The following is a 55,201-nucleotide window of genomic DNA, read 5'->3' as shown; positions in this document are numbered from 1 at the left end:
CATCCGCAGGCGTAGACGATGCTGGCGCGGCCGCGGGCACCGGGGCCAGCTCGGCGGGCACGGAGGCCGGCGGCGGCAGGCCCTGCGGCGAGGCACCCGCGGTCAGGTTGTCCACCGGTGGAGGGAACGCCATGCCCTGGCCGTTCTCCCGCGCATAGATGGCGATCACCCGGCCCACCGGCACCAGGATCTCGCGCGGCTTGCCGCCAAAGCGGGCCTTGAACTCGATGAAATCATTGCCCAGCTGCAGCGCACTGGTGGCGTCGTAGCTGATGTTGAGCACGATCTCGCCATCGTTCACGTACTCGCGCGGCACCTGCACGGAATCGTCCACCCGCACCGCCACATAGGGGGTGAGCCCGTTGTCCGTGCACCACTCGTAGAGGGCGCGGATCAGGTAGGGGCGTGTGGACGTGGATTCCGTGGCATTCATGGGCTAGGTGCAGGCGGTCAGGGGCAGACGATGGCGCAGGCGCTTTACTTGCGCATGACCTTTTCGGAAGGCGTCAGCGCTTCGATGTAGGCAGGGCGCGAGAAGATGCGCTCGGCGTACTTGAGCAGCGGGGCCGCATTCTTGCTCAGGTCGATGCCATAGTAGTCCAGGCGCCACAGCAGCGGGGCAATGGCCACATCGAGCATGGAGAAGTTGTCGCCCAGCATGTACTTGTTCTTGAGGAACACGGGGGCCAGCTGCGTCAGGCGGTCGCGGATGTGGGCACGTGCCTTTTCCAGCGCCTTCTCATTGCCCTTGGTCGCACGCGACTCCAGGATGTTCACGTGCACAAACAGTTCCTTCTCGAAGTTGAGCAGGAACAGGCGCACACGGGCTCGGTCCACCGGGTCGCCGGGCATCAGCTGCGGGTGCGGGAAGCGCTCGTCGATGTACTCGTTGATGATGTTCGACTCGTACAGGATCAGGTCGCGCTCGACCAGGATGGGCACCTGGCCGTAGGGGTTCATCACGCTGATGTCTTCGGGCTTGTTGTACAGGTCCACATCGCGGATCTCGAAGTCCATGCCCTTCTCGAACAGGACAAAGCGGCAGCGGTGGGAAAAGGGACAGGTCGTTCCCGAGTAAAGCACCATCATGGTGTGAGGCTCCTAAAAATCAAAAGAGTGGGGGCCCGAAGCACCCACTCTGAAAAGACCCAGCCGCACCCCCGCAAAGGGGTGCGGCATATGAATCCGGCGTATTGGTTACTTGACGTCTTTCCAGAACGCTGCGTTCAGCCTCCAGGCGATCACCGTGAAGAAGCCCAGGAAGATCAGCACCCAGACACCGACGCGGATGCGGGTGTTCTGCGCAGGCTCGGCCATCCACTGCAGGTAATTCACGAGATCGCCGACATTCTGGTCGAATTGCAGGGGCGACATGGTACCTGGGGTTACTTGCTGCCAGCCCTTGAAGACCTGGGTCTTGTGGCCGTGGCTCTCGTGCTCTTCGAACACCGGACGGCGGTCACCCTGCATCTGCCACAGCGCATGCGGCATGCCCACGCTCGGGAAGGCCAGGTTGTTCCAGCCCGTGGCCTTGGTGTCATCGCGGTAGAAGGTGCGCAGGAAGGTGTACAGGTAATCCGCGCCCGTGCCGCCATGGCCGGCGCGCGAGCGCGCGATCACGGTCAGATCGGGTGGGTTGGCGCCAAACCATTCCTTGGCCTGCTTGGGATCGATGGACGCCTTCATGGTCTCGCCGACCTTGTCGGTCGTGAACAGCAGGTTGTCCTTGATGTCCTGCTCGGTCAGGCCGATGTCCTTCAGGCGGTTGAAGCGCATGAAGGCCGCCGAATGGCAGCTCAGGCAGTAGTTGACAAAGATCTTGGCGCCATTTTGCAGCGAGGCCAGGTCGTTGGTCTTGTTGGGCGCCTTGTCCCAGGCGATGCCGCCTTCGGCGGCCTGCGCGCCCGAAACAATGCCCAGGGCTGCGATCAGCGTGAGGATGAGTTTCTTCATTGTTCTTGTCTCCCGCTCAGTGCGCGGCAAAGGTCACACGGTCAGGCACCGGCTTGGGCGTGCCCAGGCGGCTCCACCAGGGCATCAGGATGAAGAAGCCGAAATAGAACAGGGTACCCACCTGCGAGACGCGCTCGCCGATCGGCGAGGGTGGCTGCACACCCAGGTAGCCCAGGATCAGGAAGTTGATCACGAAGATGCCGTACAGGTACTTGTGCCAGTCGGGACGGTAGCGGATCGACTTGACCGGGCTGTAATCCAGCCAGGGCAGGAAGAACAGGATGATCACGGCACCGCCCATCACCACCACGCCCCAGAACTTGGCGTCGATGGCCAGCATCAGCGCGGCCACCACCAGGGAGGCAACCACGGCACCGGCCTTGATGAAGCTGGGCAGCTTGAGCTTGAGCGAAGCCAGCACGGCGCCACCCACCACGCACAGGATCAGCACGTACATCATCTCGGTCGTGATGGCGCGCAGCATCGAGTAGAACGGCGTGAAGTACCAGACCGGCGCAATGTGCGCAGGTGTCTTCAGCGGGTCGGCCGGAATGAAGTTGTTGTATTCCAGGAAGTAGCCGCCAAACTCGGGGGCGAAGAACACCACCGCCGTGAAGGCCATCAGGAACACGCAGACACCGAAGATGTCGTGCACCGTGTAGTAGGGGTGGAAGGGCACGCCATCCAGTGGCTTGCCGTTGGCATCCTTGGGCGCCTTGGGGCCCTTGATCTCCACGCCATCGGGGTTGTTCGAGCCCACATCGTGCAGTGCCAGCAAGTGCGCCACCACCAGGCCCAGCAGCACCAGCGGCACGGCGATCACGTGGAAGCTGAAGAAGCGGTTCAGCGTGGCATCACCCACCACATAATCGCCGCGGATCAAGAGGGCCAGGTCCGGGCCGATGAAGGGAATTGCGGCGAACAGGTTCACGATCACCTGGGCACCCCAGTAGGACATCTGGCCCCAGGGCAGCAGGTAGCCCATGAAGGCCTCGGCCATCAGGCACAGGAAGATCGCGCAGCCGAACACCCAGACCAGCTCGCGTGGCTTGCGGTAGCTGCCGTACATGAGGCCGCGGAACATGTGCAGGTAGACCACCACGAAGAAGGCCGAGGCCCCGGTGGAGTGCATGTAGCGGATCAGCCAGCCCCAGGGCACATCGCGCATGATGTACTCGACCGACTCGAAGGCCTTGGCCGCGTCGGGCTTGTAGTGCATCACCAGGAAGATGCCGGTAACGATCTGGATCACCAGCACCAGCAGCGACAGCGAGCCGAAGATGTACCAGAAGTTGAAGTTTTTCGGAGCGTAGTACTCCGACATGTGCACCCGGTAGGCGTCGAAAGCCGTCGGAAAACGGTTCTCGAACCAGTTGGTGGTCTTCGCCGCTATCGAGGCGTTGGGGGAGATTTCCTTGAATTCGTGGGCCATTTTTGTGTCTCCCTCAAGCCTTCTTGTCTTCGCCGATCAACAGGCGGGTGTCCGACAGGTACATGTGGGGAGGAACCTCCAGGTTGTCCGGCGCCGGCTTGTTCTTGAACACGCGGCCGGCCATGTCGAACGTGGAGCCGTGGCAGGGGCACAGGAAGCCGCCCTTCCAGTCGTCGGGCAGCGAAGGCTGGGCGCCGGTCTGGAACTTGTCCGAAGGCGAGCACCCCAGGTGCGAGCAGATACCCACCGCCACAAGGATCTCGGGCTTGATGGAGCGGGCCTCGTTGCGGGCGTATTCGGGCGTGAGCTCCGAAGGCTTGCGCTCGGACTTCGGATCGGCCAACTGGCCATCGAGCTTGGACAACTCGGCCAGCTGCTCGGGCGTGCGCTTGACGATCCAGACGGGCTTGCCCCGCCATTCCACGGTGACTTTTTCTCCGGGCTTGAGCGCGGAAATATCCACCTCGACGGCAGCACCGGCTGCCTTGGCCCGCTCGGAGGGCTGGAAAGTACTCACGAAAGGAACGGCGGTCGCCACGCCGCCCACCGCACCAGCGCAGCCGGACGCAATCAGCCACGTCCGTTTGCTGGAGTCGATTGGGGTGTCACTCATGGGGGTCCTCGATGTACATCGCTATTGGGGTCAACCGCGAATTGTAGCGGAGTGAAAAGGGTCATTCCACGCGGGCTGTCCGCCTTGACAGAGGGCCGACCTGGGCAATACTCGCCTTCTTGTCTATTATCAAGAGGGGTTATCCATGGGCATTGCACAAGAGTTTCGGGAATTTGCCGTCAAGGGCAATGTGATCGACCTGGCCGTGGGCGTCATCATCGGTGGCGCATTCGGCAAGATCGTGGATTCGGTGGTTTCCGACCTGATCCTGCCGGTCGTCGGCCTGGTATTCGGCAAACTCGATTTTTCCAATTTGTTCATCGTGCTGGGCAATGTGCCGGCGGGCACGGCCATGACACTCGACGCCTTGAAGAAGGCGGGGGTGCCGGTATTCGCCTATGGCAACTTCATCACCGTCGCGGTGAACTTCTTCATCCTGGCTTTCATCATTTTCGTGATGATCAAGCAGATCAATCGCCTGAAGCGCGAAACACCCCCCGCACCAGCAGCGCCTGCCGCGCCGCCCGAAGACATCGTGTTGCTGCGCGAGATCCGCGACAGCTTGAGGAAGTAAGCACCCCCTGAGGCGCTTCGCGCCTTCACCCCTCTCTCGACCCGCTGCGCGAGTCGGGAGGGGGACGCCCCCAGTGCGGCGGGGCGGCCCTTGCACGGGGGCACTGGACTGGGCAGCGCCAGTTTCATAGGCTGCGCGCTTCTCGTGGGCCGGAGTTAGGGCAGTAGAAAATACGGGTCCGCTACACGGACAGTTGGCGCGCCATGCGCACGGCCTCCACCAGGCTGCCGGCGTCGGCGATGCCCTGGCCCGCGATGTCGAAGGCCGTGCCGTGGTCGGGGCTGGTGCGCGTGAGCGGCAGGCCCAGGGTCACATTCACGCCCTTGTCCACGCCCAGGTACTTCACGGGAATCAGGCCCTGGTCGTGGTACATGGCCACCACCACGTCGAACTCGCCCGGGTGGCCGGGCGCGTGGCGTGCGCGCATGAACACCGTGTCGGGCGCGAACGGGCCGTGCACGTCCATGCCCTGCGCCCGCGCGGCAGCAATGGCCGGGGCAATGACCTGCAGCTCTTCGCTGCCGAAAAGCCCGCCCTCCCCCGCGTGGGGATTGAGCCCGGCCACGCCGATGCGCGGCGCACGGCCCAGGGTGCGCAGCAGGGCCGCGTGGGTGATGGCCAGCGTCTGCGCCACATTGCCCGGCGTCACGGCCTCGATGGCGTCGCGCAGCGACACGTGGATGCTCACCAGCACCGTGCGCAGCTCATCATTGGCCAGCATCATGCGCACCGGCATGGCCGCCAGGGGCACGCCCTGGTGCCGCGCGGCCTCGGCCTGCAACAGCTCGGTATGGCCCGGAAAGTCCACTCCGGCCGCCGACAGCGCCTCCTTGTGCAGCGGCGCCGTCACCAGTGCAGCCACCTCACCGCGCAGCGCGGCCCGGGCCGCCCACACCACGCACTCGGCAGCGGCACGGCCGGCCTCGGCACCGACGCGGCCCCAGGGCTGCGGCCCCGGCAATCCCGGCAGCGCCAGCACGGGCATGCAGCGCGGCGGCAGTTGCAGGGCCTCGGCGGGCGATGCGATCTGCGCCACAGGCAAGGATGGCAGCCCGGGGCGTTCGATGCATTGTGCGGCCCGGCGCAGCGTGGCGACGTCCCCTACCACGAAGCAGCCGCGCAGTTCACCCGGCGCATCGCGGAAGGCCTTGGCGACGATCTCGGGGCCTATGCCAGCCGGGTCGCCCTGGGTGATGGCGATGGCAGCACTCATGCGGGGTTGTCCACCTCGATGAACAGGTGCTCCACACCGGCCTGCTGTGCCACATGCGCAGCCACGGCCGGCGCGCCATAGCGCTCCGTCGCATGGTGGCCTGCGGCGATGAAGCACACACCCGTTTCGCGCGCCAGGTGGGCCTGGGGTTCGGAAATCTCGCCGGTGATGAAGGCATCAGCCCCGGCAGCGATGGCCGGCTCGAAATAGCCCTGCGCCCCGCCCGTGCACCAGGCCACACGGCGAATCGGCCGGCGCAAGCCCGCCTCGGGCTGGGCCAGCGTCACGGCCCGGCCCAGTGCCGCGGCCACATGGTCGGCCAGGGCCTGGCCATCGGAAAATTCGGCGGTGGCCACACAGCCCAGATCCTGCTCGCCAAAGCGTGCATCGGCCGCCAGACCGAGCACGCGGCCCAGCTGCGCGTTGTTGCCCAGCTCGGGGTGGGCATCGAGCGGCAGGTGGTAGGCGAACAGGTTGATGTCGTGCGCCAGCAGCAGCTGCAGGCGCTGCTTCATCCAGCCCACCACCCGGCCATCCTGCCCGCGCCAGAACAGGCCGTGGTGCACGAAGATGGCATCCGCTCGCGCGTCGATGGCGGCCTCGATCAGCGCACGGCTGGCCGTGACGCCGCTCACGATGCGGCTGACCGTGTCTTTGCCCTCGACCTGCAGGCCATTGGGGCCGTAGTCCTTGAAACGCGCGGGCTGCAGCAGCCCGTCGAAGACGGCCAGGAGTTCTTGTCGCTGAATGCTACTCATGCCCCGATTGTGCCAAGACCCTCAGGCCCTGGACGGTTGCCAGCCCTTGGTGGCCAGCGGCCACAGCAGTCCGATGGCCGCGCCCAGCACGCCCATGGCCGCCACATAGTGGGCCGGCGCCAGCGGGTCCACCTGCTGCCAGGTGGAAATCAGCACGGGCGTGAGGCCGCCGAACACGGCGTAGGCCATGTTGTAGGCAAAGGACAGACCGGTGAAGCGAACGGGCGCCGGGAAAGCGCGCACACCCACTACGGGCAGCAGCGAGATGCTGCCAACGAAGAAGCCCACCAGGGCATAGGAGCCAACCAGCGAGGCTTCGGTACCCGGCAGGCCCATATAGAACAGGTAGGCCGTGGCAGTCATGCCACCCCAGCCCAGCACCATGGCCGTGCGGGTGCCGGCCTTGTCGGACAGCCACCCCCAGAACACGCAGCCGATGGTCAGTGTCACCGTGGCCACGGCATTGGCCTTCATGGCGGCTGCGGGCACGATGTGGAACACCTTCTGCAGGTAGGACGGGGTGAACAGCACCACCACCACCACGGCGGTGGACAGCACCCAGGTCATCAGCGCCACGAGCACACAGGCTTCGCGGTGGTCGCGCAGGATGGTCTTGAGCGGCAGCTCCCGGTCGGCGGCCTTGCGTGCCTGCATCTCGCGGAAGATCGGCGTCTCTTCGAGGAACTTGCGCAGGTACACCGACACCAGGCCGAACACGCCCCCCAGGATGAAGGGGATGCGCCAGGCCCAGTCATGCACCTCGGCCTGGCTGTAGGTGGTGTTGAGCCACACACCCATGATGGAGCCCAGGAAGATGCCCCCGGTGATGCCCGAGGTCAGCGTGCCAATGGCAAAGCCGTAGTTCCGGGCCGGCGCATGCTCGGCCACGAAAACCCACGCACCGGGCATCTCGCCACCGATGGCAGCCCCCTGCAGCACACGCATGGCCAGCAAGAGCAGCGGTGCTGCGATGCCGATGGTGGCGTAGGTGGGCAAGATGCCGATGACCAGGGTGGGCACGGACATGAGGAAGATGGAGAGCGTGAACATCTTCTTGCGGCCCAGCTTGTCGCCGTAGTGGGCGATCACGATGCCGCCCAGCGGGCGCGCCAGGTAGCCGGCGGCAAAGATGCCCAGGGTCTGCAGCTGGCGCATCCATTCGGGCATGTCGGCCGGAAAGAACAGCGAGCCGATGACGTTGGCAAAGAAGACGAAAACGACGAAGTCGTAGAACTCCAGCGTCCCGCCCAGTGCGGACAGGCCCAGGGTCTGGTAGTCGCTGCGGTTCAGGGGACGGTGGGGCGTGCCGGCGGACGCGGACGCGCCATCCACCGCGGTGATCGAGGTCATGGGGAAAAGCTCCAGAAATTGCGTGCACAGGACTGCGGGTGCGGCGGCAGCGGTGGCATGCCACAGGCCATCGTTCGTCGGCAGTTTCCGGATGGGGGAGATTGTCGCGGGCGGCCAGGCGGGTAGCGGGCCACGGGAGAACACAGGCAGCGGGGGCAGTCGTGCCTGCATTCTAGGGTTTTCCCTAGGGTTTTGCCGCCACCATCCGAGAAGCCCCCACCCGCCAATGCCGACGCCAGGGGTCTGCGCGGCAGCGCTCCGCGGGCGATGGCGCACAATGGCGTCCCGATTGTCCCCTTGGCCCCCTCCCCATGAAGCGCATCTGGCTGCTGTTTTCCCAGGCTGTGACGGTGTTCGTTGCCGCCTACTTTGTTGTTGCCACCCTGCAGCCCAGCTGGCTGGGGCGTGGCACCGTGCGCTCGGGCGCAGGCATCGCCTTGATCGAAGCCCCCGCCAACACCTCCGCAGCCAGCCAGCAACCGGCCGCCGGCAGCTTCAGCGCGGCTGCGCGCAAGGCGGCGCCTGCCGTGGTAAGCATCAACACCAGCAAGGCCGTGCGGCACCCGCGCAGCAACGACCCGTGGTTCCAGTTCTTCTTCGGCGACCAGGGCGGCCAGCAGCAGCAGGCAGGCCTGGGCAGCGGTGTGATCATCAGCCCCGACGGCTACATCCTCACCAACAACCACGTGGTGGAAGGCGCCGACGAGATCGAGGTCACGCTCACCGACAGCCGGCGTGCCCGCGCGCGCGTGATCGGCACCGACCCCGAGACCGACCTGGCCATCCTGCGCATCGAGCTCGACAAGCTGCCCGTGATCGTGCTGGGCAACTCGGACACGCTGGACGTGGGCGACCAGGTGCTGGCCATCGGCAACCCCTTCGGCGTGGGCCAGACGGTGACCAGCGGCATCGTCAGCGCTCTGGGCCGCACCCAGCTCGGCATCAACACCTTCGAGAACTTCATCCAGACCGACGCCGCCATCAACCCCGGCAATTCCGGCGGCGCCCTGGTGGACGTCAACGGCAACCTGCTGGGCATCAACACCGCGATCTACTCGCGCTCGGGCGGCAGCATGGGCATTGGTTTCGCGATCCCGGTGTCCACGGCGCGCCTGGTGCTCGACGGCATCGTCAAGGACGGCCAGGTCACGCGCGGCTGGATCGGCGTGGAGCCCAATGAGCTCTCGCCCGAACTCGCCGAAACCTTCGGAGTGAAGGCCTCCGAAGGCGTGATCATCACCGGCGTGCTGCAGGACGGCCCCGCCGCCCAGGCCGGCATGCGCCCGGGCGACGTGATCGTGAAGGTGGATGGCAAGAACGTGGGCAATGTCTCCGAGCTGCTCAGCGCCGTGGCGGCCCTCAAGCCCGGTACCGCAGCCCCCTTCAACGTGAAGCGGGCCGATGCCCTGGTGGAGCTGAACATCACCCCCGGTGTGCGTCCCCGCCCCCAGCGCAACGTTCGGAGGTAGGCAGGCAGGCGGCGCCTGGCTCGCGCTCACAGACCATGAAAAAAGCAACTGGCGCAGCGTGCGGCAGTTGCTTTTTTTTGCGCCGCCTTCCGAGGCGGCAGATCCATCGATTGCGAAGCTCAGGATGACGATGATGACGAAGCCGCTTCGTCGGCCTCTTCAGGCGCCTTGGTGTGCTTGATGAAAATCTGCGCCGCCCAGATACCGATCTCGTAGAGGATGCACATGGGCACGGCCAGCGCGAGCTGCGAGACCACGTCTGGCGGCGTCACGACGGCCGCCACGACGAAGGCCGCCACAACGAAATAGCCGCGAAAGCTCTTGAGTTTTTCCACACTGACGATGCCCATGCGCGCGAGCACCACCACGGCGATCGGCACCTCGAACGCCAGGCCGAAGGCCAGGAACATCGAGAGCACGAAGCTCAGGTAGGCCTCGATGTCTGGCGCGGCCGTGATGCTCTTGGGCGCAAAGCTCTGGATGAAGGCAAACACCTGACCGAACACGAAGTAGTAGCAGAACGCCACGCCCACGAAGAACAGCAGGGTGCTGGAGATCACCAGCGGCAGTACCAGCTTCTTCTCGTGCGAGTACAGGCCCGGCGCCACGAAGGCCCAGACCTGCCACAGCACAAAGGGCAGCGCCAGCAGAAAGGCCGACATCAGCAGGATCTTGAGCGGCACCATGAAGGGCGAGATCACCGAGGTGGCGATCAGTGTGGCCCCCTTGGGCAGATGCGCCACCAGCGGGGCGGCCAGAAAATCGTACAGCGCGCCAGGGCCGGGAAAGAAGAACAGGATCGCCGCCGCGATGGCGATGGCGACAATGGCCTTGAGCAGGCGGTCGCGCAGCTCCATCAGGTGCTGCACGAACGGCTGCTCGGTACCGGCCAGCTCGTCTTCTTTGGAGGGAGTTTCGGACATGTTGGATTTTCAAAGGGCGTGGGGCGCGCCCATGCCGCGCGCACGGGAAGTGCGGCGCGGCATCGTCAATGGAATTTCTGGGGCCGGTAGCGGGCAACGCGTGCTGCGCCGGACTGCGCCTTGGTACGCACGCCACTGCGCGACTTGTACCACTGGGGCGTGGCCCCGCGCTTGAGCCGCCAGTTCTTGCCCGGGTGCTTGTACGCCGGCACCACCACCGCCGGCTCGAACGGCTCGGGGGTGCTCATGTCCGTAGCAGCCGCCCAGTCCTTCTCGAACTCGCTGGCACCGGTCTGGATGGACTGCTGCACATCGCGTGCCGCCCCCTCCACCGTGTCCTTCATCTTGCGCAGCTCATCGAGCTCCATGGACCGGTTGACCTCGGCCTTGACGTCGGACACGTAACGCTGCGCCTTGCCCAGCAGGGTGCCCACCGTGCGGGCCACGCGCGGCAGCTTCTCGGGGCCGATGACGATCAGCGCCACGGCGCCGATCAGCGCCATCTTGGACAGGCCAATATCGATCATGAAGCAGGCGTCCGCTCAGCGATCAGCTCTTTTGCTTGGCTTCGACGTCGATGGTGGTCTTGTCGGCCGCCTGGCTGTTGGCCACCTGGCCTGCCGGGGGGTTGACCGCACCGCTGTCCGCAGTGGAGCCGTCCTTCATGCCGTCCTTGAAGCCCTTGACGGCGCCCCCGAGGTCGGAACCCATGTTCTTGAGCTTCTTGGTGCCGAAGACCATGACGACGATCAGCAGCACGATCAGCCAGTGCCAGATGGAAAAAGAGCCCATGGAATATCTCCTAACGTATTGCAGTCATTTTAGACCCCGGCCGTGACCGGAGTTCACACACCCTGCTTCGGTGCAGGGGTCTATCGGTGCGAAGCGTCCGTTCGCGTCAGCCTTTGAGCCATGGGCGGGGGCCACCCATCACATGGATATGCAGGTGGTGGATCTCCTGGCCGCCTTCAAGCCCCGTGTTTACCACGATGCGGAATCCGCCCTCCGGGTAGGGATTGCAGCCCTGCTCCAGGGCCAGCTTGGGGGCCAGCGCCATCATGCGCCCCAACACACCGGCATGCTCCTCGGTGACCTGGGCCATGGAAGGAATGTGCGCCTTGGGAACCATGAGGAAGTGCACAGGAGCCCAGGGATGGATATCGTGGAAGGCAAAGACCTCCTCGTCCTCATAGACCTTCTTCGAAGGAATCTGGCCTGCGATGATTTTGCAGAAAAGGCAGTTCGGGTCGTGCATGGTGAAAAAAGAGGCGGTGGGGTTGCCTTGCGGCACATTCATTCACGCATTGTCGGTGATCTTGATGCTCGGGCGCACACCCACGTCCTTGCGGTGCGCCTTCATCCAGTTCTTGCCGGCCTTGCGCCCCAGCTCGAACAGCTGGCGCACGAAGGAGGTGTCGGCGCGCACCTTGGTGTCGGCTCCGAAGGGCGCGAGCACGGCGCCCCCGTCGATGCGGTGCATGAGCACGTTCTTGTAGCGCCGCGCATCGAGCCTGCCCTCGGCCAGCAGCCGGCGCACGAACTCGATGGCACGCAGCTCGGCCAACAGGCTGGCATTGAAGGTCACCTCGTTCATGCGCTCCATGATCTCGTGCGCGTTGTCCGGCACGGACAGATGCTCGATGGGGTTGATCTGCACCAGCAGGATGTCCGAGGTCTCGGTCTGGTAGATCAGCGGGTGCAGCGCCGGGTTGCCCGAGTAGCCGCCGTCCCAGTAGTGCTCGCCATCGATCTCCACGGCCTTGAACACCATGGGCAGGCAGGCCGAGGCCATCACGGCGTCGGCACTCAGGCGCGGGCCCGAGAAGATTTCGCCGCGCCCCGTGCGCACATTGGTGGCGCACACGAACACCTGGGGCACCACGCTCTCGATGCTGGCACGTGCCGAGCACAGCAGACCGAAATCGACCTCGCGCTCCAGCAACTGGCGCAGCGGGTTGAAGCCCAGCGGATTGGTCTGGTAGGGCGAGAACCATTGCGCCATCATGCCCATCAGCGGGTTGGCCGCCGACAAGGGCGTGCCCCAGGTCAGGCTGCCCAGCGAACCCACGCCCTCCCACAGCCGCGCAAGGGATTCGCGCGCCAGGGCGCAGCCTGCGGCACGGGCTTCCACCGGGTCCTTGTGGGCCTGCGCCGCCTGGGCAAAGCCGTGGGCCAGGGCCACCGCGTTCATGGCCCCTGCGCTGGTGCCGCTGATGCCATCGAGCTGCCACTGCCCGTCTTCGAGCAGGGCATCGAGCACGCCCCAGGTCAGCGCGCCGTGCGAGCCTCCGCCCTGCAGCGCCAGGTTCAGGCGCCGCGGTGCGTGGGGTTCAGGCATCCACCGCCTGGTTCTTGCTCATGGCCAGCATGCCGCGCACGATGCGGTAGAGGAACCACAGCGAGATGAGGCCCCAGGCGATCCAGCCGGGAATGAAGAACAGCAGCCACAGCGGCGCGGTCACGGCGTACAACACGCCGGCCCAGATCACCGAGCGGATGCGCCAGGAGAAGTGGTTTTCCTGCCAGGTGCCCATGGCATCGCCGCGCTTGATCAGATCGAGCACCAGGGCGATGACCAGCAGCAGCGCGCTGGCCTGCGTGCCTGGCAGCACGGCGCCCAGGGCCACGATCAGGTGCAGCACATAGCTGACCCAGCCGATGTTCTTGAGGCTCTCGGCCTTCTGGTCGTTGGTTCGCACGTCGATGATGTCGCTCATGGAGATCCTTCCTCGTGGGCTGCACGCGCAACGGCCTTGCGCAGGGCTTTCTCCTCGATGCCGCTGGTGCCCTCGCGGCGCTCGAGTTCGGTGACCACGTCGGCGGGCGACAGGCCATAGTGGGCCAGCGCGATCATGGAGTGGAACCACAGGTCGGCCACCTCGTAGACCAGCTTGCTGGCGTCGGCGCCATGGTCCACGTCCTTGGCGGCCATGACCACCTCGGTGGCCTCCTCGCCGATCTTCTTGAGAAATGCCTCGGGCCCCTTGTGCAGCAGGCGCGAGACATAGCTCTTCTCGGGGTCGCCCCCGTTGGCGGGCTTGCGGCTCTCGATGACGGCAGCCAGGCGGGCGAGGGAATCGTTGGAACTCATGGTCTTACTTGTAGATGGATTCGGGGTCTTTCAAGACCGGATCGACGGGAGTCCACGCCCCGTCCTTGAGCACGCTGAAGAAGCAGCTGTGGCGGCCCGTGTGGCAGGCGATGCCGGGCGCATGGCCCAGCTGGGTCACCTTGAGCAGCACCACGTCGTTGTCGCAGTCCAGGCGGATTTCGTGCACCGTCTGCACGTGGCCCGACTCCTCGCCCTTGAACCACAGCTTGCCGCGCGAGCGGCTGAAGTACACGGCGCGGCCGAGTTCAGCGGTCTTTTCCAGCGCCTCGCGGTTCATCCAGGCAAACATCAGCACGTCGCCCGTGCCCTGCTCCTGCGCGATCACGGGCACCAGGCCCTGCGCATCCCATTTCACTTCGTTGAGCCAGTTCATGGCCCGGATTGTCGGCGATTTGAATGACCGACCCCTGGCAGGGCATTGGCAGCCCCGAAATGGCCAAAGGCCCGAGCACCGCCTGCCGGGGCAGGCGGTGCTCGGGCCGGGCAGCGCGGTTGCGCTCAGCGCAGGGTCAGGACATTGGAATAACGTCCCGCACGCAGCATCTCGTAGAGCGCGGCCAGGGAATTCACCCCCAGGCCGTAGCCCAGGTAGACGTTGCTGCCCGCCAGGGTGCTCAGGTCCATGCCACGGATGTCGAGCACCGGGGCCGACACCGGCAGCGCCCCGGTGTACAGGGCCGCCATGGCGGGAACGAAGCTGGACGTCGCACCATCGAGCATGAGCAGGCGCCCATCGGGCAGCAGCAGGGCCAGGAAGATGGCGCCTGGCTGGCCCGCGTGGGAGGCCGGCAGGGTGATGCCGGCCGTGGCCGTGAGGTTGTTGAGCGGGCCGCTCTGGGCCGTGCTGAAGGCCGGCTCGGTGCCCGGTGCCGGCGTGCCGGTGCCCGGATTCGTGCCGCCCGGGTTGCCGACGTTGCCCGGGTTGCCGCTGTTGTCCACCCCCGCATTGAGCGCGATGCGCGTGGGCGTGCTCACGACCCCGTTGGCGGTGGTCACGCCATTGCCCAGCACACCGCCATCGGTACGGCCCCAGGTGTAGACCGCGCCATCGGGCATGAGCGCCGCGGCGGCGAAGGCGCCCGTGAAGACGTAGGACACCGGCCCCGGCAGGCCCTGCACGCGCACCGGGCCCACCTTGGCGTTGGCCGGCACCGAATCCCACTTGGTGGACACCGTGGTGCCATCTCCGAGCAGGCCTCGATCCCCCTGGCCGCAGGCGAACACGGCGCCGGCGCCGTCCACGAACAAGGCCGCGCCGCCGCCTGCGGCGATCTGGCGCAGGTTGGACAGGTTCTTGATGGTGTAGGGCTGGGCCGCCGTCAGCGCGCTCTCCTGGCCGCAGGTCAGCATGCCGCTGTTGGTATCTCCCCATGCCAGCGCCTGGCCGTTCTTGATGCCGTAGTACAGGCCCGCCGCGTTGCCCGTGGCCGTGGCGTCGATGAACGACAGCCCGGTGGGCTTGAGGGCCGTCACCCCCAGCGGATCGGTGGCGGAAGTGACGGCCTGCAGCGGGTTGTCCCGGGCGCTGTTGCTGCCCCAGCCGATCAGGCTGCCGTCCTGGCGGCGGCCGATCATCTGGGTTCCCGTCACGGCCAGTTGCACGATGCCGGTGGCACCCGCCACGGGCAGCGGCTGCCCCCGGTGCTGGGGCGCCCCCGGGCCCAACCCCAGGTTGCCATAGCCATTGTCGTAGCCCCAGGCCCAGATCTGGCCATTGCCGTCGGTGGCATAGAGCGAGTAGCCATTGGTCGCAGCCAGCACCGAGACCATGCCGGAAAGACCTGGCACCTGCACGGGCTCGTAGCGGAACTGCCCGCCCGAGGTGTTGGAGCCGATCAGGCCGTCGGAGACATTGCCCCAGACCCAGACCGTGCCATCGGACTTCACGGCGGCCGACAGCGCGCCGCCGGCGGTCACTGCGACCACATCGTTGCCCAGTGCCGCGATCTTCGCGGGCGCCGGGTTGTTGCGGTCGGCCTGGCCCCGGCCCAGCTGCCCGGAGTCGCCGCGCCCCCAGGAGGTGACGCTGCCGTCGGCATTGAGCAGCAGCATGTGGTAGTCGCCGATGACAATGTGTGGAATGGCTGCGGCGGCTGGGTGCGAGAGACCGACCAGAGCGCCCGCCAGCACGATGGTTCGAAGAAAAAGGCCAGACATGGGACAACTCCTGCGGTGGATGGGATGCCCTGGATTCTTCCGGCCGGGACGGCCAGCGTCTGTCCCTCGAACGCGGGACAAAACGGTTCATGTGCAAGCAGCTGTGACAGCAGGCGCCGCGTATCATGAAATGCACCGCCGCGCTGTTCCAAGGCCCGCCCATCCATGTCCGCTCTGCTCTCCGTGCTTGTGATCGAGGACGACCCGCCCTTCCGGCAGCGCCTGTGCGACAGCATTGCCGCCGCGCCCGACCTGCGCCTGGTGGGCGCCGCCGGTGATGCGGCCTCGGGCCTGGCCTTGCTGGCGCGGCACCAGCCCCAGGTGCTGCTGCTGGACCTGGGGCTGCCCGATCTCAACGGCATCGAGGTGATTGCGCGCAGCGCCGATGTCGCCCCCCATTGCGAGGTGGTGGTGGTCACCGTGTTCGGCGACGAGGCCCATGTCATGCAGGCGCTGGCGGCCGGCGCCACGGGCTATGTGCTCAAGGACACGCCGGCCCTGGACCTGGCCGAGATGGTGCGCGCCGTGCATGCCGGCGGCAGCCCCATCAGCCCCGTGATCGCGCGGCGCCTGCTGACCCGGCTCGCCCCTGCGGGCCTGTCGCGCCAGCGCCCGCAGGCCAGTGCGCTCGATCCATCGGCCAGCGAAGCTGACGCGGGCCTGCTCAGCGAGCGCGAATGCGAGATGCTCGGCATGGCCGCCAAGGGCTACAGCTACCGCGAGATCGCGCAGATGATGGGCGTGACCCAGCAGACCGTGCTCACCTATGTCAAGCGCAGCTACCGCAAGCTGCAGGTGCATTCCCGCGCGGAGGCGGTCTACGAGGCCCGCAAGCGCGGGCTGATGGGCGACTGAAGGCCGCGGCCCCGTGATGCCCGTGGCCCGTCCTTCGCGCACCAGCACCGCATGCCGGCAGGGCCTGCGCTGGATCATGGCCGCCAGCCTGGCCCTGGGGGCTGTGCTGGCCCAAGCCGCCGACGCCGAGGCCGGCGACACCATGGCGGTCACGCGCGTGGAGCGCTGGGCGCCGGCACCAGGCACCGAGCCCTCCATCGGGCCGCCTGCAGACGCTGCACCAGGGGACTGGTTGCCGGTGGAACTGCCGCAAGCGGTACAGCGCGACCCGACCACGCGCGCCGCCGTCAACCTGCCCCGGCCCACGGTCTGGTACCGCACCGCATGCCCTGCGCCCGTCGCGCAGGAAACCCTGGCCCTGTACCTGCCGCGCGTCAACGGCGGCCCCCTGCAGGTCTGGCTGCGCACCGCACAGGGCACACGGCAGTTGCTGGACAACAGCCCGGCCTGGCCCTCGCAGTGGAACCAGCCTATCCTGCTGCGCCTGCCCGGTGCCGCCTCCCAATCCCCGGGCCCTTGCCGCCTGTTCCTCGCGCTGCCACCGCGCGCCGACGGCAGCTATGCCCTGAGCCGCCTGTGGATGGGGCCGGAACCCGAGGTCCAGGCCCTGTGGTCGGCGCGCCAGCGCTGGGTCGTCACCGTGCCCCTGGCGGCCAGCACCACGCTGGTCATGCTGGGCTTGTTCTCACTGGCTTTCTGGTGGCGGCGGCGCCAGGACACGGCCTACCTGTACTTCGGGCTCGCCTCGCTGGCCTGGTGGTTCCGCAACCTGCACTACGGCATCGAGCTGCCCCAGAACCTCGACGCCCTGCGCTGGTTCTGGTGGGCCACCGATGCCTCGATGACCTGGGTCATGCTGCTGGTCTACCTGTTCTCGCTGCGCTTTGCGACGCGCAGCTTTCCCTCGGTGGAACGCTTGCTGCTGGGCTTTGCGCTGCTGGTTTCGGCCGTGTCCATGCCATTCTTGCCCTGGGCACTGGACACGCCGCTGCTGCTGCATGCCGCCAACACGCTGGTGGCGATGGGCGTGACCCTGCTCATCGCCTGGTCGGCCTGGCGCGGCAGCCGCGAGTTGCGGGTGCTGGCCGTGGCGCTGTGCATCTGCCTGGTGCTCGGCGTGCACGACCTGGCGCTGCTGCAGCTGCGCATCTCTCCCGAAAGCCTGTACCTCATGCCCTACGCGATGATGCTGGTGCTGGGCGCCTTCCTGTACGCTGTGAACCGCCGCTACATCGGCGCCCTGGAGCATGCCGAGGGCGCGGCCGCGGTGCTCTCGAACAAGCTCGCTGAACAGCAGCGTGCGCTGCAGAGCAACTTCGCCCTGCTGGCCGAGGTGGAGGGCGAACGCGTGCGCCTGGCCGAGCGCCAGCGGCTCACGCGCGACATGCACGATGGCCTGGGTGCCATGCTGGTGTCGTCCCTGGGCCAGATCGAGCAGGGCCGCCTGTCGCAGGGCGAGATGGCCCAGGTGCTGCGCGAGTGCCTGGAAGACCTGCGCCTGACCATCGATTCGATGGAGCCCATCGACCAGGACCTGACCACCCTGCTGGCCACCTTGCGCCAGCGCGTGGGCCATCGCCTCGCCCAGGGCGGCATCACCCTGCACTGGCGCATGGACGATCTGCCGCCCCTGCCGTGGCTGGACGCCCCGGCCGCGCTGCATGTGCTGCGCATCGTGCAGGAGGCGCTGGCCAACGTGGTCAAGCACTCCGGGGCGGCCAACGTCACCCTGTCGGCCACGCGGGATGCGGGACCGGGGGTGTGCGTGCAGATCGAGGACGACGGGCGCGGGCTGCAGGCCCGGCCCGAAGGCCACCAGGGCCGCGGGCTGGGCCACATCGAGGAGCGCGCACGCCAGCTCGGCGGGCGTGCACGGATTTTCCTGGGTGACCGGGGCGGCACCGTGGTGCAGCTGTGGCTGCCGCTGCAAGGCCCGCCCCCGGCAGCAGAGGGCTTCAGGCCTTCGCGCTGGCCGACCGCGTAGGCGTGGTGGCCCGCCGCGGCCCGCTCAAGGCATCAAGGCTGGGCGACCGTCAGGAACACCCATTTGCGGTCCCAGTTCTTGCGCCCCAGGTACTTGATGGCCATGGCGTAGCGGCCTGGGGGCAGGAAGTCCTGCGTCAGCGTTTCCTGCTGGGTGACCACGGGCTGGCCGTTGACCCGTACGTCCTGGCGCGCCACCATCTCGGGCTCGCTGTCCAGGTCCTGGCCGTCGAGCGCGTAGACCGTGACGTCGGGCTCTTCCTTTTCTTCGCCTACATGGGGCAGGCCCATGGCGTTGGGGCGCGTGAGCACATCGAGCGCCACCTTGCCATCCACCGGCTCGCGCACGATCCAGTAGACATCGCGCACGTTGTCGTTCAATTCCTTGAGCAGGGTCTTGAGCTTGTCGAACTCGGCCTTGTCGGCAATGACCTGCACGGCCTTGCCGCCGATGGTCGCGTCAAAACAGCGGCCGATGCGGTCCACGCAGGGCAGGCGGTCGAAGTAACCGCGCGCGTAGGACGGCGCGGGCACCTGCTGTGCAGTGGCTGGCGCGGCCGCAAGGCCGGCCCCCAGGGCCACGGCAGACGCCAAGGCCAGTACGCGCGCCCTCTTCACAGTCGCACAGGGATGCCGCGCCCCGCCATGTGCTGCTTGGACTGCCCCACGGTGTATTCGCCGTAGTGGAAGATGCTGGCGGCCAGCACCGCGTCGGCGCCGCCGAGCTGGATGCCGTCGGCCAGGTGGTCGAGGTTGCCCACGCCGCCCGAGGCGATCACGGGCACGCTGATGGCGTCGCTCACGGCGCGCGTGAGCGCGAGGTCGAAGCCGGCCTTGGTGCCATCGCGGTCCATGCTGGTCAGCAAAATCTCGCCCGCACCGCGGCGCGCCATCTCGGTGGCCCAGGCCACCGCGTCCAGGCCGGTGTTCTTGCGGCCGCCATGGCTGTACACGTCCCACCCCGGGCCCACGGGCTTGCCGTCGGCGCCGGTGCGCTGCGCGTCTTCTTCGGAGCGGCGCTTGGCGTCGATGGCCACCACAATGCACTGCGCACCGTACCTGTCCGATGCGGCATTGATCACGTCGGGATCGGCGATCGCGGCCGAGTTGAAGCTCGTCTTGTCGGCACCTGCATTGAGCAGGCGGCGCACATCGGCCACCGTGCGCACGCCCCCGCCCACGGTGAGCGGAATGAACACCTGGCTGGCCACGGCTTCGATGATGGGCAGGATCAGGTCGCGCCCGTCGCTGGTGGCGGTGATATCGAGGAAGGTGAGTTCGTCGGCGCCCTGGGCGTTGTAGCGCGCGGCGATCTCGACCGGGTCGCCTGCATCGCGCAGCTCGACGAAGTTGACGCCCTTGACCACGCGGCCTCCGGTCACGTCCAGGCAGGGGATGATGCGTTTGGCAAGCATGTAGTCAACGGCCCCGCAGGGGCTTATCCATTCAGTTCGTCGGCGCGCGCCTGGGCGGCAGCGAAATCGAGGTCGCCGCTGTAGATGGCGCGACCGCAGATGACCCCCTCGACGCCCTCGCCCTCGACCGCGCACAGCTGCTCGATGTCGGCCATGTTGGACAGGCCGCCCGAGGCGATCACGGGGATGCTCAGCGACTGTGCGAGCTTGACGGTGGCGTCGATGTTGATGCCCGAGAGCATGCCGTCGCGGCCGATATCGGTGTAGATGATGGACTCGACGCCCCAGTCCTCGAACTTCTTGGCCAGGTCCACGACCTCGTGGCCGGTGAGCTTGCTCCAGCCGTCGGTGGCAACCTTGCCGTCCTTGGCATCGAGGCCCACGATGATGTGGCCGCCGAAGGCGCTGCAGGCGTCCTTGAGGAAACCAGGGTTCTTCACGGCCGCGGTGCCGATGATCACGTAGCGCAGGCCACCATCGATGTATTTCTCGATGGTGTCCAGGTCGCGGATGCCGCCACCGAGCTGCACCGGGATGTCCTCGCCTACTTCCTTGAGGATGGACTTGATCGCGCTGAAGTTCTTGGGCACGCCGGCGAAGGCGCCATTGAGGTCCACCAGGTGCAGGCGGCGCGCGCCGGCCTCCAGCCACTTGCGCGCCATGGCGGCAGGGTCTTCACCGAAGGTGGTGGATTGGTCCATATCGCCTTGCTTGAGGCGTACGCAGTGGCCGTCCTTGAGATCGATGGCGGGGATGAGCAGCATGGTGGGTTCGGGTGGAAAAGGGCGAGGCCGGGCTCGGCCCGAACAGGGTTGTAAAGGGTTTCAGGGATTCCAGTGCAGGAAATTGCGGTACAGCGCCAGGCCATGCTCCGCACTTTTCTCGGGGTGGAACTGCGTGGCAAAAATATTATCGCGTGCAATCGCCGCGGCGAAAACACCGCCGTAGTCGGCCTCGCCCGCACAGTGGGCTGGGTTCTGCGGGCGCGCGTAGAAACTGTGCACAAAGTAGAAATAGCTGCCGTCGGGCACGCCGGCCCAGACCGGATGCACGCCGGCCGCACCGTGGGCCACCTGGCGCACCTGGTTCCAGCCCATCTGCGGCACCTTGAAGCGGCTGCCGTCGGGCTGGGTGCGGCCGGCCAGGTCGAACTTGCGCACCTCGCCGGGAATCAGCGACAGGCCGGGGGTGTCGCCCTCGGCACTGTGGTCCAGCAGCATCTGCATGCCCACGCAGACGCCGAACATCGGCTTTTGCGCCGCGGCTTCGAGGACGGACTCCTGCAGGCCCGAGTCGCGCAGCTCGCGCATGCAGTCGGGCATGGCGCCCTGCCCCGGCAGCACGATGCGCTGGGCGGCGCGCACGTCTTCGGGGCGCGAGGTGACGACCACGGTCCAGCCCGAGCCTTGCGCGGCGGCCTGCACGGCCTGCGACACCGAGCGCAGGTTGCCCATGCCGTAATCAACCACGGCGACGGTTTTTGCTTCCATATTCATAGCTGTCAACGCAGGGGACAAAAGCGATGCTGGCCTTTTTTCCTGGCGGGAGAGAGGATCAGAGACTGCCCTTGGTGGACGGAATCGTTCCGGCCGCACGCGGGTCGCGCGTGAGCGCTGCGCGCAGCGCACGGGCAAAGGCCTTGAACACCGTCTCGCACTGGTGGTGCGCGTTGATGCCCTTGAGGTTGTCGATGTGCAGGGTCACGCCCGCATGGTTCACGAAGCCCTGGAAGAACTCGTAGGTCAGCTGGGTGTCGAAACCGCCGATGCTGCCGGCCGTGAACGGGATGTGCAGGTGCAGGCCCGGGCGGCCCGAGAAGTCGACCACGACGCGGCTCAGGGCCTCGTCCAGCGGCACGTAGGCGTGCCCGTAGCGGGTGATGCCCTTCTTGTCGCCCACGGCGCGTGCAAACGCCTGGCCCAGGGTGATGCCCACGTCTTCCACCGTGTGGTGGCCGTCGATGTGCAGGTCGCCATCGCAGTCGATCTCCAGGTCGATCAGGCCATGGCGCGCGATCTGGTCGAGCATGTGGTCGAAAAAGCCGATGCCGGTGTGCAGCTTGGCCTGGCCGGTGCCGTCGAGGTTGAGGCGCACGGTGATGTGCGTCTCGGCGGTGTTGCGGCTCACCTCGGCGGTGCGATCGGCCGAGGGGTCGGCCGGTGCGGAGGGTACGAGAGCAGAAGAAGTCATAGGGAGGCTTGGAGTGCGGCAAGCATCTGCGCGTTGTCGTCGGCATTGCCCACGGTGAGGCGCAGGCAGTTCGCCAGCAATGGGTGCATTGTAGAAACGTTCTTGACCAGGACCTTGCGCTTTTTCATGCCCTCGTAGGCTGTGGCGGAATCCGCCACACGCACGAGCACCATGTTGGCCTCGCTGTCCCAGCACTTTTCGATGCCTGGCATGGCCTTGAGCGCCTGCACCAAGACCGCGCGCTGGGCGCGCAGCTCGGCGGCCTGGTCGGCGAACACGTCGGCATGCTCCAGCGCGAACAGCGCGGCCTCGCAGTTGAGCACGCTCACGTTGTAGGGCGGGCGCACCTTGTCGATCTCGGCCACCACGGCGGCCGGGCCGATGAGGTAGCCCAGGCGCACGCCGGCCAGACCGAACTTGCTGAGCGTGCGCATGAGCAGCACATGGGCATTGCGCTCAGGCTCGGCGCGCATGCGGTCGATGAAGGTGCGGCTGGCAAAGGGCTGGTAGGCCTCGTCCATCACCACGAAGCCGCCCACGGCGCCCACCGCGTCGACGATGCGCTGCACGGCACCCTCGTCCCACAGCGTGGCCGTGGGGTTGTTGGGGTAGGCGATGTAGGTGATGGCCGGGCGGTGCTGCGCGATGGCCGCCAGCATGGCGGGCTCGTCGAGCTCGAAGTCGGGCGTAAGCGGCACGCTGACGAAATCCAGGCCCTGCAACTGCGCCGAGAGCGGGTACATCACGAAGCCGGGCATGGGCGCGAGCATGGTGGCGCGCGCGCCGGGCTGGGCGCAGGCCAGGGCCAAGAGGGTGATGAGTTCATCGGAGCCGTTGCCCAGCACGATGCCGTGGCCCTCGGGCAGGCCGGCGTACTTGGCCAGCGCAGCCTTGAGGTCGTTCAGGCGCTCGCCGGGGTAGCGGTTGAGCGCGAGTGCGCCCAGGCGCTGGCCCAAGGCCGCCTGCAGGTGGGCCGGCAGGCGGAAGGGGTTTTCCATCGCGTCCATCTTGAGCATGCCCGTGGAGGGCTGCACGCCATAGGCGTGCATGGCGCGCACGTCGGCGCGGATGCGGTTGAGGGCGGCAGAAAGGCTTGCAGTCGTGGTCATTCGGTGGTGTCCAGTTCGTTGGGGGCTACAAGGAAAGGATTGATGCAGCGCACGGCGTCCAGCACCTGGTCGTGCGGCAAGGCCTCGGTCAGCAGGTAGCGGCAGCCCTGCTGGTGGGCGGAGGAGACGATGAGCGCGTCCCAGTAGCCCAGGCGGTAGCGGTCCTGCAGGTCCCAGGCGCCATCGACCGTGTAGGCATCGAGGTGCGGCGGCAGCCACACGCGCAAGCGGCGCACCTGGGCGCGCACCAGCTGCACGGTGCGCGGGCCCTCGAAGCGCTGGATGGCCTGGTTGTACAGCTCGTTGAGCACCTGGGAGCTGATGCGCCCGCTGCGTGTCTGCCAGCAGAACGTGAGCCATTCGCGCGCCCGGGCCTGGCGCGCAGGGTCGCGCTCATCCACGCTGGCCAGCAGCAGCTCGGTGTCGACGAAGAGGGGGGTGGTGCCGCTGCTCATCGCCGGAACAGGGTTTCGCGCGGCACATAGGGGCCGCTGGACGCACCCCAGCTCTCGAAGCCCAGGGCTTCGCGCATGGCCTGGGCGTAAGCGTCTTCCTGGCGCATCTTCTCGGCCAGCCATTCGCCCAGCAGGCGCGAGACGCTGCTGCCGCGCTTGGCCGCTTCCACGCGCACCCATTCGGCGACGGCGTCGTCCATGGTGATGGTGACGTTCTTCATGGTCTGAATATTACACGAACTTCGTGGAACACGAAGTTCGTGTAGTTTTTCAGGCTACTTTGCGCCCAGCCCCCTCCAGCACCCGGCAGGCCATGTCGCCCACCGTGCGCAGGGCCTCCAGGTGGGCCGGGGTCCAGTCGCTGCCCACGCCGATGCGCAGGCAGTTGCGAAAGCGCCCGCTGGCGCTGAACACCGTGCCCGGGGCGACGAGGATGTTCCTTGCCAGGCAGGCTTCGTGCAATTGCACCGAATCGAGTGCGCGCGGCAACTCCACCCACAGCAGCATGCCGCCCGGCGGATCGCTGACCCGCGTGCCCGGCGGGAAATGCGCGCCAATGATGGCCCGCACCTCGTCGAGCCGGGCCGCGGCCGCCGCACGCAGCTGGCGCATGGCGGCGGCATGGCCGCTCTGGTTGATGAGGTCGGCCAGCGCCAGCTCCAGCACGGCCGACTGGCCGCCGGCCTGCATGTCCTTGATGCTGCGCAGTTGCTCGGTCCAGCGCCCGGCTTCGACCCAGCCCAGGCGCAGGCCGGGCGCCAGGGTCTTGGAAAAGGAATCGCAGAGCATCACGTGGCCCGTGGTGTCGTAGGACTTGACGGTGCGGCGCATCTCGTCCGACTCGGCCAGGTCGTTGTAGATCGCATCCTCGATGACAGCCATGCCGTGGCGCGAGGCCATCTGCGCCAGGCGCCGGCGTTCGGGCTGCGGCATGCAGCTGCCCAGCGGGTTGCTCAGCGTGGGCACGACCATCAGCGCCTTGACGGGCTGGGTGTCCAGGGCGAGCTGCAGGGCATCGAGCGAGATACCGTGGCGCGGGTGCGTGGGAATCTCCAACGCCTTGAGGTGCAGGCCCTGCAGCACTTCGAGAAAAGAGAAGTGCGTGGGTGATTCGAGCGCCACCACATCGCCCGGCTGGGTGGCGGCGCGCAGGCACAGGGCGATGCTGTCCATGCAGCCACCGGTGATCAGGATGTTCTCGGGGTCCAGGCTGCAGCCCAGGGCCACGGCGTAACGCGCCAGGGCACGCCGGGCCTCCGCGTGGCCTGCGGAGGTGGGGTAGGTGCACAGCAGCTGGCGGTTGCGCTGCACGGCACGCACCACGGCGCGGCGCACGCGGTCGGGGTTGAGCATGTCGGGCCCGGGCGTGCCGCTGCTGAACGAGACCATGTCCACGGGCTGGGCGCGGCCCATGATGCGCTGGCCCAGCCAGTCCACCGACACCTCGCGCGGGCGGCGCAGCGGGCGCGGGATGGTGGGCTCGGGCAAATTCAGAGGACGTGCCGCGACAAAGAAGCCCGAGCGCGGGCGCGCCGTGATCAGGCGCGCGTCCTCCAGCCAGTGGTAGGCCTGCACCACGGTGCTCTGCGCCACGCCGCGCTGGCGTGCCAGCTCGCGCACCGAGGGCATCTTCTCGCCGCGCGCCAGCGTGCCGTTGCGCACCAGTTCGGCCAACTGGGCCGCGATCTGCAGGTACAGGGGCGTGGTCTCTTGGGCATCCATGGTGCCATTCTGTACTGCCCTGCTGCAGAGCAGGCAATACAGATGGGCGCCATTCCGTACAACACAGACCCCTGCGGCCGCGCATCTGTACTGCTTCAGCTGGGCGCGGGCTGTGGCTGGCGAGCCGGCAGGTGCCGGCGCACAGTACAAGGCATGAACACCCTGCCTACCCCCTGCCCCCGCCCACCGACCACCGTCCAGCTGCCACGGCCCGAAGCCCTGGCCTTGCGGTGGAACCGCCAACCCTTGCCACCGCCCCAGGCCGTGCAGACGCTCGAATTCCGTGCGGGCGAGACCGCCCTGCTGGAAGTGGAGCAAGGCCGTGTCTGGGTGACCTGCGACGGCCTGCTGGAAGACTACTTCCTGCAAGCCGGCCAGCGCCTGTCGTTCACCGGCCCGGTGCGGTTGCGCGTGAGCGCCGAAGGCCAGCGCCCTGCCCTGCTGAACTGGGCGTTGCACCGCGCACAGCCCGGTGCCAGCCGCCCGGCGGCCGTCCCTGCCACCGGCGGCATGCAGTTGCGCGCCGCCTGACGCCAGGAGCCGTCAGCCCCGGGCTGGTGGCACAGGCGACAGGCGCAGCTCCGCCGCCCGCGCATGGGCCTGCAGGCCTTCGCCGTAGGCGAGCTCTGCGGCCACCGTGCCCAGCACCTGGGCGCCGGCCGCGCTCACCTCGATGAGGCTGCTGCGCTTCTGGAAGTCGTACACCCCGAGCGGCGAGCTGAAGCGTGCCGTGCCGCTGGTGGGCAGAACGTGGTTGGGGCCGGCGCAGTAGTCGCCCAGGCTTTCGCTGGTGTAGGCCCCGAGGAAGATGGCGCCCGCATGGCGCAGCAGCGGCTCCCAGCGGTGGGGATCGGTGCTGCTGACCTCCAGGTGCTCGGGGGCGATGCGGTTGCTGATGGCGCAGGCCTCTTCCATGCTGCGGGTGTGGATCAGCGCGCCACGGCCGTTCAGGCTCTTGGCAATGATTTCGGCGCGCGGCATGGCGGGCAGCAGGCGATCGATGGCCTCCTGCACGGCATCGAGGTAGGCGGCATCGGGGCACAGCAGGATGCTCTGGGCCAGCTCGTCGTGCTCGGCCTGCGAGAACAGGTCCATGGCCACCCAGTCGGCCGGGGTGCTGCCATCGGCCAGCACCAGGATTTCACTGGGGCCGGCGATCATGTCGATGCCCACGGTGCCGAACACGCGCTTCTTGGCGCTGGCCACGTAGGCATTGCCCGGGCCGGTGATCTTGTCGACCTTGGGCACGGTGGCCGTGCCGTAGGCCAGGGCCGCAACCGCCTGCGCACCGCCGATGGTGAAGGCGCGCGTGACACCGGCCACGTAGGCGGCGGCCAGCACCAGTTCGTTGCGCTCGCCCTTGCTGGACGCCAGTTGCGCGCCCGTACCGCCGGTGGCCACACTGCCGCGCACGGGCGTGGGCACGACCATGATGATCTCCTGCACGCCGGCCACGTGGGCCGGGATGGCGTTCATGAGCAGGCTTGACGGGTAGGCGGCCTTGCCGCCGGGCACGTAGATGCCCACGCGGTCCAGCGGCGTGACCTTCTGGCCCAGCAGGGTGCCGTCCTCGTCGCGGTAGCTCCAGCTTTCGCCGGAGGCCTTCTTCTGCGCCTCGTGGTAGCTGCGCACGCGCTTGGCCGCGGCCTGCAGCGCATCGCGCTGGGCCGCGGGAATGGCGTCGAAAGCGGCCTTGAAATCGGCCTGCGTAAGCTCCAGCGCGGCCATGTCGGGTGCGGCCAGGCCATCGAAGCGGGCCGTGTAGTCGAGCACCGCAGCATCGCCGCGCGCCTGCACGTCAGCCAGGATGTCGGCCACGCGCTGCTCGATGGCCGCGTCCGTGTCGGCGGACCAATGCAGGCGATCGCGGAAGGCGGCTTCGAAATCGGCGCTGTCGGTACGGAGGCGGACGGGCTGGGCTTGCATGGCGTTTTCTTGTCGCAGTGGGAAAGGAATCAGGTCAGGCGCGGGCTGCCGTGGCGGCGGCAAAGGCATCGATGATGCTGCGCAGCGGCGCCTGCTTGAGCTTGAGCGCGGCCTGGTTGACCACGAGGTAGGAGCTGATGTCCATGATGCGCTCGACCTCGACCAGATTGTTGGCACGCAGGGTGTTGCCGGTGGAGACCAGGTCGACAATGGCGTCGGACAGGCCGATCAGCGGCGCCAGCTCCATGCTGCCGTAGAGTTTGACCATGTCCACGTGCACGCCCTTGGTGGCGAAGAAATCGCGCGCAATGGAGGTGTACTTGGTGGCCACCTTCAGGCGCGAGCCCTGCTTGACGGCGCGCTCGTAGTCGAAATCGTTGCGCACGGCCACGCTCACGCGGCACTTGGCGATCTGCAGGTCCAGCGGCTGGTACAGGCCCTGGCCGCCATGCTCGATCAGCGTGTCCTTGCCGGTCACGCCGATGTCGGCACCGCCGTATTCCACGTAGGTGGGCACATCGGTGGCGCGCACCAGCACCACGCGCACGTCGGGGCGGTTGGTGGGCAGGATGAGCTTGCGCGACTTCTCGGGGTCTTCGAGCACCTCGATACCGGCAGCGGCCAAAAGCGGCAGGGTCTCGTCGAAGATGCGGCCCTTGGACAGGGCGAGGGTGATCATGGTCATGAAGTTCTCTCTTAGGACACGCGCTCGATGTCGGCGCCGATGCCGCGCAGCTTGGCTTCCATGCAGTCGTAGCCGCGGTCCAGGTGGTAGATGCGGTCCACCACGGTCTCGCCATCGGCCACCAGACCGGCGATCACGAGGCTGGCCGAGGCGCGCAGGTCGGTGGCCATGACGGTGGCACCCGACAGCGGCGGATGCGCGGCCTCGGCGTTGCCCAGGCCCTCGATCACGGCGACCTTGCCGTCGGTCTGGATGCGGGCGCCCAGGCGCACGAGCTCGTCCACATGCATGAAGCGGTTTTCGAAAATGGTCTCGGTCACCGTGGACGTGCCTTGCGCCACGCAGTTGAGCGCCATGAACTGGGCCTGCATGTCGGTGGGAAAGCCCGGGTACTCGGTGGTGCGAAAGCCCTGGGCGCGCAGCTTGGCAGCACCGGGGCTCTGGATGCGGATGCCGGCATCGACCGCCTGCACTTGTGCACCGGCCTCGCGCAGCTTCTCGATCACCGCGTCCAGGTGGTCGGCACGGCCGTGGCGCAGCACCACATTGCCCCCCGTGGCGGCCACGGCGCACAGGAAGGTGCCGGCCTCGATACGGTCGGCCACCACGCGGTGCGTGCAGCCGGACAGGCGCTCCACGCCCTGGATGCGGATGCGGCTGGTGCCGTGGCCTTCGATCCGGGCACCCATGGCAATCAGCATCTCGGCCAGGTCGACGATCTCGGGTTCCTGCGCGGCGTTCTCGAGCACGGTCTCGCCCTCGGCCAAGGCGGCGGCCATGAGGAAGTTCTCGGTGCCGGTGACGGTGACCATGTCGGTGGTGATGCGCGCGCCCTTCAGGCGCGTGGCGCCCGCAGGGAGCTTGGCGATCATGTAGCCGTGCTCGACGACGATCTCGGCCCCCATGGTCGCCAGCCCCTTGATGTGCTGGTCCACCGGGCGCGAGCCGATGGCGCAGCCCCCGGGCAGGGACACGGTGGCCTCGCCGAAGCGTGCCAGCAGCGGCCCCAGGGCCAGCACCGAGGCGCGCATGGTCTTGACCAGCTCGTACGGGGCCTCGGGCGTGTTGAGCCCGCTGGCGTCGATGCGCACGGTGCCGTCGGCACTGCGTTCGGCCGCCACACCCATGTTGCGGATCAGGGTGAGCATGGTGCTCACATCCTGCAGCTGGGGCACGTTGAGCAGGGTCACCGGCTCGGCCGTGAGCAGCGCGGCACACAGTTCGGGCAGGGCGGCGTTCTTGGCGCCAGAGACCAGCACCTCGCCCTGCAGGGTGCGGCCGCCACGGATGAGGAGTTTGTCCATCACGAAACCTGGGGGAAAAGGGGGTTGGGGATGCTGCGCCCGTTCAGCGCGGCTGCGCCGCCCATTCGGCGGGCGTGAAGGTCTTCATGGACAGGGCATGCACCTCGTCCGTCTGCATGCGCGTGCCCAGTGTGGCGTACACGCGCTGGTGGCGCTGGATCAGGCGCTTGCCCTCGAATTCGGCCGAAACGATGGTCGCGTACCAGTGGCGGCCGTCGCCCTGCAGGTCGATGTGCTCGCAGGCCAGGCCGGCGGCGATGAGGTCTTGGAGTTGGTCGGCGGTCATGGTGGGTGGAACGGGGGGTGCGCATCCGGGGCGGGACGCTAGCGTAACGCGAACCGCCCGCGGGCGGTTCACTATCGGTCAATGGCGGATCTTGTAGCCCGTGCGCAGCAGGTGCACGGCCAGCCAGCTCACGGCCAGCCAGGCCAGGCCGACGATGGAGAGGCTGAGCCAGGGCGAGGTGTCGCTCTGGCCGAAGAAGCCGTAGCGGAAGCCGTCGATCATGTAGAAGAACGGGTTCAGGTGGCTCACGGTCTGCCAGAACGGGGGCAGCGACTGGATGGAGTAGAACACGCCCGACAGAAAGGTCATGGGCACGATCACGAAGTTCTGGAACGCCGCCATCTGGTCGAACTTGTCGGCCCAGAGCCCGGCGATCAGCCCCAGCGTGGCCAGCAGCGCGGCGCCCAGGAAGGCGAAGGCCAGGATCCACAGCGGCGCAGCGAACTCGGGCCGCGCAAAGGCGATGGTGACGATGAACACCCCCAGGCCCACAACCAGGCCGCGCACAATGGAAGAACCGACGTAGGCCACGAACCAGGCCCAATGCGACAGCGGCGTGAGCAGCACGAAGACCAGGCTGCCCATGATCTTGCTCTGGATCAGGCTCGAGGAGCTGTTGGCGAAGGCGTTCTGCAGCACGCTCATCATCACCAGGCCGGGCACCAGGAAGGCGGTGTAGCTGATGCGGTCATAGACCTTCACATGGTCTTCGAGCACATGGCCGAAGATCAGCAGGTACAGCACGGCGGTGAGCACCGGCGCGGCCACGGTCTGGAAGCTGACCTTCCAGAAGCGCAGCACCTCCTTGTAGAACAGGGTTTGCCAGCCGTTCATGCGGGCACCTCCACGGCGGCCGCCGCGGGCGCCGGCGGCGGATGGGACGAGGAGGTACCGGCCATCACCTGCAGGAACACGTCCTCCAGGTCGGGGCGGCGGATTTCCATGTCATGCACCTCGACACCGGCCAGGCGCAGCGCGGACAGGTGCTCCTCGATCTCGCGGGCGTCGTGCGCTGGCAATTGCACGATGCGGCCGGTGACGCGCGCCAGGCGCGCGAGGGCCGGCGGCAGGTCCACATCGGCCTTGAACTGCAGCACATTGCCCGAGGCGGCCTTGAGCAGCTCGCTGGTCTCGGCCAAGGCCACCACCTGCCCGGTCTTGAGCATGGCGATGCGGTTGCAAAGGGCTTCGGCCTCTTCGAGGTAGTGCGTGGTGAGCAGCACGGTATGGCCCTCCTTGTTCAGGCGGGCGATGAACTGCCACAGCGTCTGGCGCAGCTCCACGTCCACCCCGGCGGTGGGCTCGTCGAGCACGATGATGGGCGGCTTGTGCACCAGCGCCTGGGCCACGAGCACACGGCGCTTCATGCCGCCCGAGAGCTGGCGCATGTTGGAATTGGCCTTGTCCGTGAGGCCCAGGTGGTGCAGCAGTTCGTCGATCCAGGCGTCGTTGTTCTTGACACCGAAATAGCCGGACTGGATGCGCAGGGCTTCGCGCACGTTGAAGAAGGGGTCGAAGACCAGTTCCTGCGGCACCACGCCGAGCTTGCGCCGCGCCTCGGCGAAATTCGCCTGTACGTCGCTGCCCTGCACCAGCACGCGGCCGCTGCTGGGCCGCGCCAGGCCGGCGAGGATGCTGATGAGGGTGGTCTTGCCGGCACCATTGGGGCCGAGCAGCCCGAAGAACTCCCCCTCCTCGATGTCCAGGTGGACCTGGTTGAGTGCCTGGAACGGGCCTTTGGGGGTATCAAAGGTCTTGGAGACGGCTTGGAATGAGACTGCGGGCATGAAGCCCCTGATTTTAAGGCCTGGTGCACAAACCTGCTGTGCCAGCCCCGGGAGCCCCTGCAGAGCTGGTCAGGCCGCGGGCAGCAGCTCGGCCACGCCGTACAGGCCGGCCATGCTGGCCAGCGCGGCCGGCAGCCCCTGCACGGCAAAGGTCTTGCGGTCCGAGAGCGCCTCGCGCCGGCACTCGAGCAGCACCGCCAACGCCGAGGTGTCGAACAGCGCCAGCGCCTGGGCATCCACGACCACGTTCGGCTCCTTGTGCACCTTGAGCCCCTGCAGCAGCATGCGCAGGCACGCCGGTGCCTGGCGATGGGTCAGCTCCTGTGGAAGGACCAGCATGGGCATGGCGGCAGCCCCGGTGTCAGCCCTTGGTGCCGGCATTGGACTTGTTGCGCGCCTCGAGCGAAGCGATCAGGCCATCCACGCCCTTGGCATTGATTTCCTGCGCGAACTGGCCCTTGTAGGTTTCGACCAACCAGACGCCGAGCACGTTGAGGTTGTAGATCTTCCAGCCAGCGCCATCGCCCGGGGTCTTCTCCAGGCGATAGTCCAGCTGGATCGGGTCGCCCCGGCCCACGATCTCGGTACGCACCAGCACGTCCTTGTCGGCCGGGTCGGCACGCAGCGGCTTGACCTGGATGGTCTGCTCGTTCACCTGGGCCAGCGCCCCGGCGTAGGTGCGCACCAGCAGGATCTTGAACTCCTCCTGCAGGCGCTTTTGCTGCTCGGGCGTGGCCTGGCGCCAGCCAGGGCCCACGGCGGCTGCGGTCATGCGGCGGAAGTTCACATTGGGCATGACCGTCTTGTCCACCAGCGCGATCACCTTGGTGATATCGCCGCCCTGGATGGACTTGTCGGCCTTCACCGTATTGAGCACATCGGTGGACAGGCGCTTGATCAGGGCATCGGGTGCTTCATCGGCCGCGGCGGCCGACAGCGGCAGGCCCAGGGAGGTCACGGCCACCAGGGCCAGGGCCGCGGAGCCCAGGAGTCGTCGGTTCATCATCATCGTCGTCATATCGTCTACTTTCAGGGGAGCGGGCAGGCACCCTCGATTTCATTGTGGGCGCTCCATACCCGCCATGTGCTTCTGCCCGGTAGCGGATTGCAAGCAAGTGCAACACCCGCAGGGCGATCAGCGGGTCTTGGCATCGGCCGGTGGCGGCTCCTCGGGGAGCACGCCATCCTTGGCGTCGCGCTCGCTGTCGTCCTTGTCCTTGTCGTAGGGCGCCGAACCGGCCTGGCTGCGCACCTGCAGGAACACATCGCGTGTGAAGCTGTACTTGTCCAGGGCCGCACTGTCGAGCACCGAGCCGGCGCGCAGCAGGTTGGCACGCGCATCCACCGCGCGCAGAACATACAGGGAGTTGCGGGCCGAGGTCGGGTCCACATAGCGCACCGGGTTGCCCACCATGTCGACCGGCAGGGCAAAGGTGTCGCGCACCGTGGACGGCCCCAGCAGGGGCAGCACCACGTAGGGGCCGGTTTCCACGCCCCAGCGGCCCAGCGTCAGCCCGAAATCCTGGCGGTAGCGATCGATGCCGATCTCGCTGGCCACATCCAGCACACCGCCCAGGCCGAGGAAGGTGTTCACGTTGACGCGCATGAAGCTCGAGGCAGCCCCTTCGAGCCGGAACTGCAGCACGTTGTTCACGAAGGACCAGACATCGGTCAGGTTGGCGAAGAAGTTGCTCACCCCGGTGCGCACGGGCGCGGGCGTGACCTCCTTGTAGGCCGTGGCCACGGGCTTGAGCACCATGGCATCGACCTGTTCGTTGAATCGGGTGACACCGCGGTTGTAGGGCTCCAGCGGGTCGCGTGGATCGGTGCGGGGGCCGCTGGCGCAGCCGACCAGCAGCACCAGCCCCACCATTGCGGCCAAGGCGCGCCCTGCGCGCAGGAGCCCCCCAGCGCCATGTCCCTCATCGCGGGCCGTACCCGCTTGCATCCTGTTCGTCATTTTTTGCTACCACCTGCCCCTGCGGGCTTACTGCCGTCTTCGGCTTTGCTATAGAGAAATTGTCCAATCAGGTTTTCCAGCACCACCGCCGACTGCGTAGCGGTCACGGTGTCGCCGGGCGCGAGGTTCTTCTCGTCGCCACCCGCTTCGATGCCGATGTACTGCTCACCCAGCAGCCCGCTGGTGAGGATCTTGAGCGAGCTGTCCTTGGGAAACGCATAGCGGTCCTGCATGGCCAGCGTGACACGCGCCTGGAAGGTCTTGTCGTCGAAGGCGATGGACTCCACACGCCCCACCACCACGCCGGCGCTGCGCACGGCGGCCTGGGGCTTGAGCCCCCCGATGTTGTCGAAGCGCGCGATGAGCTGGTAGCCGCGCTGGAAATTGAGGCTCAGCAGGTTGGCCGACTGCAGGGCCAGGAACACCAGCGCCGCGATGCCCAGCATCACGAACAGGCCTACCCAGACATCATTCTTGGAGCGTTGCATGGTTGCGATCTCTTTGCTTATTTCTTAGATGCTGAACATCATGGCGGTGAGGAGGAAGTCCAGCGCCAGCACCGCCAGCGAGGCCATCACCACCGTGCGCGTGGTCGCGCGCGACACGCCTTCGGGCGTGGGCTTGGCGGCGTAGCCCTGCAGCAGGGCCACAAAGGTCACGGTGACGCCGAAAACGATGCTCTTGATGACGCCATTGCCCACGTCGCGGAATACGTCGACCCCGCCCTGCATCTGGCTCCAGAAGGCGCCGGGGTCGATGCCGATGAGCACCACGCCAACCACCCAGCCGCCGATCACGCCCACGGCGCTAAACACCGCAGCCAGCAGCGGCATGGTGATGACCCCGGCCCAGAAGCGCGGCGCCAGGATGCGGCGCACCGGATCCACGGCCATCATCTCCATGGCGGTGAGCTGCTCGCCCGCGCGCATGAGGCCAATTTCCGCCGTGAGGGAAGTGCCCGCCCGGCCCGCGAACAGCAGGGCCGTGACCACCGGGCCGAGCTCGCGCACCAGCGACAGCGCCACCAGCATGCCCAAGGCCTCGGACGAGCCGTAGCGCTGCAGCGTGTAGTAGCCCTGCAAGCCGAGCACAAAACCCACGAACAGGCCCGACACCGCAATGATGGCGAGCGAGTAGTTGCCCAGGAAGTGCACCTGGTCGCGCACCAGCGAAGGCCGCAGGAAGGTGGCGCCGAACAGGCGCACCAGGCGCACGAAGAGGTGGGCCGCGGCACCGATGTCCGCGAGCTGGCTGCGCACGGCCAGCCCCACGTCGGAAGGTTTGTACCAGCTCACAGGCCTATCCCCCCGGCAGGACCGAAGTCCTGCTCTGCCGTGGGCCCTGGATAATGGAAGGGTACGGGGCCGGTGGGCAGCGCATGCACGAACTGGTGCACCAGGGGATCGGTGCTGGCGCGCACCTCGTCGGGCGTGCCCTGTGCGGCCACCACGCCCTCGCCCAGGATGATCACATGGTCGGCCAGGCGAAAGGTTTCCTCCAGGTCGTGCGAGACGATGATGCTGGTGAGCCCCATGGCATCGTTGAGCTGGCGGATGAGCTGGGCCGCCGTGCCCAGCGAGATCGGGTCGAGCCCGGCAAAAGGCTCGTCGTACATGACGAGTTCGGGGTCGAGCGCGATGGCTCGGGCCAGCGCCACGCGCCGTGCCATGCCGCCCGAGATCTGGCTGGGCATGAGGTCGCGCGCGCCGCGCAGGCCGACGGCATGGAGCTTCATGAGCACCACATCGCGCACCAGTTCCTCGGGCAGGTCCGTATGCTCGCGCAGCGGAAAGGCCACGTTCTCGAACACGTCGAGGTCGGTGAACAGGGCGCCGAACTGGAACAGCATGCCCATGCGCCGGCGCGCCTTGTACAAAGCGGCCGCATCCATCTGACCGACGTTCTGGCCGTCGAACAGCACCTCGCCCCGCTGGGCCTGCTGCTGCCCGCCGATGAGGCGCAGCACCGTGGTCTTGCCGCCTCCCGAGGCGCCCATGAGGGCTGTGACCTTGCCGCGTGGCACCGCCAGTGAGACGTCGCGCAGGATGGCACGCTCACCGTAGGAGAAGGTGACGTTGCGCAGTTCGGCAAAAGGGGACGGCTCGGGCATGCGGGAGGTGATGCGTTCGGTAAAGAATGGTGGCAGGGAGTCCGGACGATTGTCGGCGCGCACGGAAATTCCCGCGCGTGGGACAGCAGCGATGGTAGCCGAATCCACAAACATACATACATGCATGTTTGCATTTTCCAGATACGAGACAGGCGATGCCCGGCACCCAAGTGTCTGGCATTCCCGGATGGACAGTGCATCCAATTGTGCCTATGTCTGGCACAACGCGTGCGGAGTGGATTTTCCACCACGCTGGCCCGCCCCGACAATGGAAAACGGCGCCACCCGGGCGCCGTTTTAGAGGACCAGCTCTGCAACCGTCGGTCAGCGTGGCAGGTCCGAGTAGCCCATCAGGAACTCGTCCACCGCGCGGGCGGCCTGGCGGCCTTCGCGGATCGCCCAGACCACCAGGGACTGGCCGCGGCGGATGTCGCCGGCCGCGAACACCTTGGGGGCGTTGGTGGCATAGCCGCCATCGAACTCGGTGGTGGCGCGGGCGTTGCCGCGCGCATCCTTCTCGACGCCGAAGGCTTCGAGTACGGCGGCGACGGGGCTCACAAAGCCCATGGCCAGCAGCACGAGGTCGGCCTTGAGCACCTTTTCGGAGCCCGGGACTTCGACCATCTTGCCGTCCTTCCATTCCACGCGCACGGTCTTGAGGCCGGTGACCTTGCCCTTTTCGCCGATGAACTCCTTGGTGGAGATGGCGAACTCGCGCTCGCAGCCTTCTTCATGGCTGGAGCTGGTGCGCAGCTTGATCGGCCAGTAGGGCCAGGTCAGCGGGCGGTTCTCGACTTCGGGCGGCTGGGGCATCAGCTCGAACTGCGTGACGCTGACCGCGCCGTGGCGGTTGCTGGTGCCCACGCAGTCGCTGCCGGTGTCGCCGCCACCGATCACGATGACGTGCTTGCCGTCGGCGCGCAACTGGTTCTTGAGCTTGTCGCCGGCGTTGACCTTGTTCTGCTGGGGCAGGAACTCCATGGCGAAGTGGATGCCATCGAGGTCGCGGCCGGGCACGGGCAGGTCGCGGCTCTGCTCGGCACCACCGGTGAGCAGCACGGCGTCGAATTCGGCCTGCAGTTGCTCGGGGGTGACGGTTTCCTTGGCCCAGTTGGTGACCTTGGAGCCCTTGCCCAGGCCGTCCTTGGCCGCGCCGACGAAGACGCTGGTGCGGATCGTGACGCCTTCGGCCTTGAGCTGCTCGGCACGGCGGTCGATGTGCGACTTCTCCATCTTGAAGTCGGGGATGCCGTAGCGCAGCAGGCCGCCGATGCGGTCGTTCTTCTCGAACAGGGTCACGTCGTGGCCGACGCGCGCCAGCTGCTGGGCCGCAGCCATGCCGGCCGGGCCGGAACCGACCACGGCGACCTTCTTGCCGGTCTTGTGCTTGGAAGGCAGCGCCTTGACCCAGCCTTCTTCCCAGGCGCGGTCGATGATCGCATGCTCGATGGACTTGATGCCCACGGCGTCGTCGTTCACATTGAGCACGCAAGCGGCCTCGCAGGGCGCGGGGCAGATGCGGCCGGTGAACTCGGGGAAGTTGTTGGTGCTGTGCAGCACGGCGATGGCGCTCTTCCAGTCGGCCTGGTAGACCAGGTCGTTGAAGTCCGGAATGATGTTGTTCACCGGGCAGCCGTTGTTGCAGAACGGCGTGCCGCAGTCCATGCAGCGCGCGCCCTGCACCTTGGCCTGGGACTCATCGAGCCCGATAACGAATTCCTTGTAGTGCTTAAGGCGCTCGCCGACGGGCTTGTAGCCCTCCTCGATGCGCTCGTACTCCATGAAGCCGGTGGTCTTTCCCATGATTGCGTGTCCTTGTCTATGAATGCTGTGCGGGTGTCGGGTGGGGCTGCGCCTTACTTGGCGGGCACGGCCACGTTCTTGGCAGCCGGGGCCACCGCGGGGGTGGCAGGCTCCTCGAGCACCTTGCGTTCATAAATCTCGGCCAGCGCGCGCTTGTACTCGGTCGGGAAGACCTTGACGAACTTGCTGCGCGATGCCGCCCAGTTGTCGAGCAGTTCGCGCGCGCGCTTGCTGCCCGTCCAGCGGTTGTGGTCTTCCAGCAGCTTCTTGAGCTGGGCCTCGTCGGTCTGGCCGTTGTGCCAGATCGAGCGGGGAACCGTGGCCTCCTGCTCGGACGAGGGGAGGATGCGTTCCAGCGTGACCATGGACATGTTGCAGCGCGTGTCGAACTGGCCGTCTTCGTCGTAGACATAGGCCACACCGCCGCTCATGCCGGCTGCGAAGTTGCGGCCGGTCTTGCCCAGCACCATCACGGTACCGCCGGTCATGTACTCGCAGCCATGGTCGCCCGTGCCTTCGACAACCGCCGTGGCGCCCGACAGGCGCACGGCAAAGCGCTCCCCGGCCACGCCGCTGAAGAAGGCTTCACCGGTGGTGGCGCCGTACATCACCGTGTTGCCCACGATGGTGTTGCGCACGGAGTCGCCACGGAAGTCGATGCTGGGGCGCACGATGACGCGGCCGCCCGACAGGCCCTTGCCGGTGTAGTCGTTGGCGTCGCCAATCAGGTACAGCGTGATGCCGCGCGTGAGGAAGGCGCCGAAGGACTGGCCGCCCGTGCCTTCAAGCTGGATACGGATGGTGTCGTCCGGCAGGCCTTCGGGATGGGCGCGCGTCACGGCACCCGAGAGCATGGCGCCCACGGAGCGGTTGACGTTGCGTGCCACTTCGATGAACTGCACGCGCTCGCCCTTGTCGATGGCGGGGCGGCTGCGTTCGATGAGCTTGCGGTCCAGCGTGTGCTCGATGTTGTGGTCCTGCACGTCCACATGGAAGCGCGGCACGTCGGCAGGCACGTTGGGTTGGGCGAACAGGCGGCTGAAATCGAGGCCGCGTGCCTTCCAGTGGGCAATGCCGGAGCGCATGTCGAGCAGGTCGGAGCGGCCGATCAGGTCGTCGAACTTGCGGATGCCCAGTTGGGCCATGATCTGGCGCACTTCTTCGGCGATGAAGAAGAAATAGTTGACCACATGCTCGGGCTTGCCGGTGAACTTGGCACGCAGCACGGGGTCCTGCGTGGCCACGCCCACGGGGCAGGTGTTGAGGTGGCACTTGCGCATCATGATGCAGCCCTCGACGACCAGGGGCGCCGTGGCGAAGCCGAACTCGTCGGCACCGAGCAGCGCGCCGATGGCGACATCGCGGCCGGTCTTCATCTGGCCATCGGCCTGCACGCGCACGCGGCCGCGCAGGCGGTTGAGCACCAGGGTCTGCTGGGTTTCGGCCAGGCCGATTTCCCACGGACCGCCTGCGTGCTTGATGGACGACCAGGGCGATGCGCCCGTACCACCGTCGTGGCCGGCGATCACGAGGTGGTCGCTCTTGCACTTGGTGACGCCAGCGGCAATGGTGCCCACACCGACTTCGGACACCAGCTTGGTGCTGATGCTGGCGTGCGGTGCCACGTTCTTGAGGTCGTGGATCAGCTGGGCCAGGTCTTCGATGGAGTAGATGTCGTGGTGCGGCGGGGGCGAGATCAGGCCCACACCGGGCACGCTGTGGCGCAGCTTGCCGATGTAGTTGGAGACCTTGCCGCCGGGCAGTTGGCCGCCTTCGCCAGGCTTGGCGCCCTGGGCCATCTTGATCTGGATCTGGTCGGCCGAGGACAGGTACTCGGCCGTGACGCCGAAGCGGCCCGAGGCCACCTGCTTGATGCGGCTGCGCAGGGAATCGCCATCCTGCAGGGTCAGGTCGACCTCGACGTTCTCGGCGCCGATCACGCTCTTGAGCGTGTCACCCTGTTTGATCGGGATGCCCTTGAGCTCGTTGCGGTAGCGGTGCTCGTCTTCGCCGCCTTCACCGGTGTTGCTCTTGCCGCCGATGCGGTTCATGGCCACGGCCAGGGTTGCATGGGCTTCGGTGGAGATGGAGCCCAGCGACATGGCGCCGGTGGCGAAGCGCTTGACGATCTCCTTGGCGGGCTCGACCTCGTCGACCGGGATGGCCTTGGCGGGGTCGATCTTGAACTCGAACAGGCCGCGCAGCGTCATGTGGCGCTTGCTCTGGTCGTTGATGATCTGCGCGTATTCCTTGTACGTGTTCCAGTTGTTGGCACGCGTGGAGTGCTGCAGCTTGGCGATGGCGTCAGGGCTCCACATGTGCTCTTCGCCACGGGCGCGCCAGGCGTACTCGCCGCCGGCGTCCAGCATGGTTTCGAGCACGGGGTCGTCACCGAACGCGGCCTTGTGCATGCGGATGGCTTCCTCGGCGATCTCGAACACGCCGATGCCTTCCACACGGCTGGCGGTGCCGGTGAAGTACTTGCCCACGGTGTCGCTGTTCAGGCCGATGGCCTCGAACAGTTGCGCGCCGCAGTAGCTCATGTAGGTGCTCACGCCCATCTTGGACATGATCTTGGACAGACCCTTGCCGATGGCCTTGACGTAGTTGTAGATGGCCTTGTCCGGCGACAGGTCGCCAGGCATGTCCTTGTGCATCTCGGTCAGGGTTTCCATCGCGAGATAGGGGTGCACGGCTTCCGCGCCGTAGCCGCCCAGCACGGCAAAGTGGTGCACTTCGCGCGCGGTGCCGGTCTCGACCACCAGGCCAGCGGTGGTGCGCAGGCCTTCACGCACCAGGTGCTGGTGGATGGCCGACAGCGCCAGCAGCGCGGGAATGGCCACCTGCGTGGCGCTCACGGCGCGGTCGCTGATGATCAGGATGTTGGCACCGCCCTTGATGGCGTCGACGGCCTGTGCGCACAGCGAGGCGAGCTTGGCTTCCACACCCTCGCGGCCCCAGTCCAGCGGGTAGGTGATGTCGATGGTGGCGCTCTTGAACTTGCCCTGCGTGTACTTCTCGATGTGGCGCAGCTTGGCCATGTCGGCGAAGTCGAGCACCGGCTGGCTCACTTCGAGCCGCATGGGCGGGTTGACCTGGTTGATGTCCAGCAGGTTGGGCTTGGGGCCGATGAAGCTGTTGAGCGACATCACGATGGCTTCGCGGATCGGGTCGATCGGCGGGTTGGTCACCTGGGCGAACAGCTGCTTGAAGTAGTTGAACAGCGGCTTGTTCTTGCCCGAGAGCACGGCCAGCGGGCTGTCGTTGCCCATGGAGCCGATGCCCTCTTCGCCGTTCTTGGCCATGGGGGCCATCAGGAACTTGATGTCTTCCTGCGTGTAGCCGAAGGCCTGCTGGCGGTCGAGCAGCGGCAGCGTGGCGGTCTGGGCCACGGGTGCATCGGCGGCAGCATCGATGCTGTCGAGCTTGATGCGCAGGTTCTCGATCCACTGCTTGTAAGGCTTGGTGTTGACGACGTTGGCCTTGAGCTCCTCGTCGTCGATCATGCGGCCCTGCTCCAGGTCGATCAGGAACATCTTGCCGGGCTGCAGGCGCCACTTGCGCACGATCTTGTTCTCGGGGATGGGCAGCACGCCCGATTCCGAGGCCATGACGACCAGGTCGTCGTCGGTGATGCAGTAGCGCGAGGGGCGCAGGCCGTTGCGGTCCAGCGTGGCGCCGATCTGGCGGCCATCGGTGAACACGATGGAGGCGGGGCCGTCCCAGGGCTCCATCATGGCGGCGTGGTATTCATAGAAGGCGCGGCGGCGCTCGTCCATGGTGGTGTGCTGCTCCCAGGGCTCGGGGATCATCATCATCACGGCCTGGCTGATGGGGTAGCCAGCCATGGTCAGCAGTTCGAGGCAGTTGTCGAAGGTGGCGGTGTCGGACTGGTCGGCGAAGCTGATGGGGTAGAGCTTCTTCAGGTCGGCTGCCAGCACGGGCGAGGCCATCACGCCTTCGCGCGCCTTCATCCAGTTGTAGTTGCCCTTGACGGTGTTGATTTCACCGTTGTGCGCCACATAGCGGTAGGGGTGGGCCAGCGGCCACTCGGGGAAGGTGTTGGTGGAGAAACGCTGGTGCACCAGGCCGATGGCCGAGACGCAGCGCTCGTCCTGCAGGTCCATGTAGTAGGTGCCCACCTGGTCGGCCAGCAGCAGGCCCTTGTAGACCACCGTGCGGCTGGACATGCTGGGAACGTAGTATTCCTTGCTGTGCTTGAGCTTGAGGTTCTGGATGGCGGCGCTGGCGGTCTTGCGGATCACGTACAGCTTGCGCTCCAGCGCGTCCTGCACGATCACGTCGTTGCCGCGGCCGATGAAGACCTGGCGCAGGATAGGCTCCTTCTTGCGCACGGTGGGCGACATGGGCATGTCGACGTTCACCGGCACGTCGCGCCAGCCCAGCAGCACCTGGCCTTCGGCCTTGATGGCACGTTCCATCTCCTGCTCGCAGGCCAGGCGGGATGCGTGCTCCTTGGGCAGGAAGATCATGCCCACGCCGTACTCGCCAGCGGCAGGCAACGCCACGCCCTGCTTGGCCATCTCTTCACGGTACAGCGCGTCGGGGATCTGGATCAGGATGCCCGCGCCATCGCCCATGAGCTTGTCGGCACCCACGGCGCCACGGTGGTCGATGTTCTCCAGGATCTTGAGGGCCTGCGTCACGATGTCGTGGCGCTTGACGCCCTTGATGTGGGCTACGAAGCCGAGGCCGCAGGCGTCGTGTTCGTTACCCGATGAATACAAACCGTGTTGTTGCAGATGCTGGATCTCGGCAGCCGTCGTCATGGCGCACTCCTCATGAATTTTCGCAGGGAACGCAAGATTAGTGCATTGCAACATGCAAGGCAAGCATATTAATTGGGGTCAGATTCTTATTAAATTAACCAACTGAAAAAGTCGGATTTAATTGGGGACACATCAAATTGGTGCACATTGCCGCCTCAAGAGCCAACTGTCGGCTCAGGCTGGAGGCTCATCCGACAGCACAGGCATTGGCGGCCGGCCTGGCTTGGCCTTGCTCACGCGGCGTGGCGTGAGCTTTTGCAGGTCGGCCACGAAATCCGGCTCACCCAGCGCCCAGCCGCTCAATGCCGATTGCGTGAGTGCGTCGAGCTGCCTCTCGCCCAAGCCGACCTGCACCAGTGCGGCATAGGCCGCCTCACGCGCAAACGGTGTGTTGCCCAGCGCCCAGTACAGGGCATGGGTGGTGAGCAGCCGGTCGCTGCGCAGGCCCAGCCAGTGGGCGTGGCTGGACCAGGGGTAATCCACCGCGCGCGCAGCCATGCCGGCGCGCACGGGGTTCAGGTCGATGTAGGCCATGCAGGCGAGCAGGTAACGCTCCGCCTCTATCACGGTGGAGCGGTAGCGCCCTTCCCACAAGGTACCGGTGCGGCCGTGGCGGCCGTTGAAGTAGCGCACATAGCTGCGGCCGATGGACTGCATCATCTGCGGCAGGCCGTCGGCCGTGGACGGCGTAGCCAGCAGGTGGAAGTGGTTGTCCATGAGCACGTAGGCATGCACAGCCACCTCGAACTTGCGAGAGTGCTCGTGGAGCAAGGCCAGCATGGCTTCGAAGTCGGCCCGGTCCACAAAGATGGCCTGGCGGTTGTTGCCCCGCTGGATGACGTGGTGCGGGTAGCCGGGCAGAGTCAGGCGGGGCAAGCGGGCCATGGGAGTTGCGTGGAGCCGAGAAACAAAAAGGACATGATAAACCTGTCCCTCATTTCCCCATGGGGCTTTCAGCACGCAGTGCCTTGCGCGCTGGAGCAGATGCTGGCGGTGGACTACACCACGGCGCTTGCGTTGCCTGCAGTCTCTGCCTGCAGCCCGAAGCGCGCGGCCATCGCCTGTTCCAACCCCATCTCGCGCAGGATGGCACGCAGGCGCTCGGCAGCGCTGCGCTTCTTCTGGCCGGTGTAGCGCGCAATGATGAGCTCGTTCTTCATGCTGTGCTCCCAGCCCACGAGCTCCGTGACGGTGACCTGGTAGCCGCTGGCCTCCAGGTACAGGCAACGCAGCACATTGGTGACCTGGCTGCCCAGCTCGCGCGTGTGCAAGGGGTGGCGCCACAGCTCGGCCAGCGGCGTGCGGGCCAGCTGCAATGCCTTGCCCTGGCGCAGGCAGGCGGCCATCTCGGCCTGGCAGCAGGGGACCAGGACCATGGCGCGGGCACGTTTTTGCAGGCCGAAGGCGATGGCATCGTCCGTGGCCGTGTCACAGGCATGCAAGGCCGTGACCACGTCGATCTGTGCGGGCAGCTCTGCGGCATCGGCCGATTCGGCCACCGACAGATTGAGGAAAGACATGCGGGCAAAGCCCAACTGCCCAGCCAGGGCACGGGAGCGCGCAACCAACTCACCGCGCGTTTCGATGCCGTAGATATGGCCCTGACCCAGCGCCTTGAAGTACAGGTCGTAGAGAATGAAGCCCAGGTAGGACTTGCCGGCACCGTGGTCCGCCAGGCTGGGAGCATGGCCATCGGTGGACAGTTCGGCCAGCAGCGGCTCGATGAAGTTGAACAGGTGGTAGACCTGTTTGAGCTTGCGCCGTGAGTCCTGGTTGATACGCCCTTCGCGCGTCAGGATGTGCAGCTCCTTGAGCAGCTCCAGCGACTGGCCGGGACGCAGGTCCAGTTGCTCGGCAGGCGATGGAGCCGGCGCCTTGGCCGCCTGCTTGCCGGCCGCCCTGGGGTTGCGGGGTGCGTTCATGCGGCACCTCCGCCCGCCTTGCCCTCGGAACAGCCCGGCCCGACACCGAGCGCCTGCCAACCCTCCAGGCCCAGCTTCTCCAGCACCTCGATGTTGCGCTCGTAGATCGTCTCGGCCTCGGGGAACACCTCCACAGCGCGGTCGATGCTGTCCTCGCGCAACAGGTGCAGCGTGGGGTACGGGGAGCGGTTGGTGCAGTTGCTCACCTCGTCCACACCCGTCCCCGCGAACTGGAACTGGGGGTGGAAACTGGCGATCTGCAGCGTGCCGTCGAGCTCCAGTGCTTCGAGCAGGTCGTCCGCCTCGCCCAAAAAGTCATTGAAATCCAGAAAATCGGCCAGCAGTGGGGTGGGCACGACGAGCAGCGTGGTGTCGCGCACATCGGCCGCGATGTCGGCCAGCGCCAGCAATTCAGCCCGAAGTTCCTCCAGCAGCTGAGCGCGGTCCGTGGCATCACTCACCGCGTAGTGGACCTGGCCCTTGGCGTGCACGCCCTTGGCAAAGGGGCATAGGTTGAGGCCGATGACGGCGCGCTCCAGCCACTGCACGGTGTCCCGGACAGCGGGCAGGCAGGCGACGGGCGTGGGGTGCTGGGAGTTCATGCAAAGGTGCGGCTGGCGCACAAGGGAAAGGGCCCCAATTTTAGCGGGCACCCCGCCCACACCATGGCTCCCGGATCAGTCGAGCAGGCGCAGGCCCGTCAGCCGCTGGTGCTCGCGCACGGCAAACCGGTCGGTCATGCCGGCGATGAAATCGGCAATGGCGCGCGCCTTCACCGCCATGTCCCCGGCACTGGCCTGCTGCGCAAACGCTGGCTTCATCTCGTGCGGTGACTGCAGGTAGGCCGTGAAGAGGTCGCGCACGACCTGCTTGGCACGGCCCGTGGTCTCCATCACCTGGGCATGGCGGTACAGGTTCTTGAAAAGAAAGCGCTTGAGCACCACCGACTGTTCGCGCATGGGTTCGCTGAAGCACACCAGCGGCGCCGACAGGCGCACGGCATCGGCACTGGCGGGTGCGGCCCGCGCCAGGGCGGCCGAGGTTGCGTCGATCACGTCGTACACCTGCGCACTCAGCATGAGGCGGATCGCCTCGTACAGCAGGCGCCGGTGCATGGCCACCTCGTTCAGGTGGGGATGCGCCGCCTGGGCCGCATGGCGGTATTCGTCGAAAAGGGGCACCTCGCGCAACTGGTCGAGGGTGATGAGGCCCGAGCGCACGCCGTCATCGATGTCGTGCGCGTTGTAGGCGATCTCGTCGGCGAGATTGCACAGCTGGGCCTCCAGGCTGGGCTGTTCACGGCGCAGGAAGCGCCCGCCCACCCCGCCAGGCTCAGCCTCCTCGATCTGCTGTGCATGGACCTTCGAGCAATGCTTGAGAATGCCCTCGCGCGTCTCGAAGGTCAGGTTCAGGCCGTCGAAATGCGGGTAGCGCTCTTCGAGCCGATCAACGACCCGCAGGCTTTGCAGGTTGTGCTCGAAACCGCCATGGTCGGCCATGCATTCGTGCAACGCATCCTGGCCCGCGTGGCCGAAGGGGGTGTGGCCCAGGTCATGGGCCAGTGAGATGGCCTCGACCAGGTCCTCGTCGATGCGCAGCGAGCGTGCAATGGAACGCCCGAGCTGGGCCACTTCCAGCGAGTGGGTCAGGCGGGTGCGAAAAAGATCCCCCTCGTGGTTCAGGAAGACCTGGGTCTTGTAGACCAGGCGCCGAAACGCCGTGGAATGCACGATGCGGTCCCGGTCGCGCTGGTACTCCGAGCGGGTGGGCGCGGGCGTTTCAGGATGGCGCCGCCCCCTGCTGGCTGCAGGGTGGCAGGCATAGGCAGCAAGGTCGGATCTGGGGTTCAACAACAGGCTCGCGGTGGTGGATCTTCAACAGATGAACTCCATTGTGGCCGGGAACGGTGACCGGCGCTTGGCAACGTGGCGGCCACTGCAGGCGGCAGCAAAGTCAGCCACCCGATCCGCCGCTGCGCCTGTCGGCTAAGCGCAGCAGGCGTCGATCACTTCGCGCACCAGCGCGTCGGGCGCGGCACGGACGACGGCCTTTCCAGGACCGTCAATGAGCACGAAGCGGATCTCCCCCGCTTCGGACTTCTTGTCGATGCGCATGAGCTCCAGGTAGCGGCCGGCATTGTCGGAAGCATCGATCACCGGACCCTTGGTGGGCAGCCCGGCACGTTCGATGAGGGCCACCAGGCGCTGTACGAAGGCATCGTCCACCAAACCCAGGCGACGCGACAGCTCGGCGGCCATCACCATGCCCGCGCCCACGCCTTCACCGTGCAACCACACGCCATAGCCCATGCCGGCTTCGATGGCATGGCCAAAGGTGTGGCCAAAATTCAGGATGGCGCGCAAGCCGCCTTCGCGTTCGTCCTGGCCCACCACCCAGGCCTTGATCTCGCAGCTGCGGCGCACGGCATGCGCGAGCGCCGCACGATCGCGGGCGCGCAAAGCGTCCATGGAGGCATCCAGCCAGTCCATGAATTCCATGTCGGCAATGGGGCCGTACTTGATCACTTCCGCCAGGCCGGCACTCATCTCCCGCGCACTCAAGGTATCGAGCGTGGCCAAGTCGCACACCACCAGGCGCGGCTGGTAGAAGGCGCCCACCATGTTCTTGCCCAGCGGGTGGTTGATGGCCGTCTTGCCACCGACCGACGAATCCACCTGCGCCAGCAAGGTGGTGGGGATCTGCACGAAGGGGACGCCGCGCATGTAGGTCGCAGCGGCAAAGCCCGTCATGTCGCCGATGACACCGCCCCCCAGCGCAAACAGCACGGCCTTGCGGTCACAGCCATGGGCCAGCAGGGCGTCAAAGATGCGCTGCAGGGTCTCCCACCCCTTGAACTCTTCGCCATCGGGCAAGGTCACCGTGTGAACTACCGGGTAGCGCTTGCCTAGTGCCTCCGCTACTGCGGCCCCGTACAGCGGACCGACGGTGTCGTTGGTGACGATCAGGGCCGACGTGCCATGGGGAAGGTCCAAATCCTCTTGCAGGCCATCGAGAAGGCCTGCGCCGATTTCGATACCGTAGCTGCGGTCGCCCAGATCAATGGAGACTGTGGGCGATGCGGTGCCAGCAAAAGATGCAGGGCGAGAAGCGGGAAGCAGATCGGCAGTTTCAGGCATAGATGCGTAGTTTACGCAGAATGCCGCTCGCCTCGCCTGGGCACTTCATCGGTGAAGCGGCAAAAGAAAAACCCCGTGGATCCTGAATCCACGGGGTTTCTATTCTTCCGGCAGGGAACCTAGCAGATCCGAGTGCTACGAATCTCGCTACGCGCCCCTTGGACTGGGGTCATCAGGGGCAGGCCGCCGTATTGGCACCGATCTGCACAGCCACCTGCTGGGTCACGGTGACAGAACCACGGGTCGCCGTCACGAGGAACCTGGCGTTGCACGATGCAGTTGGGGTACCGCTGATCACACCATTGTTACCCGTGCTGCTGCCTCTCAGACCTGCTGGCAGGGTAGCCGGAGCAAAGGTCCATACCACTGGGTCGCTTGCGTTCCCGCCCGTCACTGACAGGCTGTACAGATAGGCTTCGCCGACATTCCCCGCAGGCAAGGAGCACACAGCAGTACCATTGCTCACACAGCCGTTCACCGTCAGAGGGTTGGGCACCGATGCGCCAGCAGCCACCGTGAACTTCACATTACCCGACACCTTGGTGCCCTGTGCGTCAACCACCGTGATGACCCCGCTGTAAGAGCCTGGGCCTTGGGGTACGCCACTGACGATGCCATCGTTGCTGATGGCAAGGCCGCTCGGCAACGCGATGGCGGACCATGTATAAGGAGCTACACCGCCCTGGATAGGGAACACTGCGGCAAAAGGCAGACCGACCACGGCCTCTTGGTCTGCCAGGTCCGGCAACGAAAGCGGCGCCTGGGCCACGCTATTGTTGACAGGAACCGCCTCAAGCGCCGTTACCGGATCTTGAATACCGTTGGTGACGTCATTATCAAAACGGTCCGTGACATATTCCAGGACGATCGAGCCAGTGTTGAGGCCACTGGAGAGCGAGAACAAGCCCACACCGCCAATGGTCCGTACTTGCAGCACGCTACCCGACTGATTTCCCTGGATCAAGCGCGCTCCCACAGCAGCTGGACCGATTGGCCGAATGCTGACTTGCAAATTGGGCGCTGAAGGGGTTGGGATGGGCTGATTGGCGTCATCCATAACAAAGGCTTGCAGGCCGATGCTATTTCGATAAGGCAGCCGCGTGCTGGTGTCCCTCGTCAACAGCGCTCCCGGAGCATCCACAATGCCCGTCACGCTGCCGACTTTGCCGGTTGCGGCACCCACCACGATATCCACGCTCGCGCTGTACACCTTCCTGTCGCGAGGATCCGTCACTGAACACACTACGCGCGCTGTACCTGCTTGATTGGAAGCATGGAAGTGAAAGGACGCACCGCCAGAATTCGCACCCAGAACCACAGACCGGAACGGCAATTGGTTTCCGTCCTCGTCCTCGTGCTCATCATCTCCATCGAGGTAGTACAAAGCGCCCGAGTCCAACCCTTGCACGATATTGCAGCCGAAAATTTCTTCACCACCGGGAATTGGATTGGAGCCAACTCGGGCGTCCACGTACAATGTGGTAGTGTAAGGAGCAAAAGCGCCAGCCCCGGCAGGGTAATTTCCGATATTAATCGGCAGCTGCGATTTTGCAGTTGTCAAGGTAATACGATACTGGAGGTTGGACTCTCCTCCGCTCCCCCCGCCACCACCACATGCCGCCAGCAACGCAGCAGACGACAGAAGAAGGGCTTTCCATAATTTCTTCATTTTCTTTCCCATTTCAAAAAACTTTAGCGGAATGCCGAACGGTCGGTGATGACTTTGGGCGTAATGAAAATCAGCATTTCCTGCTTATTCGCTGATTTCGTGCGCGTTTTGAACAAATTCCCAACACCTGGAATATCACCCAGTACAGGAACCTTGGTCTCCGTATTGTCTTCGAACAACTCAAAGATACCACCAATCACGACAGTTCCACCATTTTCCACCAGCACCTGCGTCTTGATATGCTTGGTGTTGATTGCCCGAACGTTGTTCAACACTTCACCGGGGCTGTCTTTGTTCACATCAAGATCGAGAATGATATTCCCTTCAGGGGTAATCTGAGGAAGCACTTCCAGCTTAAGTACAGCCTTCTTGAACGCAATCACCGTACCACCATTCGGCGCAGTGACAGGATATGGAAATTCCGTACCTTGCTCAATGGAGGCTTTGGTTTGGTCCGCCGTAACAACCCGCGGGCTGGAAACAATCTTACCCTTGCCATCCGCCTCCAAAGCCGAGATCTCGAGATTCAAGAAGCGATTCGCAGCCGAGTTGAAGATGGATATGGCAAAGCTGGAGGGATCGTAACCGCCAAGAGCCGTAGCCGGCAGATTGACAAAGTTACCATTTGTATTAATTGCGCCGCCCGCAGAAGTGGATGCGACAGCGTTGCTGTAGTTAGTACCAAAACCGATGCGATTTCCACTGGTACCCAATGAGTACCCACCATCTCCACCGCGGGATGCGCGAAGATCCGTTGCACCCAATCGCACTCCAAGAGAGCGTCCAAACGTATCGGAAGCTTCCACAATCCGGGCTTCGATCATTACTTGGCGAACTGCCACATCCAGCGTCAAGAGGAGTTGACGCACCTCTTCCAACTTGGCCGCAGTATCAGTCACGAACAACTGATTAGTGCGTGGTTCTGCAATGGCGCTACCTCGCTCACTCAAAAAACGGTTTGTTGTACCACCACCACCACCAGCTGCGGTGGTCGAAAGCTGCACCACCATATCCACCGCCTTGGCATAGTTCATTTGAAATGCCTGGGTACGGAGAGGTTCAAGCTTCTGAATCGCCAGCGCTGCCTCGAAATCTTTCTTTGTTCGATCATCGATTTCGTCTTTTGGGGCGATCCAGAGCACTGAGCCGTTCTTCTTCATTCCAAGGCCCTTGGCATCCATGATAATTTGCAGCGCTTGGTCCCAGGGCACATCCTTCAACCGCAACGTCAAAGCTCCTGTCACAGTATCAGACGTCACAATATTGAAGTTCGTGAAGTCGGCGATCACCTGAAGGAGAGATCGAACTTCGATGTTCTGAAAGTTCAGCGACAGTTTTTCACCGCTATAGCCGGGCCCTTGAGTCAACTTGGTCAGATCCACTTTCTTTTGGCGGACTTCCACCACGAACTGGTTGTCACTTTGGTAGGCACTGTGCTCCCAGTCGCCCACGGGCTCGATCACCATGCGGACCCGCTCGCCCTGCTGAGTGGTCGATATGATTTGAACGGGCGTGCCGAAATCCGTAACATCCAGGCGCCTGCGCAAACCCTCGGACAGCGAGGATTTGAGGAAATCGACCGTCAAGCCTTTTCCAACGGGCCGCAGATCCACCCCCACTTGGTTATTGGGAAGAGTCACGACGACTCTCCCGGAACCATCAGCACCGCGCCGAAAATCGACGTCCTTGATGGCCATCACTTCACTGTTCGTGCTTTCTGCAAAGCTCACAGGCTGCGAGGTAGTAGCAGCCATGGGCGCGACAGTTGTGTCCAAGTAAACCAGCACTGATTTACCTTGAAGTTCCGTGCGATAGGAGGATGCCTGCTTCAGATTCAGGACAACCCGGGACCGTCCTGCAGCCTGAACGAGGTTGGCGGAGCGGATATTACCCTGATTGATCTGAACCGCAGACTTTCCCAAGGAACTGGTCGTATCAGGAAAGTCCAAGGCAATGCGTGCGGGTGACTGAGTTACAAAACCCGTCGGCAATGCTGCAACCGGTTCAGAAAAATCAATCCTGACAATCTCGACTCCACCTTGCATGGCCCCCGAGATATTTTCAATGGAGCCTTGCGCCCACGCCAGTGAAGACGCAGCAACCGATGTCGCAAGAAGTACGCCTCGATTGAAAAATCGCATCATTCCGAAACTTTTTTGCTTCATTTTTTTACCCCTTCTTGCAACTCAAGCGACGTCGTACGTTCAATCCAGTCACCCGTCGCGTCCTGCACAATTTCACGCAGCTGAATGGCTGTCTCATTGATGGACGTAATCCGTCCATAGCTTTGCCCAAGGTACTGACCCACTGTGACCTGGTACAGCAATTTGTCGGCAGTGACCAAGGCAGCGGGTTGGCCCTTCTTTTGAAGGCTACCCACCATCTTGATGGTGTCCAGCGGATAAGCTTCCAAAGGCTCTTTGCGGCGCGCCATTTCAGGCGCAATCAACGCCGCATTGGAAGCCAGCTGCGCCGACTCTCTGCGCAAAGCTTGTGTCAGCTTTAAAGGGTTGAAAGGTTCCAACTGGGCGTCCGCCGCATAGGCCTCCGGTTTGAATTGCTTAGGCTCGGTAATTGGTGTCACTCTTGGCTTGGCCTGAGCACGCTCTTCAGTGATCCACTGCCGCACCTCATCTTCACCGGAGCCAACACAACCGCCAAGCAACGCGACACAAGCAAGCAACAGACTGCTTTTAAGTATTCTCATTTCGCAGCTCCCTTCGCTGCCGTCTTGCGCTGTGCTTGAATTTCTTCAGTATCCAGATATCGGAAGGTCCGAGCCGTGGCATCCATTACCAAGACGCCGTTGGCTGCATCACGCTCTTTATCTTTTCCCTGTGGCGAGGAAATCGCCACATCATTCAAAGTGACAATTCGCGACAAGTGGGCAATATCCGAAGCGAATGCACCCATATCGTGATAACGCCCGGTTACCCGGACTGCAATTGGCAGCTCCGCATAGTATTCGCGAACAACAACCTGCCCTGGCCGGAAGAGCTCAAACTGCAAACTCCGCCCCAAACCAGACTGGTTGATGTCAGAAAGAAGCGCGGCCATCTCAGCTTTGCTAGGCAGTTGCTTTTCCAATTGGATAACGTATTGCTGAATCTGCTCGCGCTGCTTCTTCAAGGCATCCAGGCTTACCGCCTTCTGAAGCTTTTGTTTGTAATCCTCGCGCAAGGTGAGCTCCGTGGCCTTTTCCGTTTGCAGTTCCACCTCATAGTCTGTCAGCTTAAAAAACCACAGTACAGCAACTACTGCCACAATGATGAAAAGGCACAGAATGTACCGTGGCAGCGGCGGCCACAGCGAAGGATCTTTGGTATCCAAGTTGCTGAACTGGCGCTGCAAGTTCAAGAACTGTTCAGATACGTTGATTTTTTGGACTTTTTTCGTTGCCATGGTGGGTCAGCCTTTTGCAGAGCTTGCCGCTGTTTCCATTGCCTTGCGTGCTTCGCTGGATCTAACCAATTGGAAACGCAGATTGAATGATGCTACGCGCCGGCTGTCCCGCGAACTCAACGCCACATTGCTGGCCACAATCTCCACCAACTCAGGCTTGGACAACCAGGGCGTGTTGTTGGAAAGATTGCGCAGCATTTCAGAGATACGCTCATTGGACTGTGCAACGCCCTTGAGTTCGATCGACTGGTTGGTTTGCTTCAGGTTTGTCACATACACCCCGTCCGGCAGCTGCTTGACGAGCTCCGTCAATAGGTGAACGGGCAGATTGCGGTCCGCCTGCAGATCCTCCACCGCCTTCTGACGTGCGCGCAGGGCGGCGATTTCCTCTTCGATGTTTGCAATCTCCTTGATCTGACCTTCAAGCACTTGAATTTCGGCCTTCAGGACACCATTTCTTGCTTGTTGATCCGCAATCAGCGTTTGCAAGACCCAATAGATCAGCCCTGCGATGAGCAGACCGGCAATGGCAGAGGCCACCATCGTCGCCTGAAAGCTTTCACGGCGGCGTTTTCTGGCGGCTTCCCGGTGGGGAAGTAGGTTAATCAAAATCACTGCAGGAACCTCCGCATGGCCAGGCCGCACGATGTCAGATAAGACGGCGCTTCGCGCACCATCTTCTTGAGCCGCACCGAGTTGCCGATTTCCATGCCATCAAAGGGATTGGCCAGGCTGCAGGCAAAACCTGTTTGCTGGGTGACCGCTTCCGTCAAACCGGGCAGCGGAGCAGAGCCGCCGGCCAGGACGATGTGATCAATGCGGTTGTGGGGCGTGCTGGTGAAGAAGAACTGCAGCGCCCGGCCGATTTCCTGGGCCATGTTGTCCACAAAAGGACGCAGCACAGCCGCTTGGTAATCCTCGGGCAGATCGCCGTTGCGCTTCTTGTTCTCGGCTTCTTCCACCGAGAAACCATATTGGCGGACGATCAGCTGGGTCAGTTGCGCGCCACCGAATGCCTGGTCACGGTCATAAACCACTTCCTCGTTGCGGATGACCTGCATGCTGGTGGTCACGGCGCCCACTTCGAACAAGGCCACCAGGGCGTCCACGCCCTTGTTGGGCAAGGCCTCGATCAGGCGACCGGCCGCCAGGCGCGAAGCGTTGGATTCAATATCCACCACCACGGGCTTGAGACCGGCAGCTTCTGCCAGACCCTGGCGGTCCTGCACCTTTTCCTTGCGGGAAGCAGCAATCAACACCTCCACATCTCCCGGGGAACTCTTGCTGGGACCTATGACACAAAAGTCCAGGCTCACCTCGTCCAGAGAGAAAGGAATGTACTGATTTGCTTCGGACTCGACCTGGACTTCGAGCTCCTGCTCGGTCATTCCGCCGGGCAGGGTGATCTTCTTGGTGATCACCGCCGAAGGCGGCAAAGCCAGCGCCACATTTTTGGTGCGGGTGCCGCTTTTCTTGACGAGGCGACGCAGGGCTTCAGCCACTTCGTCGAACTTTTCGATATTGCCATCGGTGATCCAGCCGCGTTCCAGCGGCTCGATGGCGCAGCGCTCAAGGACCAGGCCTCCCGCCTTGTCCCGCCCCAACTCGACCAACTTGACGCTGGATGAGCTGATGTCGATACCCAGCAGAGGCGCAGCCTGGCGACTGAACAAAGATCCCGTTGAGATCAAGATTGGTCCCCTGTAACTTGTCAAAATGACGCAACAAAACTTAACACTTCACATGAATGCTATCAGTAAGGTAGTTCACCGGCAAAGAATTTTCCCCATCTGATCCGTTCCGAGCGTTGCCAAAACCACACGATTGGTTGGGCAGGCTCGGCGCAATTGCAAGACCGTAAAGCGGCCGCCAAGACCGCTGGTCGGAGCCTTTGGGCCGTTTCCACTGAAAGAGGCGCGAGATTTTTATAATGGCGTCTCCACCAATCGGAGCGATATGCCGCCGTCCTCTTCCCCACAGCAAAAGCCAGCCGACTCCTCGACCACTGCTTCCGCGCCTTCCCGTCCTACCTGGCTCCGCTGGCTGATCCGCTTCGTGCTGTGGACCACAGGCCTTGCGGTTGCCGGAGCACTGGGCCTGCTGCTGACCATTGCCGTGGCGCTGTCGGTGGCCTACCCCAACCTGCCCGATATCTCGGACCTGGCGGACTACCGCCCCAAGCTGCCACTGCGGGTCTACTCGTCGGAAGGCGCCCTGCTGGGCGAGTTCGGCGAAGAGCGGCGCAATCTCACCCCGATCCGGGAGATCCCCAAGGTCATGAAGGACGCAGTGCTGGCCATCGAGGACGCGCGCTTCTTCCAGCACGGCGGTGTGGACTACAAGGGCGTGATTCGCGCGGGCCTGGCCAATCTGGGCCGCGTGAAAAGCCAGGGCGCCTCCACTATCACAATGCAGGTGGCGCGCAATGTTTATCTGTCGTCAGAGAAAACATTTACTCGCAAAATTTACGAAATATTACTGACATTCAAGCTGGAGCATATGTTGTCCAAGGACCAGATCCTTGAGATTTACATGAACCAGATTTACCTGGGCAACCGTGCCTACGGATTTTCTGCAGCCGCGGAAGCTTACTTCGGCAAGCCGCTCAAATCCATTTCGATTGCCGAGGCAGCGATGCTGGCCGGCCTGCCCAAGGCCCCCTCTGCCTACAACCCCATCAGCAACCCCAAGCGCGCGCGCTCACGCCAGCTCTACATCATCGAGCGCATGGAAGAGAATGGCTTCATCACCGCCCAGGAAGCCGCCGCCGCCAAGAAGGAAGACCTCAAGATCCGCAGCGGCCCGGACAACACGCGCATCCATGCCGAGTACGTGGCCGAGATGGCCCGCCAACTCATCTTCACGCAGTATGGCAACGAGGCCTATACCCGCGGCTTGAATGTCTACACAACCCTGAACGCTGGCGAACAGGAAGCGGCGTACACCGCCCTGCGCCGCGGCATCATGGACTACGAGCGCCGCCAGCAGTACCGCGGCCCCGAGAAGTTCGTGGTGCTGCCCACCGCGGCGGCCGAGGTGGAAGACGCTGTGGACGACGCCCTGGCCAACCACCCCGACAATGGCGATGTGATGGCTGCCGTGGTGCTTGAAGCCGGCCCGCGCAAGATCCTTGCGGC

57 protein-coding genes (2 of these 57 only partly in view) are annotated in these 55,201 nt (G+C 65.1%); 6 read left to right on the top strand and 51 right to left on the bottom strand.

The features are described from left to right. The 5 genes from HNP48_RS18865 to petA form a co-directional block, all read right to left on the bottom strand. Window positions 1-433 carry the 5' portion of a ClpXP protease specificity-enhancing factor gene (locus tag HNP48_RS18865; RefSeq protein ID WP_184859803.1) on the bottom strand. It extends 119 nt beyond the left edge of the window, so only the first 433 of its 552 coding nucleotides appear in the window; its start codon is at window positions 431-433; the stop codon falls past the left edge of the window. Window positions 434-477: 44 nt separating this feature from the next. Beyond that, a complete protein-coding gene (locus HNP48_RS18860; RefSeq protein WP_007854512.1) occupies window positions 478-1,089 on the bottom strand; it encodes a glutathione S-transferase N-terminal domain-containing protein in 612 nt (203 codons plus the stop codon). Between the two features lie 108 nt (window positions 1,090-1,197). Next, on the bottom strand, window positions 1,198-1,953 hold the full coding sequence (locus tag HNP48_RS18855; protein ID WP_184859801.1) for a cytochrome c1: 756 nt from the start codon (window positions 1,951-1,953) through the stop codon (window positions 1,198-1,200). Window positions 1,954-1,969: 16 nt separating this feature from the next. Beyond that, window positions 1,970-3,385, bottom strand: a complete 1,416-nt coding sequence (locus HNP48_RS18850; RefSeq protein WP_184859799.1) for a cytochrome bc complex cytochrome b subunit — start codon at window positions 3,383-3,385, stop codon at window positions 1,970-1,972. A 13-nt stretch (window positions 3,386-3,398) separates the two neighbouring features. Then, window positions 3,399-3,998, bottom strand: coding sequence for a ubiquinol-cytochrome c reductase iron-sulfur subunit (petA, locus tag HNP48_RS18845; RefSeq protein WP_184859797.1), 600 nt, complete (start codon window positions 3,996-3,998; stop codon window positions 3,399-3,401). Between the two features lie 145 nt (window positions 3,999-4,143). Here petA and mscL point away from each other — a divergent pair, with 145 nt between their 5' ends. Then, window positions 4,144-4,572 (top strand): large conductance mechanosensitive channel protein MscL, encoded by a 429-nt coding sequence (gene mscL / locus HNP48_RS18840; RefSeq protein ID WP_184859795.1) that lies wholly within the window; start codon window positions 4,144-4,146, stop codon window positions 4,570-4,572. 181 nt (window positions 4,573-4,753) lie between these two features. On the opposite strand, the gene pdxA is transcribed toward mscL, so the two are convergent. From pdxA to HNP48_RS18825, 3 genes are read right to left on the bottom strand one after another with little or no spacing between them, the layout of a single operon-like run. Beyond that, the gene (gene pdxA, locus HNP48_RS18835) at window positions 4,754-5,785 is read right to left on the bottom strand and encodes a 4-hydroxythreonine-4-phosphate dehydrogenase PdxA (protein WP_184859793.1); all 1,032 of its coding nucleotides are present in this window, start codon (window positions 5,783-5,785) and stop codon (window positions 4,754-4,756) included. Then, window positions 5,782-6,543 (bottom strand): Nif3-like dinuclear metal center hexameric protein, encoded by a 762-nt coding sequence (locus HNP48_RS18830; RefSeq protein ID WP_260420286.1) that lies wholly within the window; start codon window positions 6,541-6,543, stop codon window positions 5,782-5,784. The genes pdxA and HNP48_RS18830 overlap by 4 nt, the downstream gene beginning before the upstream one ends. A gap of 21 nt (window positions 6,544-6,564) precedes the next feature. After that, the gene (locus HNP48_RS18825; protein WP_184859791.1) at window positions 6,565-7,893 is read right to left on the bottom strand and encodes an MFS transporter; all 1,329 of its coding nucleotides are present in this window, start codon (window positions 7,891-7,893) and stop codon (window positions 6,565-6,567) included. Window positions 7,894-8,204: 311 nt separating this feature from the next. Between HNP48_RS18825 and HNP48_RS18820 the strand changes: the two genes are divergently transcribed. After that, window positions 8,205-9,362, top strand: coding sequence for a S1C family serine protease (locus tag HNP48_RS18820; protein WP_184859789.1), 1,158 nt, complete (start codon window positions 8,205-8,207; stop codon window positions 9,360-9,362). A gap of 119 nt (window positions 9,363-9,481) precedes the next feature. On the opposite strand, the gene tatC is transcribed toward HNP48_RS18820, so the two are convergent. From tatC to HNP48_RS18775, 9 genes are all read right to left on the bottom strand, one after another. Beyond that, window positions 9,482-10,285: a twin-arginine translocase subunit TatC gene (gene tatC / locus HNP48_RS18815; protein ID WP_184859787.1), complete on the bottom strand. Its 804-nt coding sequence runs from the start codon at window positions 10,283-10,285 to the stop codon at window positions 9,482-9,484. A gap of 65 nt (window positions 10,286-10,350) precedes the next feature. Then, the gene (gene tatB / locus HNP48_RS18810) at window positions 10,351-10,812 is read right to left on the bottom strand and encodes a Sec-independent protein translocase protein TatB (protein WP_184859785.1); all 462 of its coding nucleotides are present in this window, start codon (window positions 10,810-10,812) and stop codon (window positions 10,351-10,353) included. A 22-nt stretch (window positions 10,813-10,834) separates the two neighbouring features. Next, complete coding sequence (gene tatA, locus HNP48_RS18805) at window positions 10,835-11,077, bottom strand: Sec-independent protein translocase subunit TatA (protein WP_184859783.1); 243 nt, start codon at window positions 11,075-11,077, stop codon at window positions 10,835-10,837. Between the two features lie 106 nt (window positions 11,078-11,183). Next, the gene (locus HNP48_RS18800) at window positions 11,184-11,540 is read right to left on the bottom strand and encodes a histidine triad nucleotide-binding protein (RefSeq protein WP_184860010.1); all 357 of its coding nucleotides are present in this window, start codon (window positions 11,538-11,540) and stop codon (window positions 11,184-11,186) included. Window positions 11,541-11,582: 42 nt separating this feature from the next. Next, window positions 11,583-12,623, bottom strand: a complete 1,041-nt coding sequence (locus HNP48_RS18795; RefSeq protein ID WP_184859781.1) for a patatin-like phospholipase family protein — start codon at window positions 12,621-12,623, stop codon at window positions 11,583-11,585. Continuing rightward, window positions 12,616-13,002 (bottom strand): hypothetical protein, encoded by a 387-nt coding sequence (locus HNP48_RS18790; protein WP_184859779.1) that lies wholly within the window; start codon window positions 13,000-13,002, stop codon window positions 12,616-12,618. The genes HNP48_RS18795 and HNP48_RS18790 overlap by 8 nt, the downstream gene beginning before the upstream one ends. Further along, window positions 12,999-13,376, bottom strand: a complete 378-nt coding sequence (locus HNP48_RS18785; protein WP_184859777.1) for a phosphoribosyl-ATP diphosphatase — start codon at window positions 13,374-13,376, stop codon at window positions 12,999-13,001. Before HNP48_RS18785 ends, HNP48_RS18790 begins: the two co-directional genes overlap by 4 nt. 4 nt (window positions 13,377-13,380) lie before the next feature. Continuing rightward, complete coding sequence (gene hisI, locus HNP48_RS18780) at window positions 13,381-13,779, bottom strand: phosphoribosyl-AMP cyclohydrolase (protein ID WP_184860008.1); 399 nt, start codon at window positions 13,777-13,779, stop codon at window positions 13,381-13,383. 116 nt (window positions 13,780-13,895) lie between these two features. Next, window positions 13,896-15,554 carry a hypothetical protein gene (locus HNP48_RS18775; protein ID WP_184859775.1) on the bottom strand — a complete coding sequence of 553 codons (1,659 nt, stop codon included), beginning with the start codon at window positions 15,552-15,554 and terminating at the stop codon, window positions 13,896-13,898. Window positions 15,555-15,719: 165 nt separating this feature from the next. Between HNP48_RS18775 and HNP48_RS18770 the strand changes: the two genes are divergently transcribed. Both HNP48_RS18770 and HNP48_RS18765 read left to right on the top strand, forming a co-directional pair. After that, window positions 15,720-16,409 carry a response regulator transcription factor gene (locus tag HNP48_RS18770; RefSeq protein WP_184859773.1) on the top strand — a complete coding sequence of 230 codons (690 nt, stop codon included), beginning with the start codon at window positions 15,720-15,722 and terminating at the stop codon, window positions 16,407-16,409. A gap of 16 nt (window positions 16,410-16,425) precedes the next feature. Next, on the top strand, window positions 16,426-18,393 hold the full coding sequence (locus HNP48_RS18765) for a sensor histidine kinase (protein WP_260420294.1): 1,968 nt from the start codon (window positions 16,426-16,428) through the stop codon (window positions 18,391-18,393). A 32-nt stretch (window positions 18,394-18,425) separates the two neighbouring features. Here the strand turns inward: HNP48_RS18765 and HNP48_RS18760 are convergent, their stop codons facing one another. Genes HNP48_RS18760 through HNP48_RS18720 form a run of 9 tightly spaced genes read right to left on the bottom strand, consistent with a single transcriptional unit; the run spans window position 18,426 to window position 25,283 of the window. Continuing rightward, window positions 18,426-18,986 carry a hypothetical protein gene (locus HNP48_RS18760; RefSeq protein WP_221480260.1) on the bottom strand — a complete coding sequence of 187 codons (561 nt, stop codon included), beginning with the start codon at window positions 18,984-18,986 and terminating at the stop codon, window positions 18,426-18,428. A 20-nt stretch (window positions 18,987-19,006) separates the two neighbouring features. Next, window positions 19,007-19,807 (bottom strand): imidazole glycerol phosphate synthase subunit HisF, encoded by an 801-nt coding sequence (hisF, locus tag HNP48_RS18755; RefSeq protein WP_184859769.1) that lies wholly within the window; start codon window positions 19,805-19,807, stop codon window positions 19,007-19,009. 23 nt (window positions 19,808-19,830) lie between these two features. Then, a complete protein-coding gene (gene hisA / locus HNP48_RS18750; RefSeq protein ID WP_184859767.1) occupies window positions 19,831-20,571 on the bottom strand; it encodes a 1-(5-phosphoribosyl)-5-[(5-phosphoribosylamino)methylideneamino]imidazole-4-carboxamide isomerase in 741 nt (246 codons plus the stop codon). A gap of 60 nt (window positions 20,572-20,631) precedes the next feature. Then, window positions 20,632-21,303, bottom strand: coding sequence for an imidazole glycerol phosphate synthase subunit HisH (gene hisH / locus HNP48_RS18745; RefSeq protein WP_184859765.1), 672 nt, complete (start codon window positions 21,301-21,303; stop codon window positions 20,632-20,634). A 58-nt stretch (window positions 21,304-21,361) separates the two neighbouring features. Beyond that, window positions 21,362-21,997 carry an imidazoleglycerol-phosphate dehydratase HisB gene (hisB, locus tag HNP48_RS18740; RefSeq protein ID WP_184859763.1) on the bottom strand — a complete coding sequence of 212 codons (636 nt, stop codon included), beginning with the start codon at window positions 21,995-21,997 and terminating at the stop codon, window positions 21,362-21,364. Beyond that, window positions 21,994-23,106: a histidinol-phosphate transaminase gene (hisC, locus tag HNP48_RS18735; protein WP_184859761.1), complete on the bottom strand. Its 1,113-nt coding sequence runs from the start codon at window positions 23,104-23,106 to the stop codon at window positions 21,994-21,996. The genes hisB and hisC overlap by 4 nt, the downstream gene beginning before the upstream one ends. Continuing rightward, window positions 23,103-23,561: a PIN domain-containing protein gene (locus HNP48_RS18730; protein ID WP_184859759.1), complete on the bottom strand. Its 459-nt coding sequence runs from the start codon at window positions 23,559-23,561 to the stop codon at window positions 23,103-23,105. Before HNP48_RS18730 ends, hisC begins: the two co-directional genes overlap by 4 nt. Continuing rightward, a complete protein-coding gene (locus tag HNP48_RS18725) occupies window positions 23,558-23,782 on the bottom strand; it encodes a CopG family transcriptional regulator (RefSeq protein WP_184859757.1) in 225 nt (74 codons plus the stop codon). Before HNP48_RS18725 ends, HNP48_RS18730 begins: the two co-directional genes overlap by 4 nt. Before the next feature lie 49 nt (window positions 23,783-23,831). After that, window positions 23,832-25,283 (bottom strand): PLP-dependent aminotransferase family protein, encoded by a 1,452-nt coding sequence (locus tag HNP48_RS18720; RefSeq protein ID WP_184859755.1) that lies wholly within the window; start codon window positions 25,281-25,283, stop codon window positions 23,832-23,834. Between the two features lie 153 nt (window positions 25,284-25,436). Between HNP48_RS18720 and HNP48_RS18715 the strand changes: the two genes are divergently transcribed. Continuing rightward, window positions 25,437-25,814 (top strand): DUF2917 domain-containing protein, encoded by a 378-nt coding sequence (locus HNP48_RS18715; RefSeq protein WP_184859753.1) that lies wholly within the window; start codon window positions 25,437-25,439, stop codon window positions 25,812-25,814. A gap of 12 nt (window positions 25,815-25,826) precedes the next feature. Here the strand turns inward: HNP48_RS18715 and hisD are convergent, their stop codons facing one another. The 25 genes from hisD to HNP48_RS18590 form a co-directional block, all read right to left on the bottom strand. Further along, the gene (gene hisD / locus HNP48_RS18710) at window positions 25,827-27,209 is read right to left on the bottom strand and encodes a histidinol dehydrogenase (RefSeq protein ID WP_184859751.1); all 1,383 of its coding nucleotides are present in this window, start codon (window positions 27,207-27,209) and stop codon (window positions 25,827-25,829) included. A gap of 34 nt (window positions 27,210-27,243) precedes the next feature. Further along, window positions 27,244-27,888: an ATP phosphoribosyltransferase gene (gene hisG / locus HNP48_RS18705; protein WP_409362569.1), complete on the bottom strand. Its 645-nt coding sequence runs from the start codon at window positions 27,886-27,888 to the stop codon at window positions 27,244-27,246. A gap of 17 nt (window positions 27,889-27,905) precedes the next feature. After that, window positions 27,906-29,198 carry a UDP-N-acetylglucosamine 1-carboxyvinyltransferase gene (murA, locus tag HNP48_RS18700; protein WP_184859747.1) on the bottom strand — a complete coding sequence of 431 codons (1,293 nt, stop codon included), beginning with the start codon at window positions 29,196-29,198 and terminating at the stop codon, window positions 27,906-27,908. A gap of 43 nt (window positions 29,199-29,241) precedes the next feature. Then, complete coding sequence (locus tag HNP48_RS18695; RefSeq protein WP_057265178.1) at window positions 29,242-29,484, bottom strand: BolA family protein; 243 nt, start codon at window positions 29,482-29,484, stop codon at window positions 29,242-29,244. Between the two features lie 78 nt (window positions 29,485-29,562). Further along, window positions 29,563-30,318, bottom strand: a complete 756-nt coding sequence (locus HNP48_RS18690; protein ID WP_184859745.1) for an ABC transporter permease — start codon at window positions 30,316-30,318, stop codon at window positions 29,563-29,565. Next, a complete protein-coding gene (locus HNP48_RS18685; protein ID WP_184859743.1) occupies window positions 30,315-31,271 on the bottom strand; it encodes an ABC transporter ATP-binding protein in 957 nt (318 codons plus the stop codon). Before HNP48_RS18685 ends, HNP48_RS18690 begins: the two co-directional genes overlap by 4 nt. Window positions 31,272-31,340: 69 nt before the next feature. After that, window positions 31,341-31,610 carry a lipid asymmetry maintenance protein MlaB gene (locus tag HNP48_RS18680; RefSeq protein ID WP_184860004.1) on the bottom strand — a complete coding sequence of 90 codons (270 nt, stop codon included), beginning with the start codon at window positions 31,608-31,610 and terminating at the stop codon, window positions 31,341-31,343. A gap of 22 nt (window positions 31,611-31,632) precedes the next feature. Then, window positions 31,633-32,280 (bottom strand): phospholipid-binding protein MlaC, encoded by a 648-nt coding sequence (locus HNP48_RS18675; protein ID WP_184860002.1) that lies wholly within the window; start codon window positions 32,278-32,280, stop codon window positions 31,633-31,635. A 126-nt stretch (window positions 32,281-32,406) separates the two neighbouring features. Further along, the gene (locus tag HNP48_RS18670) at window positions 32,407-33,231 is read right to left on the bottom strand and encodes a VacJ family lipoprotein (RefSeq protein ID WP_184859741.1); all 825 of its coding nucleotides are present in this window, start codon (window positions 33,229-33,231) and stop codon (window positions 32,407-32,409) included. Continuing rightward, window positions 33,228-33,719, bottom strand: a complete 492-nt coding sequence (gene mlaD, locus HNP48_RS18665; RefSeq protein ID WP_184859739.1) for an outer membrane lipid asymmetry maintenance protein MlaD — start codon at window positions 33,717-33,719, stop codon at window positions 33,228-33,230. Before mlaD ends, HNP48_RS18670 begins: the two co-directional genes overlap by 4 nt. 24 nt (window positions 33,720-33,743) lie before the next feature. Beyond that, complete coding sequence (gene mlaE, locus HNP48_RS18660; RefSeq protein ID WP_184859737.1) at window positions 33,744-34,526, bottom strand: lipid asymmetry maintenance ABC transporter permease subunit MlaE; 783 nt, start codon at window positions 34,524-34,526, stop codon at window positions 33,744-33,746. Next, window positions 34,523-35,341: an ABC transporter ATP-binding protein gene (locus HNP48_RS18655; RefSeq protein WP_184859735.1), complete on the bottom strand. Its 819-nt coding sequence runs from the start codon at window positions 35,339-35,341 to the stop codon at window positions 34,523-34,525. The genes mlaE and HNP48_RS18655 overlap by 4 nt, the downstream gene beginning before the upstream one ends. A 324-nt stretch (window positions 35,342-35,665) precedes the next feature. Beyond that, a complete protein-coding gene (locus tag HNP48_RS18650; RefSeq protein WP_184859733.1) occupies window positions 35,666-37,144 on the bottom strand; it encodes a glutamate synthase subunit beta in 1,479 nt (492 codons plus the stop codon). Between the two features lie 53 nt (window positions 37,145-37,197). Beyond that, window positions 37,198-41,934 (bottom strand): glutamate synthase-related protein, encoded by a 4,737-nt coding sequence (locus HNP48_RS18645; protein WP_184859731.1) that lies wholly within the window; start codon window positions 41,932-41,934, stop codon window positions 37,198-37,200. Window positions 41,935-42,108: 174 nt separating this feature from the next. Further along, complete coding sequence (locus tag HNP48_RS18640) at window positions 42,109-42,819, bottom strand: transposase (RefSeq protein ID WP_184859729.1); 711 nt, start codon at window positions 42,817-42,819, stop codon at window positions 42,109-42,111. Between the two features lie 113 nt (window positions 42,820-42,932). Then, window positions 42,933-43,856, bottom strand: coding sequence for an SAM-dependent methyltransferase (locus tag HNP48_RS18635; protein WP_184859727.1), 924 nt, complete (start codon window positions 43,854-43,856; stop codon window positions 42,933-42,935). Further along, window positions 43,853-44,458: a DUF1415 domain-containing protein gene (locus tag HNP48_RS18630; RefSeq protein ID WP_184859724.1), complete on the bottom strand. Its 606-nt coding sequence runs from the start codon at window positions 44,456-44,458 to the stop codon at window positions 43,853-43,855. Before HNP48_RS18630 ends, HNP48_RS18635 begins: the two co-directional genes overlap by 4 nt. A 75-nt stretch (window positions 44,459-44,533) precedes the next feature. Beyond that, entirely contained in the window at window positions 44,534-45,706 is a 1,173-nt protein-coding gene (locus HNP48_RS18625; protein WP_409362568.1) for a deoxyguanosinetriphosphate triphosphohydrolase, read from the bottom strand. A gap of 135 nt (window positions 45,707-45,841) precedes the next feature. Beyond that, window positions 45,842-46,993, bottom strand: coding sequence for a 3-dehydroquinate synthase (gene aroB, locus HNP48_RS18620; protein ID WP_184859720.1), 1,152 nt, complete (start codon window positions 46,991-46,993; stop codon window positions 45,842-45,844). 172 nt (window positions 46,994-47,165) lie between these two features. Further along, the gene (locus HNP48_RS18615) at window positions 47,166-48,674 is read right to left on the bottom strand and encodes an Ig domain-containing protein (RefSeq protein ID WP_260420285.1); all 1,509 of its coding nucleotides are present in this window, start codon (window positions 48,672-48,674) and stop codon (window positions 47,166-47,168) included. Window positions 48,675-48,685: 11 nt separating this feature from the next. Next, the gene (gene pilQ, locus HNP48_RS18610) at window positions 48,686-50,827 is read right to left on the bottom strand and encodes a type IV pilus secretin family protein (protein ID WP_184859719.1); all 2,142 of its coding nucleotides are present in this window, start codon (window positions 50,825-50,827) and stop codon (window positions 48,686-48,688) included. Continuing rightward, window positions 50,824-51,369, bottom strand: coding sequence for a pilus assembly protein PilP (locus HNP48_RS18605; RefSeq protein ID WP_184859717.1), 546 nt, complete (start codon window positions 51,367-51,369; stop codon window positions 50,824-50,826). Before HNP48_RS18605 ends, pilQ begins: the two co-directional genes overlap by 4 nt. After that, window positions 51,366-52,064: a type 4a pilus biogenesis protein PilO gene (locus HNP48_RS18600; RefSeq protein WP_184859715.1), complete on the bottom strand. Its 699-nt coding sequence runs from the start codon at window positions 52,062-52,064 to the stop codon at window positions 51,366-51,368. The genes HNP48_RS18605 and HNP48_RS18600 overlap by 4 nt, the downstream gene beginning before the upstream one ends. A 6-nt stretch (window positions 52,065-52,070) precedes the next feature. Then, complete coding sequence (locus HNP48_RS18595; protein ID WP_184859712.1) at window positions 52,071-52,679, bottom strand: PilN domain-containing protein; 609 nt, start codon at window positions 52,677-52,679, stop codon at window positions 52,071-52,073. Then, window positions 52,676-53,755, bottom strand: coding sequence for a pilus assembly protein PilM (locus tag HNP48_RS18590; protein ID WP_184859710.1), 1,080 nt, complete (start codon window positions 53,753-53,755; stop codon window positions 52,676-52,678). The genes HNP48_RS18595 and HNP48_RS18590 overlap by 4 nt, the downstream gene beginning before the upstream one ends. Before the next feature lie 265 nt (window positions 53,756-54,020). On the opposite strand from HNP48_RS18590, the gene HNP48_RS18585 reads away from it, so the two are divergent. Further along, a protein-coding gene (locus HNP48_RS18585; RefSeq protein WP_184859708.1) for a penicillin-binding protein 1A crosses the window boundary here: on the top strand, window positions 54,021-55,201 show its 5' portion. It continues 1,231 nt past the right edge of the window; the window shows 1,181 of its 2,412 coding nt (coding positions 1-1,181); it begins with the start codon at window positions 54,021-54,023; its stop codon lies off the right edge, out of view.

This window comes from Acidovorax soli, assembly GCF_014207955.1.
Lineage (GTDB): Bacteria > Pseudomonadota > Gammaproteobacteria > Burkholderiales > Burkholderiaceae_C > Acidovorax > Acidovorax soli_A.
This window is presented reverse-complemented; position numbering and strand designations above follow the sequence as displayed.

Bases quoted from the DNA above. Each gene is read 5' to 3' on its own strand.
- HNP48_RS18860 (WP_007854512.1), bottom strand. From the start codon at position 1,089: ATGATGGTGCTTTACTCGGGAACGACCTGTCCCTTTTCCCACCGCTGC.
- HNP48_RS18855 (WP_184859801.1), bottom strand. From the start codon at position 1,953: ATGAAGAAACTCATCCTCACGCTGATCGCAGCCCTGGGCATTGTTTCG.
- HNP48_RS18850 (WP_184859799.1), bottom strand. From the start codon at position 3,385: ATGGCCCACGAATTCAAGGAAATCTCCCCCAACGCCTCGATAGCGGCG.
- petA (WP_184859797.1), bottom strand. From the start codon at position 3,998: ATGAGTGACACCCCAATCGACTCCAGCAAACGGACGTGGCTGATTGCG.
- mscL (WP_184859795.1), top strand. From the start codon at position 4,144: ATGGGCATTGCACAAGAGTTTCGGGAATTTGCCGTCAAGGGCAATGTG.
- pdxA (WP_184859793.1), bottom strand. From the start codon at position 5,785: ATGAGTGCTGCCATCGCCATCACCCAGGGCGACCCGGCTGGCATAGGC.
- HNP48_RS18830 (WP_260420286.1), bottom strand. From the start codon at position 6,543: ATGAGTAGCATTCAGCGACAAGAACTCCTGGCCGTCTTCGACGGGCTG.
- HNP48_RS18825 (WP_184859791.1), bottom strand. From the start codon at position 7,893: ATGACCTCGATCACCGCGGTGGATGGCGCGTCCGCGTCCGCCGGCACG.
- HNP48_RS18820 (WP_184859789.1), top strand. From the start codon at position 8,205: ATGAAGCGCATCTGGCTGCTGTTTTCCCAGGCTGTGACGGTGTTCGTT.
- tatC (WP_184859787.1), bottom strand. From the start codon at position 10,285: ATGTCCGAAACTCCCTCCAAAGAAGACGAGCTGGCCGGTACCGAGCAG.
- tatB (WP_184859785.1), bottom strand. From the start codon at position 10,812: ATGATCGATATTGGCCTGTCCAAGATGGCGCTGATCGGCGCCGTGGCG.
- tatA (WP_184859783.1), bottom strand. From the start codon at position 11,077: ATGGGCTCTTTTTCCATCTGGCACTGGCTGATCGTGCTGCTGATCGTC.
- HNP48_RS18800 (WP_184860010.1), bottom strand. From the start codon at position 11,540: ATGCACGACCCGAACTGCCTTTTCTGCAAAATCATCGCAGGCCAGATT.
- HNP48_RS18795 (WP_184859781.1), bottom strand. From the start codon at position 12,623: ATGCCTGAACCCCACGCACCGCGGCGCCTGAACCTGGCGCTGCAGGGC.
- HNP48_RS18790 (WP_184859779.1), bottom strand. From the start codon at position 13,002: ATGAGCGACATCATCGACGTGCGAACCAACGACCAGAAGGCCGAGAGC.
- HNP48_RS18785 (WP_184859777.1), bottom strand. From the start codon at position 13,376: ATGAGTTCCAACGATTCCCTCGCCCGCCTGGCTGCCGTCATCGAGAGC.
- HNP48_RS18775 (WP_184859775.1), bottom strand. From the start codon at position 15,554: ATGTCTGGCCTTTTTCTTCGAACCATCGTGCTGGCGGGCGCTCTGGTC.
- HNP48_RS18770 (WP_184859773.1), top strand. From the start codon at position 15,720: ATGTCCGCTCTGCTCTCCGTGCTTGTGATCGAGGACGACCCGCCCTTC.
- HNP48_RS18765 (WP_260420294.1), top strand. From the start codon at position 16,426: ATGCCCGTGGCCCGTCCTTCGCGCACCAGCACCGCATGCCGGCAGGGC.
- hisF (WP_184859769.1), bottom strand. From the start codon at position 19,807: ATGCTTGCCAAACGCATCATCCCCTGCCTGGACGTGACCGGAGGCCGC.
- hisA (WP_184859767.1), bottom strand. From the start codon at position 20,571: ATGCTGCTCATCCCCGCCATCGATCTCAAGGACGGCCACTGCGTACGC.
- hisH (WP_184859765.1), bottom strand. From the start codon at position 21,303: ATGAATATGGAAGCAAAAACCGTCGCCGTGGTTGATTACGGCATGGGC.
- hisB (WP_184859763.1), bottom strand. From the start codon at position 21,997: ATGACTTCTTCTGCTCTCGTACCCTCCGCACCGGCCGACCCCTCGGCC.
- hisC (WP_184859761.1), bottom strand. From the start codon at position 23,106: ATGACCACGACTGCAAGCCTTTCTGCCGCCCTCAACCGCATCCGCGCC.
- HNP48_RS18730 (WP_184859759.1), bottom strand. From the start codon at position 23,561: ATGAGCAGCGGCACCACCCCCCTCTTCGTCGACACCGAGCTGCTGCTG.
- HNP48_RS18725 (WP_184859757.1), bottom strand. From the start codon at position 23,782: ATGAAGAACGTCACCATCACCATGGACGACGCCGTCGCCGAATGGGTG.
- HNP48_RS18720 (WP_184859755.1), bottom strand. From the start codon at position 25,283: ATGGATGCCCAAGAGACCACGCCCCTGTACCTGCAGATCGCGGCCCAG.
- HNP48_RS18715 (WP_184859753.1), top strand. From the start codon at position 25,437: ATGAACACCCTGCCTACCCCCTGCCCCCGCCCACCGACCACCGTCCAG.
- hisD (WP_184859751.1), bottom strand. From the start codon at position 27,209: ATGCAAGCCCAGCCCGTCCGCCTCCGTACCGACAGCGCCGATTTCGAA.
- hisG (WP_409362569.1), bottom strand. From the start codon at position 27,888: ATGATCACCCTCGCCCTGTCCAAGGGCCGCATCTTCGACGAGACCCTG.
- murA (WP_184859747.1), bottom strand. From the start codon at position 29,198: ATGGACAAACTCCTCATCCGTGGCGGCCGCACCCTGCAGGGCGAGGTG.
- HNP48_RS18695 (WP_057265178.1), bottom strand. From the start codon at position 29,484: ATGACCGCCGACCAACTCCAAGACCTCATCGCCGCCGGCCTGGCCTGC.
- HNP48_RS18690 (WP_184859745.1), bottom strand. From the start codon at position 30,318: ATGAACGGCTGGCAAACCCTGTTCTACAAGGAGGTGCTGCGCTTCTGG.
- HNP48_RS18685 (WP_184859743.1), bottom strand. From the start codon at position 31,271: ATGCCCGCAGTCTCATTCCAAGCCGTCTCCAAGACCTTTGATACCCCC.
- HNP48_RS18680 (WP_184860004.1), bottom strand. From the start codon at position 31,610: ATGCTGGTCCTTCCACAGGAGCTGACCCATCGCCAGGCACCGGCGTGC.
- HNP48_RS18675 (WP_184860002.1), bottom strand. From the start codon at position 32,280: ATGATGATGAACCGACGACTCCTGGGCTCCGCGGCCCTGGCCCTGGTG.
- HNP48_RS18670 (WP_184859741.1), bottom strand. From the start codon at position 33,231: ATGACGAACAGGATGCAAGCGGGTACGGCCCGCGATGAGGGACATGGC.
- mlaD (WP_184859739.1), bottom strand. From the start codon at position 33,719: ATGCAACGCTCCAAGAATGATGTCTGGGTAGGCCTGTTCGTGATGCTG.
- HNP48_RS18655 (WP_184859735.1), bottom strand. From the start codon at position 35,341: ATGCCCGAGCCGTCCCCTTTTGCCGAACTGCGCAACGTCACCTTCTCC.
- HNP48_RS18650 (WP_184859733.1), bottom strand. From the start codon at position 37,144: ATGGGAAAGACCACCGGCTTCATGGAGTACGAGCGCATCGAGGAGGGC.
- HNP48_RS18645 (WP_184859731.1), bottom strand. From the start codon at position 41,934: ATGACGACGGCTGCCGAGATCCAGCATCTGCAACAACACGGTTTGTAT.
- HNP48_RS18640 (WP_184859729.1), bottom strand. From the start codon at position 42,819: ATGGCCCGCTTGCCCCGCCTGACTCTGCCCGGCTACCCGCACCACGTC.
- HNP48_RS18635 (WP_184859727.1), bottom strand. From the start codon at position 43,856: ATGAACGCACCCCGCAACCCCAGGGCGGCCGGCAAGCAGGCGGCCAAG.
- HNP48_RS18630 (WP_184859724.1), bottom strand. From the start codon at position 44,458: ATGAACTCCCAGCACCCCACGCCCGTCGCCTGCCTGCCCGCTGTCCGG.
- aroB (WP_184859720.1), bottom strand. From the start codon at position 46,993: ATGCCTGAAACTGCCGATCTGCTTCCCGCTTCTCGCCCTGCATCTTTT.
- HNP48_RS18615 (WP_260420285.1), bottom strand. From the start codon at position 48,674: ATGGGAAAGAAAATGAAGAAATTATGGAAAGCCCTTCTTCTGTCGTCT.
- pilQ (WP_184859719.1), bottom strand. From the start codon at position 50,827: ATGAAGCAAAAAAGTTTCGGAATGATGCGATTTTTCAATCGAGGCGTA.
- HNP48_RS18605 (WP_184859717.1), bottom strand. From the start codon at position 51,369: ATGAGAATACTTAAAAGCAGTCTGTTGCTTGCTTGTGTCGCGTTGCTT.
- HNP48_RS18600 (WP_184859715.1), bottom strand. From the start codon at position 52,064: ATGGCAACGAAAAAAGTCCAAAAAATCAACGTATCTGAACAGTTCTTG.